Source organism: Serratia sp. BW106, from assembly GCF_002607755.1.
In the GTDB taxonomy this organism is placed as follows: domain Bacteria; phylum Pseudomonadota; class Gammaproteobacteria; order Enterobacterales; family Enterobacteriaceae; genus Serratia; species Serratia proteamaculans.
In genome coordinates, this window is the sequence record NZ_MCGS01000004.1 from 1 (window position 1) to 55,778 (window position 55,778).

The window sequence follows — 55,778 nt, forward strand, 5'->3', positions numbered from 1 at the left end:
AACATTTGGGGTTCAGTTCAGTTACGCGCCCATAAATTCGGAAAAACAGCACAAAAGCAACACCCCCCGCGCCAGAGGAGCGGGGGGTGTTGTTGATGTCGAATTGTCTTACCGATAGTAGGCGGTTAAGCGGGGAAAAGAAAGAGATCCCGATCACGAAGCTTTTCACCACCGCTGCGCGAACTGGAAACAGTTTGTGGTGTTATCTTTTTGTAATTTAATTGAATTATCTGGCAAATGCCTATTTTGCGAAATGGATCCCTGACGGTCACTGAATTTCCACTTCCAACTGGAAAAAAACACGCTACACAGAAAATCTTCCCGGGGTTAGGGTAAAGGCATCAGAGAAGGCGGGTTATTCAGGTGATGCGCTATGCGATTGACAGAATCATGTTTGGATCTAGGGGTACTGAAAAGTGAATGATGGATCTGCTGCGAGAGAAAATAGTGAGCAACCCGATATCAGTCAGGCCGGGGCGATAACCGAGCAGGTACTGGCTGATATTACCGCGATGCTGAGCGCAGAAGGCATTTATACCAATGCCGTACAGCAACAGATGCTGGAATCGCATATTCGTGCCATGGTGCTACGCTCAATAACCGGTGAGCCTTTGCCTGAGGTGGATAAATCGTTGTTTGATGAAATCTCAGAGGAATCAATGAAAATGGCGGAAAGAGTCGTGGATCCCTTTAGCACTCTACCGATAGAAGAAGCTTATTTGCTTTCCGTACATTTTGAAGTGGCAAAAGATAATAACCAATAGCAGTTAACGAATTAATTTAATCAGGAGAAATACCATGGGTCAGATTACCGTAGTGATTGGCGATCGTTTGGGTAAAGGTCAGAAAGTGGGTCAGGGCATTGAAAACGCAGGCGGAAAAGCCATTGTGATCCCAGGCGTAGCGGCAGACATGAAGCTCGGCGACGTGATGAAAGCGGAAGGCGCGCAGTTGGGTATTTCTTTCTGCGGCAGCGGCGGCGCTGGGGCGATTACCGCTCAGACCAAATACGGCTATAAAGCCAAATACGGCATGCGCTCGATTGATGAAGGCGTGACGGCAATTAACGAAGGCTGCACCGTGTTGGGTTTCGGTTTTATGGATAAAGAAGAACTGGGCCAGAGGCTGGTTGAAGCCTACGTTAAAAAACACGGCAATCCGTAATGAAAGAGCAATATACAACGTCGGTAAAGGTGGAGGGTAAGGGCGACAGCAAAGCGAAAGCTTTTGCTTCCGCCTTGGCCAATGTGCAGGGCGCGGTATTAAAATCCACCAGTAATATTCTGCTGCGTATTGAACCGCAGGATGTCAGCGTATTAAAAGCGGAAGAGAAAATAACAAAAGAAAAGTTTCTGTTCTTCTTTCTGCCGCGCGAAAGAAAGAACTATTCCGTTACTCTGGAAATAACCGTGAACGTGACAATCATCAATACAGAAAAAGTTGTCTTCGTCGCGAAATAAAAACGTTAGCATAAATCAAAGGGTATACTGATGTTTTTAATCATCTTATTTAAGTCGCTTATTATAGGCGGACTGGTGGGGGTTGGCGTAGGGGCCGGCGCCGCACGTATGTTCCATGCTCCGACCACACAGGGCATGGGCGCTTTCCGCACCCTGGGCGAGCTGAACTCCTGCGAGGGCGATCCGGCTTCCCATTTCTCATTCGGTCTGGGCTTCTTCTTCAACGCCTGGGCGTCTTCCGTGGCGGCGGGGGCCTTCACGCAGGACGTTGACCACCGCATCATCCCACATTGGGGGGCAGCGGCGTTGATGGTCAAAAACCGCAACCTGGCGCAAACGCTGCACGATCCGAAAAAAATGGCTATCGCCTGCGGCATTATCGGCATGCTGGTGGTGGCCTTCCTCAATACCACCGCCTCCGCAGTGCCTGCTGCGCTGCAGGTCACGGCGATTAAAGTGTTGGTACCGGCCGCTAACCTGCTGGTGAACACCGTGATGCCGGTGATCTTCTGGCTGGCGGCGATCGACGCCGGGCGTCGCTCCGGCTTCTGGGGCACCATCTTCGGCGGCCTGGCGCAGTTGATCATGGGTAACGCCGTACCGGGTCTGGTGCTGGGTATCCTGATCGGTAAAGGCGTGGAAGAGAGTGGCTGGAACAAAATCACCAAGATCATGATGGCGGTGATCGTGCTGTTGTTCGTGCTGAGCGGTTTCTTCCGCGGCTTCGATATGAAAGTCCTCGAGTCCTTCAGCCTCGGCGTGCCGGGCTGGCTGGATGCCATTCACAATACCCTGAGCGGTAAATAAGGAGCTGGATGATGGAAGAACAAACCCAAAAAGGCTTCTGGTATGCCGACTGGTCATTCCCGATTTTTGTTGGCCTGCTCTCTTCCGGCGTGTTCGCCGGGACGCACATGTACTACCTGTACGGCATCGGTGCCTTTAACGAAGTGGCCTTCGTATCCATGCTGCGGGCAGGAATGGATACCGGCGTTTATGGCGCGGTGGCGGCATTCGGTGCCAGCTTCCTGTTTGCGCGCATCATCGAAGGCTCGCTGGTGGGGATCCTGGACATCGGCGGTGCGATCCAGACCGGTGTAGGGTTGGGGGTGCCGGCACTGCTGCTGGGGGCGGGGATTATCTTCCCGGTCGCCAACTTTGCTGCCTCGCTGATAACGGGTCTGGTGATTGGTCTGGCGATTGGCTACCTGATCATTCTGGCGCGTAAATTCACCATCAATCAGAGCAACTCCACCTACGGGGCGGACGTGATGATGGGGGCCGGTAACTCCTCCGGCCGCTTCCTGGGGCCGTTGATCATCCTGTCTGCGATGACCGCCTCGATCCCTATTGGCATTGGTTCACTGCTCGGCGCACTGCTGTTCTATATCTGGAATAAGCCAATCACCGGCGGGGCGATCCTCGGGGCGATGCTGTTAGGGGCTATTTTCCCGGTAGCCATCGCTTAAATGCGACTGTGATTGTCGGGGAGCGGTTCGCCGCTCCCCTGCTTGAAAAGGAGTAATGCAGTATGTATGACTTAGTGATCAGACGCGCCAGACTGGCGGATGGCCAGTTGGTCGATTTGGCGGTGCAGGATGGCAAGATTGCCGAGGTAGGGCAGTTGGCTGACGACGTTAGTGCTCATCGGCTCTGGGATCTGGCGGGTCAGCACCACCTGAGCGCGGGTTGGATCGATTCCCACGTGCACTGTTACCCCTCTTCGCCGATTTACCACGACCAACCGGATTTGGTCGGCGCCTCCTGCGGAGTCACCACGGTGGTCGACGCCGGTAGCACCGGCACCGACGATATCGATGCGTTTTATGCGTTGACACGCAGTGCCAAAACCAACGTCTTCGCCTTCCTGAATATTTCACGTATTGGCCTGCTGCGGCAGAACGAACTGGCCGATCTGGCGGATATCGATAAGCAGAAAGTCAGCCAGGCCATTGGCGACCACCCGGGTTTTATCATCGGCATCAAGGCGCGTATGAGCAGCAGCGTGGTTGGGCAGAATGGCACTCGGCCGCTGGTACTCGCCAAAGAGATCCAGCAGGAAAACAACCTATTGCCACTGATGGTGCATATCGGCAATAACCCGCCGGATCTGGACGAGATCGCCGATCTGCTGACCCGTGGTGACATTATCACCCACTGCTACAACGGCAAACCGAACCGCATTCTGACCCCGGCGGGCACGCTGCGTGAGTCTATCCAGCGTGCGCTGCAGCGCGGCGTGTTGCTTGACGTTGGTCACGGTACCGCCAGTTTCAGCTTTGAAGTCGCCCGGCAGGCGATTGCGCTGGGCATTTTGCCGCATACCATCAGTTCCGATATTTATTGCCGCAACCGCATGGCCGGGCCGGTACACAGCCTGGCGACGGTGATGTCCAAATTCTTCAGCGTCGGGCTGTCGCTGCCGCAGGTGATCGCCTGCGTGACCGAGAACGCCGCCTCGGCGCTGCGCCTGGTCAACAAGGGCCGGCTCGACGTGGGCTGCGATGCCGATTTCACCCTGTTTGATCTCCGCCAGGGGCCGCAGGTATTTGCCGACTCAGAAGGGCAATCAGCCACCGGCCAACAGTTGCTGGTTCCGCTGGCCGCCGTGGTGGCCGGGGAAATCCTATTAACCGATGAAGGGAAAGCCGCTCATGTCTTCGATTTATGAAAAATATAATTTAAAGCAGGTCATTAACACTTCCGGTCGTATGACCATGCTCGGCGTGTCCACGCCACGTCAGGACGTCATTGACGCCGTTGACTACGGCCTGAATCACTATTTTGAAATCAAGGATCTGGTCGACAAGACCGGTGCCTACATTGCCAACCTGCTGAACGTCGAAGATGCGGTGATCGTTTCCTGCGCCTCGGCGGGCATCGCCCAGTCGGTGGCGGCCCTGATCGTCAAAGATAACGCCAACCTGCTGGTGAATCTGCACTCCGCGCCGATCACCGTTCCGCGTGAGATTGTGCTGCCGCGTGGCCATAACGTTAACTTTGGCGCGCCAGTGGACACCATGGTCGCACTGGGGGGCGGCAAGGTGGTCGAAGCGGGCTACGCCAACGAGTGTTCTGCCGAGCAGCTCGAAGCCTGCATTACGCCGCAGACCGCCGCTATTCTCTACATCAAGTCGCACCACTGCGTGCAGAAAAGCATTCTTTCCGTTGAACAGGCGGTGGTGGTGGCGCGCAAACATAACCTGCCATTGATCGTCGACGCCGCGGCGGAAGAAGATTTGCTGTGCTACTACCAGATGGGGGCCGACCTGGTGGTTTACAGCGGCGCCAAAGCCATCGAAGGGCCAACCAGTGGGTTGGTGATCGGCAAGAAGCAATACGTTGAATGGGTGAAGCTGCAATCCGGCGGCATCGGCCGGGCGATGAAGGTCGGCAAAGAGGGCATCCTCGGTCTGACGCAGGCGATCGAAAGCTATCTGACGCTGGAGAAAACCACCGGCCAGCAAATGGTAGAAAGAATGACGCCGTTTATCGACAGTCTGAACACCCTGACCGGCATCAGCGCCAAAACCGTCTGGGACAGCGCCGGCCGCGACATTGCGCGGGCGGAAATCACCTTTGACGAAGCGGTGCTCGGGCGTTCGACCTACGACATTGTGCAGGCGCTGAAAACCGGCGAGATCGCCATCTACTTCCGTGGCTATAAGGCCAACGAAGGCAAGATTGAAGTGGACGTGCGCAGCGTTGACCAACAACAGCTGATGACCGTCTTCACCTGTATTAAAAATCTGTTTACGGAGAAACAAGCATGAAGCTGCAACCTAACTACTATCGCGATCGCGTGTGCCTCAACGTATTGGCCGGCTCGAAAGACAATGCGCAGGACATCTATTCGGCAGCGGAAGGGCATGTGCTGGTGGGCGTTCTCTCCAAGAACTACCCGGACGTCGACAGTGCGGTGGCTGACATGCAGCACTATGCACGGCTGATTGAAAATGCGCTGTCAGTAGGATTGGGCGCGGGCGATCCGAAACAATCGACGATGGTCAGCCTGATTTCCCAACGGGTGCAACCACAGCACGTGAACCAGGTGTTTACCGGTGTCGGGGCCAGCCGCGCGCTGTTGGGGCAAAATGACAGCGTGGTGAACGGTCTGGTGTCGCCTACCGGCCGCGTCGGCTGGGTGAAGATCTCGACGGGCCCACTGAGCGCCGCTGCGCCAGACGGCATTGTGCCGGTGGAAACTGCCATCGCCCTGCTAAAAGACATGGGCGGCAGCTCAATCAAGTATTTCCCGATGGGTGGGCTGGCATGCAAAGAAGAATACCAGTATGTGGCCCAGGCCTGCGCCGAGCATGATTTTATGCTGGAGCCGACCGGCGGTATCGATCTGGAAAACTTCGAGCCGATCGTCGAGATCGCACTGGCCGCCGGTGTGAAACGGGTGATCCCGCATATCTACAGCTCAATCATTGATTCAGCCACAGGCAATACCCGCCCACAGGACGTCAAAACCCTGCTGGCAATCACCAAAAAGCTGGTGGGATAAACGCATTATCGGATGACGTAAGGCAGGGAGGCGACAGGCTCTGTATCCACAGGCGCGGGCACACCGCGCCGCTATCTATAATCAGGATAACTATGCGAAACTGGCAGTCTCCAACCCTACGCACCGCGTTAACCCTGGCGCTACTGGCGATGTCCAGCCCGGCGCTGCATGCTGAGGATGCAATGAAATCTACGTCATCTCATTTCGCTTATATCGGTACCTATAATCCCAACGGTGAAGGCGTTTACCGGGTGCAGGTTGACCCGGCCAGCGGAGCGCTGAGCGCCAGAACGCTGGTCAGCAAACAGGGCAATCCGGCGCAGCTCACCGTGGATGCCAAAGGCCAGACGCTGTATGTCGCCAGCGAAGTGGCAAATTTTAACGGCACTAAACACGGCGGCATTATCGCTTACCGTATCAATCCATCCGATGGCAATTTGACGCAGCTGAACCAGGTCGATTCACAAGGCGCGGGGCCGGTTTACCTTTCTCCTACGCCAAACGGCCGTTATCTGCTGGTAGCGAACTACGTCAGCGGCACCGTGGCCGCCTTCCCGATCGAGAGCGACGGCAAGCTGGGCAACGCCAGTTCGGTGCAGCAACAGCAGGGGCCGGCAGGGGCCGGCAAGCCAGAAGGCGCGGTGGAGGGCAGTTTCGCCATCAGCGATCACAATGGGCCGCATGCACATATGATCGCCAGCGATCCGAGCGGCAAGTTTGTATTCTCCACCGATCTGGGGCTGGATCGGATCTACCAGTGGCGCTTTGACGATACCAGCGGCACGCTGACGCCGAACGATCCACCGTGGGTCGCCGCGTCTTCCGCGGGTGCCGGTCCGCGTCACTTTGTATTCCATCCGGACGGTAAAACTGTGCTGCTGGTGAACGAAGAGGCCTCGACGCTGACCAGCTACCGTTTTGATAACCAAAAAGGTACTCTGAAACAGTTACATGTCGTCTCCTCGCTGCCCGCCGACTATAAGGGCACCAACTTTGCTGCCGGTCTGGTTCTCAGCGAAGACGGCAAAAATCTGTATGTTGCCAACCGGCTGCATAACAGCATCGCGCAGTTCAGCGTCGGCAGTGACGGTGAACTGCAGTCGGTGGCGGAAACCTGGACGCGCGGCGATTATCCACGCTCGTTGACGCTAAGTCCGGACGGACATTATCTGTATGCAATGAACCAACGCAGCGATAACGTCACCCGCTTCAGCGTAGACAAGGCCAGCGGCAAACTCAGCTTTGTTGAAGGCTATACGCCGGTGGGCAGCCCCTCGCAAATGGTGTTCTTGCCGGTGGCGAAGTAACCCGTTGCCCGCCTGATTCCCCAGGCGGGCACCTTAATTGACGGAAAGAGAATGGTGCGATTTCCCTACCCGCGTTTGGCCTATCTGTTCGATGCTCTGCAATCTGAGACTTTGCCCCAGGATGAGCTGGCGAAGCGCTTTGCGGTGTCCACCCGAACCGTGCGCGCCGACATCACCGCGCTGAACGATATTCTGGAAAAATACGGCGCCCACTTTGTGCATAGCCGTGGGGCGGGCTATCGCCTGCAGGTCGATGATGCCGTGCTGTTCAGCGCCCTGCAGCATCGGGAACGTAAAAAACACGCTACGCCACGCAGTGCGCAGGAACGGGTGCACTATCTGCTGATTCGTTTTTTGACCTCAGCCTTTTCTCTGAAGCTTGAAGATTTAGCCGATGAATGGTTTGTCAGCCGCGGTACGCTGCAAAACGACATGGCTGAGGTGAGAGAGCGCCTGGCGCACTACCAGTTGACCATTGAAACCAAACCGCGCTACGGCATGAAGCTGTTTGGTTCGGAGATGGCGATCCGCGCCTGTCTGACGGATCTGTTATTCCAGTTGCACCTGGCCGACACCGAGAATCCGCTGCTCAACAATGAGATCCTGCTGCAACCGCAGGTGGGGAACTTTGCCGGGCTGTTGCATCCGTTGCTGTCGCAATATGCCATCCGCCTGACCGACGAAGGCGAGCAATATCTGATTTTCTACTGTGCGGTGGCGCTGCGGCGCATTACCGACGGTTATCCGCTGCCGGACTTTGACGTTGAGGACGGCGATGACGCGGTGCGCAAGGTATCGACCTGGCTGGCGGGGGAGCTGCGCAAAGCCAGCGGCAAAGAGGTGTCGATGGCGGAGGAGGCCTATCTGCGGGTGAATATCGCCGCGCGGCGGGTGCAGGAGGTACAGCCGACCGAGATCAATGCCGATGACGAAGAAGCGCTGGTGGATTACATCCTTTCGTACATCAACGCGCACTATAACTACAACCTGCAGGGCGACAAGCAGCTGCGCGCCGATCTGCTGACCCATATCAAGACCATGATCACCCGGGTGAAGTACCAGATTAATATTCCCAACCCGCTGTTGGCGAACATTAAACAGCACTACCCGATGGCCTATGATGTGACGCTGGCCGCGGTCTCCAGCTGGGGGAAATACACGCCTTATACCCTGAGCGAAAACGAGATCGGCTATCTGGTGCTGCACATTGGCGTTGGGCTGGAGCGGCATTACAACATCGGCTATGAGCGGCATCCGCAGGTGATGCTGGTGTGCGATACCGGTAACTCGACGGTACGTATGATCCAGGCGCAGATTGCACGTAAATACCCGCAACTGGTGATGACGCGCATCGTTTCGCTGCGTGATTACGAGGTGCTCAACCACATCGACGAAGACTTTGTGATTTCCAACGCGCGGGTCAGCGAGAAGAACAAGCCGGTGGTGGTGATGTCGCCGTTCCCTACCGAATACCAGCTCGAACAGCTGGGCAAGTTGGTGCTGGTGGATCGTACCAAGCCCTATATGCTGGAGAAATTCTTCGACGCCGAGCATTTTATGCTGGTCAACGAGCCGCTGACTCAGGCGCAATTGTTCCAGAAGGTGTGCAGCCAGCTTGAACGTGAAGGCTACGTCGGCGATGATTTTTATCCGTCGGTGGTGGAACGCGAGGCGATTGTCTCTACCCTGCTGGGCGAAGGGATTGCACTGCCGCACTCACTGGGGCTGTTGGCGAAAAAAACCGTGGTAGTGACGCTGCTGGCGCCGCAGGGCGTGGCCTGGGGAGAGGGCGAGGTTGCCCATGTGATTTTCCTGCTGGCGATCAGCAAGAGCGATTACGAAGAGGCGATGGCGATTTACGAGCTGTTCGTCACCTTTGTGCGCGAGCGTTCGATGAGCCGCCTGTTGGGCAGTGATAATTTCGACAGTTTCAAAGCGGTGGCGCTGGACTGTTTAAGCCGGATCTAGTGGGGAATTATAGGGTGTAAGTCAGAGGGCGCAGCATGCAGCGCCCCTGGCGGTTAGTCTTCGTCAAAACCGGAGTTAATCAGTTCGATCACGGCGGCCAGTGCCTTGGCTTCATCCGGGCCGGTGGCTTCCACTTCGATATGACGGCCCTGTGCGGAGTCCAGCATCAGCAGCGCAATCACGCTGCTGGCTTCGGCCTCGGTGCCGCTGTCATTGCGCAACATCACCTCGGCATCAAAGCTCTGCACCAGCTCAAACAGCTTCATCGCCGGGCGCGCGTGCATGCCCAGTTTATTTTTGATTTCAACCGTTTGCTTGACCGTCATTGTTTGCGTTTTTCCAGCGTGCGGTGGCGTGACTGCACGTTTTTGCCGCGTGAGCGGAAGTAGTCGGCCAACTGTTCCGCTACATAGACTGAACGGTGTTTACCGCCGGTACAGCCAATGGCGACCGTCAGATAGCTGCGGTTGTTGGTTTCCAGCATCGGCAACCACTGTTCCAGATAGCTGCGGGTCTGGTAGATAAAGTTATGCACTTCAGTGTGACGGTCGAGGAACGAGGCAACGGGCTTATCCAGGCCGGTCATCGGACGCAGTTTCGGATCCCAGTGTGGGTTTGGCAGGAAACGCACGTCGAACACGTAGTCGGCGTCAATCGGGATGCCATGCTTAAAGCCGAAGGATTCGAACACCATGGTCAGCTCGCGCTCGCGTTTACCCAACAGGCGGGTACGCAGCATTTCGGCCAGCTCATGCACCGACATTTCCGAGGTATCGATGATCAGATCGGCCCGGGAGCGCAGTGGCTCAAGCAGGTCGCTCTCTTCATCGATGGCGCTTTCCAGCGACAGGTTCTTGCTGGATAGCGGGTGCAGACGGCGAGTATCACTGTAGCGGCGGATCAGCGTATTACGGTCGGCGTCGAGGAACAGCAACTGCGGTGAAAAGCTGTCCGGCAGTTGGGTCATCGCATATTCAAACACTTCCGGCGATTCCGGCATGTTACGCACGTCGATGCTTACCGCAGCGGAGCTATTGCGTTCCGCCAGCGTATTGGCAAGCTGCGGCAGCAGTACCACGGGCAGGTTATCAACGCAGTAAAAACCCATGTCTTCCAACGCCCGCAAGGCGACGGATTTCCCTGAACCGGAACGGCCGCTGACAATCATCAGCACCATGTGGCAACTCCCCCTGGCATCTCAGTGGCGTTTATCGCCACCGCTAGAAACTTTATGATCCCGATCTGAACCGGGATCCATCGTGGCTAAACAGTATCGTTATCCGGGCTGGAAGTCACGCCAGCCGGGCGTTACTCGGTGATGATTTGGTAAAGCTCTTCGTCACTTTGCGCTGCCCGCAGGCGGCGGCATACGGTTTTGTCGGCCAGGCGCTTGGCGACCAGCGACAGGGTATGCAAATGGGTTTTACATTGGTCGGCCGGCACCAGTAAGGCGAACAGCAGATCGACCGGCTGGTTATCAATGGCGTCAAAGGCGATAGGTTGGTCGAGACGGATAAACACGCCAACGGCCCGCAGTGTGTCCTCTTCCAGTTTGCCGTGGGGAATAGCGATACCGTTGCCGATACCGGTGCTGCCCATGCGCTCGCGGGTGAGAACCGCGTCAAACACTACCTGTGGTGACAGGTTGAGCTGCTTGGCGGCCAGTTCGCTGATAATTTCCAAAGCCCGTTTCTTGCTGGTGCAATGGACGGAACTTCTGGTGCACTCGATGTTTAACACCGAGCTTAATTGCATTGTTTCGTTGTTCATCTCATCTTCACTTAAAACCACACCAGCAAGCAGGAGGCTTGTGAGGTGATTTTTCGCCTTGTTTAACCCTTGATGGCTTATCGGCGCGATACCCATACAGGTAACGCGCCGATGGCCGAGGCTACGTTTGAGCCGTACCCGCTGACGGAAACGGCCCAGAATGTCAGTGTTGTTTCAGTTTGTCTTTATGTTTGTTCAATTGACGTGCCAGCTTATCGATCAGGCTGTCAATTGCGGCATACATGTTCTCGTCTTCCGAGGTGGCGTGCAACTCGCCTCCATTCACGTGCACCGTTGCTTCCGCAATCTGCTGCACTTTTTCCACACTAAGAACGACATACACCTGATTTATGCGATCAAAATACTGTTCGAGTTTAGCGAACTTGGTGTTCACGAACTCACGCAAAGGTTCGGTGATTTCGATGTGGTGTCCGGTAATGTTGAGCTGCATAATGTCTTCCTTCTCAATAGAGGTCAAACCAACTGTTTACGTTGGTTGGACGGCGGGATGGACAAAGACTCTCGGTACTTGGCGACGGTACGCCGCGCCACGATGATCCCCTGGTCGGAGAGCAGGGTAGCCAGCTTGCTGTCGCTGAGCGGTTTGGCGGGGTTTTCCGCCGCGATCATTTTCTTCACTACTGCCCGGATCGCCGTAGAGGAAGCTTCGCCTCCGCTGTCGGTATTCACATGGCTGGAGAAGAAATATTTCAATTCGAAAATGCCGCGCGGACTGTGCAAAAACTTCTGCGTGGTCACGCGTGAAATTGTCGATTCATGCATCTCCACGGCCTGGGCGATATCCGCCAACACCATGGGCTTCATAAATTCAGCACCCTGTTCAAAGAACGCCTGTTGCTGCTCGACGATGCAGCGTGAGACTTTCAGCAGGGTGTCGTTTCGGCTTTCCAGGCTTTTGATCAGCCATTTTGCTTCCTGCAGATTGCTGCGGATGTACTGGCCGTCGCTGTCGTTACGCGCGCTGTTACCCATTGCGGCGTACTGCTGGTTGATCTTCAAGCGTGGAATGCTGTCGCTATTGAGCTCAACCGTCCAAACATCTTGCACCTTACGCACCAACACGTCCGGGATCACGTACTCGGATTCGCCGGTATTGATCGACTGGCCCGGACGCGGATCGAGAGACTGAATCAGCTGCATCGCTTCTTTCAGTGTATCTTCTTTTGAGCGGGTTGTTCGCATCAGGCTGCGAAAGTCGTGGTTAGCCAGCAAGTCCAGATGTTCGCTGATGATCAGGCGTGCTTCAGCCAGGTATGGCGTGTCTTTGGCATACTGGGAAAGCTGAACCAGCAGACAATCGCGCAGATCGCGCGCGGCGACGCCAACCGGATCAAAACGCTGTACGCGCTTCAATACCGCTTCGACTTCGTCCATTGTCACATTCTCGTCACCGATGCTCTCCAGAATGTCTTCCAGTGGCACGGTGAGATAGCCGGTGTCATCAACGGCGTCGACGATCGAGGTGGCGATAGCGGCATCGGTATCGGAGAACGGCGTCAGATCCACCTGCCACATCAGGTAGTCCTGCAGGGTCTGGGTGGTTTCGCCCTGATACACCGGCAGTTCATCGTCACTGTAATCGGTACGGGTACCGGACGGCGTACCGGCGGTGTAGATTTCATCCCAGGTGGCGTCCAGTGGCAGCTCTTCGGGCATGTCCTTCTGTTCCAGCGCCTCGCGGGTATCCAAACCTTCGGTTTCGACGGTCTCTTTGGCGTCGACTTCTTCGTGCAGATCGGTCTGTTCAAGCAATGGGTTGCTCTCTAACGCCAGCTGTATCTCCTGCTGGAGCTCAAGCGTGGACAACTGCAGCAGGCGGATAGCCTGCTGGAGCTGGGGGGTCATGGCCAGTTGTTGGCTAAACCTGAGTTGCAAACCTTGCTTCATAATCTTCAGTCTACTTCCGTTAACAGTCGTCCATCAGGACGCGCTGGCACTCAGAGGCGGAATTCTTCGCCCAGATAAACGCGTTTCACCTGCTCATCGGCCAGAATAGCATCCGGCGTGCCGTGAGCAATCAGTTTGCCCTGGCTGACGATATAGGCGCGTTCACACACGTCCAGCGTTTCGCGCACGTTATGGTCGGTGATCAGCACGCCCAGGCCGCTGTCACGCAAGTGCTCGATAATTTTTTTAATGTCGATAACGGAAATCGGGTCAACCCCGGCGAAGGGTTCATCCAACAGGATGAATTTCGGGTTAGCCGCCAGGGCACGGGCGATCTCGACGCGGCGGCGTTCACCACCGGACAGCGCCTGGCCCAGGTTGTCGCGCAGGTGGGTGATATGGAATTCTTCCATCAGCTCTACCGCACGGTCTGCACGCTGCTCACTGCTGAGATCGTCACGGATCTCCAGTACGGCCATCAGGTTGTCATACACGCTGAGGCGGCGGAAGATCGACGCTTCCTGCGGCAAATAGCCGATGCCACGACGCGCACGGGCGTGCAATGGCAGCAGACTGATGTCTTCTTCGTCAATCACGATACGTCCGGCATCACGCTGAACGATACCGACCACCATGTAGAAAGTGGTGGTCTTGCCGGCGCCGTTTGGCCCCAGCAGGCCGACGATTTCGCCGGATTTCACTTTCAGGCTGACGTCTTCAACAACTTTACGGCCCTTGTAGGCTTTCGCCAGGTTTTCTGCGATGAGTGTAGCCATAGGTGATTAGTTACTCTTCTTTTGCCCGTTTTTGTCTTGCAACTGCGACGGTACCAGAACCGTAGTCACGCGTTTGCCTTTATCGCTGAACGCCTGCATTTGCTGCTGTTGCACCAGATAGGTGATGCGATCGCCTTTTACGTTGCTGTCGAGCTGTTCCAGATAGGCATTCCCGGTCAGGGTCACCAACTGCGACGCCACATCGTAACGGACTTTCTGCGCATGGCCTTTTACCGGCTTGCCGCTGTCTTGCATCTGATAGAAGGTGACCGGATTACCAAAGGCTTCGATATAAGTCTTGTTCTGATCGCCGCCCGGCCGGGTCACCACCACCTTGTCCGCTTTGATATCGATAGTGCCCTGCTTGATCACCACGTTATCGGTAAAGGTGCTGACGTTGCTCTGCATATCCAGAGACTGTTTCAGCGAGTCGATGCTCACCGGTTGGTTGGAGTCGGACTTCAGTGCCCAGGCTGGGGCGCTGGCGGCCAAAATCAAGCTGCCGATCAACAGATTACGGCTTTGTTTGTTGGTTCTGAATTTCATAGTTGGTCTTAACCTTATCAATCAGCTCAGCGGTTTTGGCCCGCAGGTTCCCACGCATTTTCATGCCGTTAGAGGTGAAGTTCGTCCCGTAGAGCGTCACTTCGTCATCCGAAGCCACATCCTGGGTCACCAGGTTCACCTGAGCATTGTCCGTTTTAATTTTTTCCAGCTGTGAGGTGGTGGTCAGGCTGTTCACCTCGACATGGCCGTAAAGATACAGCATCCGGTCTTTAGTCAGTTTGGCGCGATCGGCGCGAACTGACCAGGTAGCCACCGCGTTTTCATCAAACAGCGTCATCACCGGCTGGGTAAACCAGCTTAATTCATCGGCGGTATAATACTTGACGTCTTCCGCCACCAGCTTGTAGCTCAGCTTGCCGGTCGGATTGTACACTATGGTGACCGTATGCTGGCTCTGATAAGTCGGATCCTGGCTGTTAGCCGGTCCCGGCGCGGCATCGTCATTGACATCAGTCATGTTCCAGCCAATCAGCGCCAATGCGATCACCGCCAGCAGGATGGTGATCCAAAGTTTGGTTTTACTCATATCGACAGCCCTTTGGCGTCCTCCAGCTTGTTCTGAGCCAAAAGAATAATGTCACACAGCTCGCGCACCGCACCGCGGCCGCCGGCAATGCGGGTAATATAGTGGGCGCGTGGCAACAGCAGCGGGTGTGCATCTGCCACCGCAACCGACAGGCCAACCTGCGCCATCACCGGCCAGTCAATCAGGTCGTCGCCAATATAGGCTACCTGATCTGCCGTTAGCGACAGTGTATCCAACAGTTCGCGGAAGGCCAAAAGCTTATCGGATTGCCCCTGATAAAGGTGGGCAATACCGAGGGTCTTTGCCCGATCTTCCAGCAGCTTGGCAGAGCGGCCGGTGATGATCGCCACTTCAATATCTGAGGTTTTCAGGCAGCGGATGCCGTAACCGTCACGTACGTTGAAGGCTTTTAACTCTTCGCCGTTGTTGCCCATGAAGATCAGGCCGTCTGACAGCACGCCATCGACATCACAAATCAGCAGGCGGATTTTGCTGGCACGCGCCATGACGTCTTGTTCTACAGGCCCGTAGCAGGTTTCAACCAGACTCATTGAGTTCTCTTCCATAATTAAACGACGCCGGCGCGCAGCATGTCATGCATATGTACCACACCCAGCAATTGGTCGCCATCGGCAACCAGCACTGCGGTGATATGGCGTTGCTGCATCAGGTTCAGCGCGTCTACCGCCAGCAGGTTCGGGCGCACTCGCACGCCGCCGAGCGTCATGACATCGACAATCTTGGCTTCGTTGAGATTGATACCCATATCAAATATCCGCCGCAGGTCACCATCGGTAAAGATACCGGCGATCTTCATCAGATCGTCACAGATGACCGTCATGCCCAGATTTTTGCGGGTGATTTCCAGCAGGGCATCACGTAGCGAAGCATCGGCACTGACGTGGGGAATTTCATCGCCGCTGTGCATGATGTCGCTCACGCGCAGCAGCAGTCGGCGGCCCAGCGCGCCACCTGGGTGCGACAGTGCAAAATCTTCCGGCGTAAAACCACGGGCCTTCAGCAGGGCGACGGCTAACGCATCGCCCATCACCAGGGTAGCGGTGGTGCTGGTGGTCGGCGCCAGGCCAAGCGGGCAGGCTTCCTGCGGCACTTTAATGCACAGATGAATATCCGCCGCTTTGCCCATCGAACTTTCCGGATTGTTGGTCATGCAGATCAACGGGATTTGCTGGCGTTTCAATACCGGGATCAGCGCCTGAATTTCGTTGGACTCACCCGAATTGGAGATGGCGAGTACGATATCCTGTGCGGTCACCATGCCGAGGTCGCCGTGGCTGGCTTCCGCAGGATGAACAAAGAACGAAGGCGTACCGGTGCTGGCGAAGGTGGCGGCAATCTTGCAGCCGATATGGCCGGATTTACCCATGCCCATCACCACCACTTTGCCGGTGCAGTCGGCGATCAACTCACAGGCGCGAGTAAAGTCTGCATTGATGTATTGATCGAGCTGGGCCAGCCCGTCACGCTCAATCTGCAGCACTTCTTTGCCTGCCTGCTGAAAATCAAAGCCTGGTTGCAACTGAATGTTCGACATGCTCATTCCCGTCGGTTTAGCCGAAAGTATTGAAAGGGTTAAAAAACAGCACCGCAAGATACGCAATAAAACCACATAATAACAGAGCGCCTGCCAGATGACCGATACGATGTTTCCGCCCAATGCACAGGGCGCTGAGCACAATGCTGACCGCCAGCATCACCCAGTAATCGCGGTGGAAGGCGGCGCCATCAACACTGCCCGGAGACAGCAGGGCGGGGACGCCCAGTACGATCACCGTATTGAAAATGTTGGAGCCGATGATATTACCAATCGCCATATCATCCTCCCCCTTTAGTGCCCCGGCAATGGAGGTGGCCAGCTCCGGCAGGCTGGTGCCGATAGCGATAATGGTCAAACCGACCACCAACTCACTCATGCCGAAATAGTGCGCAATCACCGTGGCGTTATCGACCACCATTTTGGAAGACAGCGGCAGAATGATAAAGGCCAGCACCAGCCACAACACCGCCACGGTGTTGCTGCTGTCCTGCGGCAGTTCGGCCATTTGTTCCACGGTCAGGCTGTCGTTGCCTTCGCGCTGCGCCAGCCGGGCAATTTTCAACATCAACAGAATGAATACGGCGGCGGCGGCCAACAGCACCACGCCATCCAACCGACTCAGCGTGCCGTCCATCAGCACAAAACCGCACAATACTGTGACCGCCAACATCAGCGGCAGTTCGCGGCGCAATACTTCGGAACGCGCAGCCAGCGGGTGGATCAACGCGGCAACGCCAAGGATCAGTAAAATATTGGTGATGTTGGAACCCAATACGTTCCCCACCGCCATATCTATTTGCCCGTTCAGCGCGGCGGTGGTCGACACAAACAGTTCCGGCAGTGAGGTGCCGATACCGACGATGGTGATGCCGATAATCAGCGGTGGTACACCAAGTGAACGAGAAATGACCGCAGCACCGTAAACTAAGCGGTCTGCACCATATACCAGTAAAAATAAACCAACGATTAATAAAGCTATCGCGAGAAACATGCAGGGTCCTTTGTTGGGAATTATCCCGGTTCGTTGGTTAAAAGCCGTAATTCGGCTATCTTGCTTTGCCCTCCGTTGCGCAGGCTAAAGCCGCAGCAACGGGATTTCCCGGCTAATATATGAACACTTTCGTTTTTTTTCGTTATGGCGCCAATTTTGACCGGGTGGCGCGTAAAAGTAAAACCTATGGCACCATTGGTAGCGAAATGCCGGTAAGTTTTTGTAAAGATGAGACGCATTGCGCCCGTTGCTTTAACATCGCGGGTAGATTTGGCAAAAATGAGCCGTAAAGGATCCATTAACATGCACCAGAAGGCAGAGAATCTGGTCGAAGTTCGCGACATGACTTTCTCGCGCGGCGATCGACTGATATTCGAAGACATCAACCTGACGGTTCCCCGTGGCAAGGTGACAGCGATCATGGGGCCGTCCGGTATTGGTAAAACGACGCTGCTGCGTCTGATTGGCGGCCAGCTGGCACCGGACAGCGGTGAGATCTGGTTTGATGGCGATAACATTCCCGCGTTGTCCCGCCATCAACTGTATGAAGCGCGCAAAAAAATGAGCATGCTGTTCCAGTCCGGCGCGCTGTTTACCGATCTGACGGTATTTGAAAACGTGGCTTATCCGCTGCGTGAACACAGCCGTTTGCCGGAGCCGATCCTGCGTAGCACGGTGATGATGAAGTTGGAGGCGGTTGGGCTGCGTGGTGCGGCTGAGCTGATGCCCAATGAGTTGTCAGGCGGTATGGCGCGGCGTGCCGCGTTGGCGCGGGCGATTGCGCTCGACCCAGAGATGATCATGTTCGATGAGCCTTTCGTCGGCCAGGATCCGATCACCATGGGCGTGCTGGTGAAGCTGATCGATGAGCTCAATCACGCGCTGGGCATCACCTGCATCGTGGTTTCGCACGACGTACCGGAGGTGCTGAGCATCGCCGACTACGCTTACATTGTTGCCGATCATCGGGTGATTGCCGAAGGCACGGCGCAAGAATTACAGAACAATCCTGATGCGCGCGTGCGCCAGTTCCTGGATGGTATTGCCGATGGGCCGGTACCTTTCCGTTATCCGGCCGGCGATTATCAGGCCGAGCTGTTAGGTTTAGGGAGTAAATAAGCTGATGTTATTACAGGCGTTAGCGTCGTTAGGACGCCGTGGCATCAACACCAGCGCCAGCTTTGGGCGCGCCGGATTGATGTTGTTCAACGCGCTGGTCGGGCGGCCTGAACCGCGTAAGCAGTGGCCGCTGTTGCTCAAGCAAATGCACAGCGTGGGCGTACAGTCGCTGTTGATCATCATGGTTTCCGGGGTGTTTATCGGCATGGTGCTGGGCCTGCAGGGCTATCTGGTGCTGACCACTTACAGCGCCGAAGCCAGTCTGGGCATGATGGTGGCGTTATCGCTGCTGCGTGAACTGGGCCCGGTGGTCACCGCACTGTTGTTTGCCGGTCGAGCCGGTTCCGCGCTGACGGCCGAAATTGGTCTGATGAAGGCGACCGAGCAAATATCCAGCCTGGAAATGATGGCGGTCGATCCGCTGCGACGTATTGTCGCACCGCGTTTCTGGGCCGGTTTGATCAGTATGCCATTGTTGACGCTTATCTTTGTCGCGCTGGGCATCTGGGGCGGCTCGGTGGTTGGCGTGGACTGGAAGGGCATTGACAGCGGCTTCTTCTGGTCGGCGATGCAGGGCGCGGTAGAGTGGAAAAAAGACCTGCTCAACTGCCTGATCAAGAGTGTGGTTTTTGCCATTACCGTGACCTGGATTGCCATCTTCAACGGCTATGATGCGGTACCGACCTCTGAAGGGATTAGCCGGGCAACAACGCGTACCGTGGTACATTCGTCACTGGCGGTGTTGGGATTGGATTTCGTGCTGACAGCACTGATGTTTGGGAATTGATTCGATGCAAACGAAGAAGAGTGAAATCTGGGTTGGGGCATTTATGCTGATTGCGCTGTGCGCCATCGTGTTTTTGTGCCTGCAAGTGGCGAACATTAAGTCGATTGGTAACGAACCGACCTACCGTATTTACGCGACCTTCGATAATATCGGCGGTCTGAAAGCGCGTTCACCGGTGAGGATAGGCGGGGTAATGATAGGCCGGGTGGCCGATATCTCGCTTGATCCTAAAACCTATACGCCGCGCGTCGCCCTGGACATCCAGGATAAATTCGACCAGATCCCGGACACCAGCTCGCTGGCGATCCGCACCTCCGGCCTGCTGGGGGAGCAATATCTGGCACTGAACGTCGGTTTTGAAGATCCGGATATGGGCACCGCCATTTTGAAAGATGGCGGCACTATTCAGGACACCAAATCAGCCATGGTACTGGAAGATCTGATCGGCCAGTTCCTGTATAAGAGCGGCGGTCAGGATGACGCAGCCAAAGCGGGCGACGCGACTGCTGCGCCGCAACCTGCTGCCCCTATTCATTAAGAGAGGAAACCTGCATGTTTAAACGTTTACTTATGGTTGCTCTGCTGGTGGTTGCGCCGCTGGCGAATGCGGTCGATCAAACCAATCCTTATAGCCTGATGCAAGACGCGGCTCAAAAGACCTTCACCCGTCTGAAAACCGAACAGCCAAAGATCAAGCAGGATCCTAACTACCTGCGTTCCGTAGTGCATCAGGAACTGATGCCGTTTGTGCAGGTCAAATACGCCGGTGCGCTGGTGTTGGGCCGTTATTACAAAGACGCGACGCCGGCACAGCGTGAAGCTTACTTCACCGCATTCCAGGCTTATCTGGAGCAGGCCTACGGCCAGGCGCTGGCGATGTACCACGGCCAGACTTACCAGATTGAACCTGAAAAGCCGCTGGATAATGCCGATATTGTGGCCATTCGCGTGACCATCATTGATCAGGGCGGTCGTCCGCCGGTGCGTCTGGATTTCCAATGGCGCAAAAACAGCAAGACGGGTTACTGGCAGGCATATGACATGATCGCCGAAGGCGTCAGCATGATCACCACCAAGCAAAACGAGTGGGCATCTACCCTGCGTACTCAAGGGATTGACGGCCTGACCAAACAGCTGCAGGCAGCGGCGCAGCGTCCAATCACGCTGGATCAGAAAAACTGATGACCACGGCCCTCAGCTTTGAATCGCAGCAGCAGACCCTGATCCTGCGCGGTGAACTGGATCGGGAAACTCTGTTGCCGCTGTGGGAACAGCGGGAAACGTTGCTGGCGGATAAAACCGTCCTCGACGTTACGCAACTGCAGCGTGTGGACTCTTCCGGGCTGGCATTGCTGGTACATCTGCGTGAACAGCAGCGTCAGCGCGGTGTGGAATTAAAAATTTCTGGCGTCAGCGATCGCCTGAAAACCTTGATCACGCTGTACAACCTGCAAGCAATAATGCCTGTTGATACCGCTGGTTAGCCCTACTTTCGGCTGGCTATAGACGGTTTCGCCTCAGAAAGCCCCTGTTACACAGGGGCTTTTTCTTTAGTTTAAGAAAACGTCTGATTCCACTAAGATGTCAGGCTGATTATGATCCTTTTGATGCAGAACTGGATACTATGGAAAATAACGAGATTAAAGACGTGTTGATGCGAGCATTGGCACTGGATGAAGCACATGTTACTGGCGACGGTAGCCATTTTCAGGTGATTGTGGTCGGTGAGCTGTTTGCCGCTATGAGCCGCGTCAAGAAACAACAGACAGTGTATGCACCGCTGATGGAATACATTGCGGACAACCGTATTCATGCCTTGTCGATTAAGGCATACACCCCTGAAGAGTGGCAGCGAGACCGCAAACTCAACGGATTTTAAGGCTGTTTGCCCAGCGGGGCGGGCAGCGTCAGTTTAGATAATAGAGAGTAGTCAAATGGATAAATTTCGTGTGCAGGGCCGGACCCGTCTCAGCGGTGAAGTTGCTATTTCCGGGGCTAAAAATGCCGCCCTGCCGATCCTGTTCGCCGCATTATTAGCGGAAGAGCCGGTCGAGCTGCAGAATGTCCCGAAGCTGAAGGACATCGATACCACCATTAAGCTACTCAACCAGTTAGGCACCAAGATTGAACGCAATGGCTCGGTGTTTGTTGACGCCAGCGGTGTGAATGAATTCTGCGCCCCCTATGACCTGGTGAAAACCATGCGTGCTTCTATCTGGGCACTGGGGCCGCTGGTCGCTCGCTTTGGCCGTGGCCAGGTTTCCCTGCCGGGTGGCTGTGCGATCGGGGCACGTCCGGTTGATCTGCACATCACGGGTCTGGAACAGCTGGGTGCTGAGATCAAACTGGAAGAAGGCTATGTTAAAGCTTCCGTTGACGGCCGCCTGAAGGGCGCACACATCGTTATGGACAAGGTGAGCGTTGGCGCTACCGTGACCATCATGAGTGCGGCAACGCTGGCGACCGGCACCACCGTGATTGAGAACGCGGCTCGCGAGCCGGAAATTGTCGATACCGCCAACTTCCTTAACACGCTGGGTGCGAAAATCACCGGAGCAGGCAGTGACCGCATCACCATCGAGGGCGTTGAGCGCCTGGGCGGCGGTGTTTATCGCGTGCTGCCGGACCGTATCGAGACCGGTACCTTCCTGATCGCTGCCGCGGTTTCCGGTGGTAAAGTGATGTGCCGTGATACTCGTCCAGATACGCTGGATGCGGTGCTGGCCAAGCTGCGTGAAGCCGGTGCGGATATCGAAGTAGGCGAAGACTGGATCAGCCTGGACATGCATGGCAAGCGTCCGAAAGCGGTGACCATTCGTACTGCGCCGCATCCGGGGTTCCCGACCGATATGCAGGCCCAGTTCAGCTTGCTGAACCTGGTCGCAGAAGGCACCGGTGTGATCACCGAGACCATCTTCGAAAACCGCTTCATGCATGTGCCTGAACTGATCCGCATGGGCGCACACGCCGAGATCGAGAGCAACACTGTGATTTGTCACGGCGTTGAGCAACTGTCCGGTGCACAGGTGATGGCGACCGATCTGCGCGCTTCAGCCAGTCTGGTGATTGCGGGTTGTATCGCTGACGGTGTAACCGTGGTCGATCGTATCTATCACATTGACCGTGGCTATGAGTGTATTGAAGACAAGCTGCGTGCGCTGGGTGCGAATATCGAGCGTGTGAAAGGCGAATAATCTGTTGGATGCCGGGGTGTTGCCCCGGCGGAAATGCAGTATTGAAGGGTCTGGCTTTGCCGGGCCCTTTTTAATTGTTATCTTCCGGGAATTCACCCACCGTCATCTTCAGCGTGATGCGTTTGCCCTCGCGCAGTACGACCACCGGAATTTCTGTACCGGGGCGGATCTCCGCCACCTGATCCATGGTCTCCAATACCGATATTGCCGGTTTGTTGTCGACATTGATAATCACGTCGTTGATATGGAAGCCGGCGTTACCTGCCGGTCCGTTCGGCGTAATTTCGGTCACGATAATGCCCTGCAGGCGATCGATGCCGGAATTGGACGAGCGCAGGGGGATAATTTCTTTACCCTGAATACCGAAATAACCACGAATGACGCGGCCGTCACGGATCAGTTTATCCATGATCTTGGTAGCCAGCTCGATGGGAATAGCGAAGCCCAAACCTTCCGGGGTTTCCCCATCGGTGACTTTATCGTAGGTCAGGGTATTGATACCGATTAACTCACCCAGCGAGTTGACCAGCGCGCCACCCGAATTGCCGCGGTTAATCGAGGCATCGGTCTGCAGGAAAGTTTGGCGACCGGTGGTGCTCATACTGATACGACCGGTGGCGCTGAGGATCCCCTGAGTAACCGTCTGGCCGAGATTATAGGGGTTGCCAATAGCCAGCACGACGTCACCCACGTGAGCAGTACGGGCGGTATTGATTGGGATAACCGGCAGGTTGCCCGGATCTATTTTCAACACCGCCAGATCGGTCAGGCTGTCAGATCCGACCAACAAGGCTTCGTAGCGGCGGCCATCCTGGACGACCACGGTAATTTGTTGCGCATCCTTGATCACATGGCGATTGGTCAGGATATAACCGCGATCGTTCATGATCACCCCGGAACCCAGCGACAAAACGTTGGTGGTGCCATTTATATTGCGGTTGTAGATATTCACGACGGCAGGCGCAGCGCGGCGTACCGCTTTGTTGTAGCTGACCGGTGTTTCGTCACGGGTACTGTCATGTTTTTCTGCGAACAGGGTATTGGAGGAACGTAGCACGGGAAGCGCAGCCAGCAGCAGGCCGGCAACGATTAGACCAATAACGACGGAACGCAAGAGCTTAGCAAACATGGAGTTTTAGTACGTGAGGTAAAAGATACACGGAGGATAACATGAGAATACCGGGCGCAGTATGTCACCGAGCCCGGTTTTTAAACAAATTACCGATTAACGCAACAGCAGATAAATGGTTTCACCGCCGCGCACGATGTTCAGTGCCATCACCGGGGGTTTGGCTTCAAGTACCTTGCGTAACGCCGTGATGTTCTCAATACGCTGGCGGTTGATGCCAATGATCACATCATCTTTCTGCAGTCCGATCTGCGCAGCCACAGAACCTTTATCGACTCTGTCGATCTTCACGCCCTTGTCGCCGCTTGGAATGGCACCGTTGCTGAGTGAAACACCCTGCAAGGCCGGAGAAAGCGTTTCGGCATTGGTGGAGGCACCATCGCTGTTATCCAGCGTAACGGAAACTTCCTGTGGCTTACCGTCGCGCAGCAACCCGATCTTGATGATTTTGCCCGGCGCGGTGGTCCCCACCTTGGCACGCAGCTCCGCGAAGCTGCTGACGGCCTTGCCGTCGACGGAAACCAGAATGTCACCGGCCTTGATACCCGCCTTGGCAGCGGCGGATTTAGGCAATACTTCGCTGACAAAGGCGCCGCGTTGGGTATCGGTATTAAACGCCTTGGCCATATCGGCGGTCATTTCACTGCCTTTGATGCCCAGCAGGCCGCGTTTGACTTCGCCAAACTCGATCAGCTGTTGGCTGAGGTTCTGCGCCATGTTGCTTGGGATGGCAAAGCCGATGCCCACGTTGCCGCCGCTTGGCGCCAAAATGGCGGTGTTGATGCCGATCAGCTCACCGTTGAGGTTAACCAGTGCGCCGCCGGAGTTACCGCGGTTGATGGAAGCATCGGTCTGAATGAAGTTTTCCAGCCCTTCCAGGTTCAGGCCGCTGCGGCCCAACGCAGAAATAATGCCGGAAGTCGCGGTCTGACCCAGGCCGAACGGGTTACCGACGGCCACGGCAAAATCGCCGACCCGCAGTTGGTCGGAGTCCGCCATTTTAATCGCGGTCAGATTTTTCACGTCGCTGAGCTGCAGCAGGGCGATATCGGATTGCTCGTCACGACCGAGTAGCTTGGCGTCCACTTCACGGCCATCGTTCAACTGCACGCTGATTTTGTCGGCGTTGTTGATCACGTGGTTGTTGGTCAACACATAGCCTTTGGCGGCATCGATGATGACGCCAGAACCCAACCCTTCAAACGGACGTGAGCTTTGTTGCTGCCCTGGGGCATCAGGGCCGAAGAAGCGTTTGAATTCCTCCGGAACCTGCTGGCGCTGTATCTGTGTGCCTTCAACATGCACGCTGACGACGGCGGGCAGGACTTTTTCCAGCATCGGTGCCAGGCTTGGCAGCGGTTGTCCCTGAACGGCGACGGGCATCGCCGCGGTGGCTGCCGGTACGGAGGTCAGTGTGAGGCCAATACTCATTGCCAATGCACTAAGAATTAACGACTTTTTATTCATTGATTATAACTCTCTCAATACCTGCCGGTGAAAGGGTGATGATAATGCAGCAGCACTACCATAGTGAAGGATAAGACCGTGAATTTGCGTGAAAAGTTCACTCAGGCGCCAGCTTTAAGAATAGCTCAGCGTGGGGAAGAAAAACCGGGGAAAGCAAAGACCCGTGGGACTGGCCCACGGGCGAAGAACGGCGTTTAGTCGCGGCGCGGACGTTCGCCACGCAGCAGGCCAGATGCGCCTTCAGAGTAATCGCGTGGCATCTCTACCGGCGTTTGATCGTTATCCGCTTCGGCTTCGCTCAGGCGATAACGGAACGGGTTTTCCTGCATTGGCAGGTCCGGTAGCAGGTTGTTGGAGCTTTTCGCCATGTGCTGATACAGCTGGCGATAGTCGCGTGCCATGTTGTCCAGCAGCTCAGCGCTACGGGCAAAGTGGCCGACCAACTCCTGGCGATACTCTTCCAGGTCGGTTTTGCTCTTGTCCAACTCATTTTGCAAAACTTGTTGTTGACGTAATTTACGGTTACCAAAACGCATCGCTACCGCACCAATGACGATACCGACCACCAAACCAATCAGCGCATACTCCCAGGTCATGATGACTCCTATTTTGACTTCGTTGTTCCGCAGGGATTTTTCACTTAATAATATCCACTATAACCGTTAACCTTGTCCGAGTGGAATCCTGATGAGCCATGACCTGTTTTCTTCAGGGTTTTCAGTAGCGCCCTGAGTGGGTATTTGTAGCGATAAGGGCAAGAAGCCCCGTAAAATTGCCGCGAAAATGGGCTAAATAATTTCTAAGCGTTGTTAGGGAACATCGAACAGATGCAGGCACAATCACCATTATCACGCTACCAGCAGGCGCTGGATGCGGGAGAATATCAGGCCGATGCGGTGCAACGTCAGGCCGTGACTCAACTGGATCATATCTATCAGGCATTGCAGCAGACGCCCGCTGTCAATGCGTCGGTCGGTGGCCTGCGCGGCAAATTCAACCGTTGGCTGGGCAAGAGCAGTGAAACGGCTCAGCAGCGCCCGGCTCAGGGCTTATATATGTGGGGCGGCGTTGGCCGCGGCAAGACCTGGCTGATGGATATGTTCTTCCACAGCCTGCCGGGGGACCGCAAACTGCGTCTGCATTTCCACCGTTTTATGCTGCGGGTGCACGAAGAGCTGACGGAGCTGCAGGGGCAGGAAAACCCACTTGAAATCATCGCTGACGGTTTCAAGGCGCAGACCGACGTGCTGTGTTTCGACGAATTCTTTGTTTCCGATATTACCGACGCCATGCTGCTGGCAACCTTGTTGCAGGCGCTGTTTGCCCGTGGCATTACGCTGGTGGCGACCTCCAATATTCCGCCGAACGATCTGTACCGCAACGGCCTGCAGCGTGCGCGTTTCCTGCCGGCGATCGACCTGATTAACCAGTATTGTGACGTGATGAACGTTGACGCTGGCATTGATTACCGCCTGCGCACTTTGACTCAGGCCCATTTGTACCTGACGCCGCTTGATGAGCAGACCCGGCAGACCATGGACCGGATGTTTGTGAAGCTGGCCGGCAAGGAAGGGGAGGCGGCGCCGGTATTGCAAATTAATCACCGGCCGTTGCAGGCGATCCGCGCGGTAGACGGCGTGCTGGCGGTAGATTTCCACACGTTGTGCGAAGAGGCGCGTAGCCAGTTGGACTATATTGCATTGTCGCGCCTGTACCACAGTGTGATCCTGTATAATGTGCGGGTAATGGGGCCGTTGAAGGAAAATACTGCACGTCGCTTCCTGGCGTTGGTGGATGAATTTTACGAACGTCACGTCAAGCTGGTGATTGCCGCCGAAGCGTCGATGTTTGATATTTACCAGGGGGAACGGCTGAAGTTTGAGTACCAGCGCTGCCTGTCGCGGCTGCAGGAAATGCAGAGCGAGGAGTATCTGAAGTTGCCGCATCTGCCGTGACGCCCAGGGGGACCCCGACCGCCGGCGTCCCCGCATTTCCGCCGTTAGCGCTAAATTGCGTTTCTATTCAAAAAGCGTTCGATCTTTGTGAGCGACTTCTCTATAATCTTGCGACCCCACGTTACAACAAAGTTTTTTTCCCAAAAACTTTTTAGTGCCGGCAATGGCTATTCGAAGGGGTAGGTTTGCTGGACTTGTATGGTCGTGTGAGCCTCAACTGTTTTCGAGCGTTTGGGTGTTCACCAACGTGTAACTAATTATTGGGTAAGCTTTCTAATGAAAACTTTTACAGCTAAACCAGAGAGCGTAAAACGCGACTGGTACGTTGTTGATGCAGATGGTAAAACTTTAGGCCGTCTCGCTACTGAACTGGCTCGTCGTCTGCGCGGCAAGCATAAAGCGGAATACACCCCGCACGTTGATACCGGTGACTACATCATCGTTCTGAACGCAGAAAAAGTTGCTGTAACCGGCAACAAGCGTACAGACAAAGTGTATTACCGTCACACCGGCTACGTCGGTGGTATCAAGCAAGCGACCTTTGAAGAGATGATTGCCCGCAATCCAGAGCGTGTGATTGAAATCGCGGTTAAAGGCATGCTGCCAAAGGGTCCGTTGGGTCGTGCAATGTTCCGTAAACTGAAAGTTTACGCGGGCACCGAGCACACTCACGCGGCACAGCAACCGCAAGTTCTTGACATCTAATCGGGATTATAGGCAATGGCTGAAAATCAATACTACGGCACTGGTCGCCGCAAAAGCTCCGCAGCTCGCGTTTTCATCAAGCCGGGCAGTGGTAACATCGTAATTAACCAGCGTACCCTGGAACAGTACTTCGGTCGCGAAACTGCCCGCATGGTAGTTCGTCAACCGTTGGAACTGACCGATATGGTTGGTAAATTTGACCTGTACATCACCGTTAAAGGTGGTGGTATCTCTGGTCAGGCTGGCGCTATCCGTCACGGTATCACCCGTGCACTGATGGAGTACGACGAGACTCTGCGCGGTGAATTGCGTAAAGCTGGCTTCGTTACTCGTGACGCCCGTAAGGTAGAACGTAAGAAAGTCGGCCTGCGTAAAGCACGTCGTCGTCCGCAGTTCTCCAAGCGTTAATTTTTTACTGCCTCGGCAGTGGAATTTACGCCAAAAACCCGGTGCTTCACCGGGTTTTTTTATGCCTGAAAATCAACTTGTCGCTACTAAAATCTTTGGTATATCAGACAATTCAATACGAAATCACCGTACAGCCCCCACAAAACAAGCAAAATCTGGTAAACTATCATCCACTTTTGCGCCTGTTCGCCATGCAGCAGTTATCAGTCTACCTCCGAGGCCGTTTTTATGACCTAAGGTTTCGCTGCAAGTTGCTGGCCTGCGGTCAAGATCATTCAGGATAGCAGCCTGTCCGTTGGCTATTCGCAGTATTTTCTAGATAACTTGGAGGTTTTCATGGCTGTCGCTGCCAACAAACGTTCGGTAATGACGCTGTTCTCTGGCCCGACCGACATTTTTAGCCATCAAGTACGTATCGTACTGGCGGAGAAAGGTGTCAGCGTTGAGATTGAGCAGGTTGAGTTGGATAACCTGCCGCAGGATCTGATTGACCTCAACCCGTACCAGACGGTGCCTACCCTGGTCGATCGCGAACTGACCCTGTATGAATCCCGTATCATCATGGAATACCTTGATGAGCGCTTCCCGCACCCACCATTGATGCCGGTCTACCCGGTTGCTCGCGGTGAGAGCCGCTTGATGATGCTGCGTATCGAGAAAAACTGGTATTCGCTGATGTACAAAATCGAGCAGAGTAACGGTCAGGAAGCTGAATCAGCACGCCGTCAACTGCGCGAAGAACTGCTGGCGATTGCCCCTATCTTTGGCCAGACCCCGTACTTCATGAGCGAAGAGTTCAGCCTGGTAGATTGCTACCTGGCGCCGCTGCTGTGGCGTTTGCCGCAGTTGGGCATTGAATTGAGCGGTGCCGGTTCCAAAGAGCTGAAAGGCTACATGACTCGCGTGTTCGAGCGTGATGCCTTCCTGGCCTCCCTGACCGAACCCGAGCGCGAAATGCGCCTGCAGACTCGGGGCTAAGCGTTATGGATATGTCTCAGATGACTCCACGCCGTCCGTACCTGCTGCGGGCGTTCTATGACTGGTTGCTGGACAATCAGTTGACACCGCACCTGGTGGTGGATGTGACGCGTCCTGACGTGCAGGTACCTATGGAATTCGCCCGTGATGGCCAGATCGTTCTGAACATCGCGCCGCGTGCAGTAGGCAACCTGGAATTAGGCAACGACGAAGTGCATTTCAACGCGCGTTTCGGTGGTGTGCCACGTGAGGTCCTGGTGCCAATGGCAGCGGTGCTGGCAATTTATGCCCGTGAAAACGGTGCGGGCACCATGTTCGAACCGGAAGCCGCTTATGAAGCGGAAGGCACGTTTGAAGGTTTGGACAATGAGACGATCCCTTCGGAAAGCCTGATGTCGGTAATTGATGGTGATCGCCCTGATCTGGATGAAGGTAACGATCCGGATGATGAGCCACCACCGCCGCCACGTGGTGGTCGCCCGGCACTGCGCGTGGTGAAATAACCCCGCAGTGGTGAACACGAAAGGTCGCTTTGGCGACCTTTTTTATTGCCTGCGCCCCGGGAAAAACAAAGGGCCCGGCAGAGTTAACCGCGGGCCCTTGGGGGGAAGCTGAGGAGCTTAGACTTCCAGGTAGCTCATGATGCCATCGGCTGCTTTACGGCCTTCGGCAATCGCCGTCACTACCAGATCTGAACCGCGCACCGCATCGCCACCGGCGAAGATCTTCGGGTTGCTGGTCTGGAAGGCATTATCGGTGCTTTCCGGCGCCACAATACGGCCCTGTTTGTCGAGCTCAACGTCGTGAGCGGCCAACCAGTCCATCTTATGCGGGCGGAAACCAAAGGCCAGAACCACGGCATCGGCATCGATGATGTGCTCGGAGCCCGGTACCTGCTCCGCCGTTTGGCGGCCATTGGCATCCGGTGCACCCAACTGGGTACGAACCATTTTTACACCGGCCACGCGACCGGCGCTGTTCAGTTCGATGCTCAGCGGCTGCAGGTTGAATTTGAAATCAACCCCTTCCTCACGCGCGTTTTTCACTTCACGCTTGGAGCCTGGCATGTTGGCTTCATCACGGCGGTAGGCACAGATAACGTCGGTTGCCCCCTGGCGGACAGAGGTACGCACGCAGTCCATCGCGGTATCACCACCGCCCAGTACCACCACGCGTTTGCCTTCCATGTTGATATACGGCTCGTGCTGCTCGGCTTGATAGCCCATCAGCTGCTTGGTGTTGGCGATCAGGAACGGCAGTGCGTCATAGACGCCCGGCGCTTCTTCATTCTCCAGGCCACCGCGCATGGACTGATAGGTACCGACACCGAGGAACACCGCGTCATACTCACTCAGCAGCGTCTCCATGGTGATGTCTTTGCCCACTTCGGTATTGAGTTGGAACTCAATGCCCATCTCGCTGAAGATGCCACGGCGTTTCACCATTACTTCTTTTTCCAGCTTGAAGGCCGGGATACCGAAGGTCAGCAGGCCACCGATCTCCGGATGACGATCGTAAACCACCGCTTTCACGCCGTTGCGAGTCAGTACGTCGGCACAGGCCAGGCCGGCAGGGCCAGCACCGATCACTGCTACGCGTTTGCCGGTAGGCAGCACGTGGGACATGTCCGGTTTCCAGCCCATCTCAATCGCTTTATCGCTGATATAGCGCTCGATGTTACCGATAGTCACCGCACCGAACTCGTCGTTCAGGGTGCAGGAGCCTTCACACAGACGATCCTGTGGGCAAACGCGGCCGCACACTTCCGGCAGGCTGTTAGTCTGGTGCGCCAGGTCCGCAGCTTCCATGATGCGGCCTTCGTTCGCCAGCTTCAGCCAGTTCGGGATGTAGTTGTGAACCGGGCATTTCCATTCGCAATACGGGTTACCGCAAGACAGACAGCGGTCCGCCTGCGACTTCGCCTGAGTTTCCGAAAACGGCTCGTAAATCTCTACAAACTCAATTTTACGGATCTTGAGCGGTTTCTTTGGCGGATCAACGCGCTGCAGGTCGATAAATTGATAAACATTCTGACTCATTAATGACCTCTTACTGCGCCTGAACCCGCAGCTCGGCTGCGGAACGACTACGGTGACCCAACAATGCTTTGACATCACTGGACTTCGGCTTGACCAGAGCGAACTTCGGCGCCCATTCCGGCCAGTTAGCCAGAATCTCTTCCGCACGCGAAGAACCGGTCGCCTGAACGTGCTCGGTAATCAAGCCACGCAGGTGCTCTTCATGAATCGCCAGTTGTTCGACATCCAACACTTCCACCAGCTCCGGGTTCACACGTTTGCGGAACTCGCCGTCCTCATCCAGCACGTAGGCGAAGCCGCCGGTCATGCCCGCACCAAAGTTGATGCCGGTTTTTCCCAGCACGCAGACGATGCCGCCGGTCATGTATTCACAACCGTTGTCACCGATGCCTTCGACTACGGTGATGGCACCGGAGTTACGCACGGCGAAACGCTCACCGGCACGGCCTGCGGCGAACAGCTTGCCGCCGGTAGCGCCGTACAAACAGGTGTTACCGATGATGCTGGCTTCGTGGCTGCGGAATGCAGATCCAATCGGTGGGCGTACGGCGATACGGCCACCGGCCATGCCTTTACCGACGTAGTCGTTGGCGTCGCCGGTCAGGGTCAGTTCAACCCCACCCGCATTCCAGACGCCGAAGCTCTGGCCTGCAGTACCGGAGAAGTAAGCCTTGATCGGATCGGCTGCCATGCCCTGATCGCCATGCACGGTAGCGATGGCACCGGACAGGGTAGCGCCCACTGAGCGGTCGGTATTGCGGATATCGAAGTAGAAAGCCTTACTGTGCTTGGCTTCGATATGCAGTTCCGCCTGCGCCAGCAGATCTTTGTTCATCAACCCCTGGTCGAACGGTGGGTTGCTGCTTTCAGTGCAGTACAGCGCCTTGCCTGGGTGCGGCGTAGCGGTTTGCAGCAACGGCGACAGATCCAGTTTGTTCTGCTTGGCAGAAATACCGTCCAGTTCGGTCAGGAACTCGGTACGACCAATCAGATCGACCAGTTGGCTGACACCCAGTTGCGCCATGATTTCGCGGGTTTCACGCGCGATAAACTGGAAGTAGTTAACCACACGTTCCGGCAGGCCGTGATAGTGATCGCGGCGCAGTTTTTCGTCCTGAGTTGCCACGCCGGTTGCGCAGTTATTCAGGTGACAGATACGCAGATATTTACAACCCAGCGCCACCATAGGGCCGGTGCCGAAGCCAAAGCTCTCTGCACCGAGGATCGCCGCTTTGACGATATCCACGCCGGTTTTCAGGCCGCCATCCACCTGCAGGCGGATTTTATGGCGCAGGCCGTTAGCCACCAGCGCCTGCTGGGTTTCCACCAGGCCCAGTTCCCACGGACAACCGGCATATTTCACCGAAGACAGCGGGCTGGCACCGGTACCGCCATCGTAGCCGGCGATGGTGATCAGGTCGGCATAGGCTTTCGCCACGCCGGTAGCGATGGTGCCGACGCCCGGTTCGGAAACCAGCTTCACCGAAATCATCGCCTTCGGGTTGACCTGTTTCAGGTCGAAGATCAACTGTGCCAGATCTTCGATCGAGTAGATGTCATGGTGTGGCGGTGGGGATATCAGGGTCACGCCCGGCACCGAGTAACGCAGCTTGGCGATATACGGGGTTACCTTATCGCCAGGCAACTGACCGCCTTCACCCGGCTTGGCCCCTTGAGCCACTTTAATCTGGATCACATCGGCATTCACCAGGTAGGCCGGGGTCACGCCGAAACGGCCGGACGCCACCTGCTTGATGCGTGACACCTTGTTGGTGCCGTAGCGCGCAGGATCTTCGCCGCCTTCACCGGAGTTGGAGAAGCCACCGAGGCTGTTCATGGCAATCGCCAGCGACTCATGCGCTTCCGGGCTCAGTGCACCGATAGACATGGCTGCGGTATCGAAACGTTTGAACAGCGATTCGGCCGGTTCAACCTGATCGACCGGAATTGGCGTGCCCTTCGGCGTAATGGCCAACAGGTCGCGCAGCATCGCCACCGGGCGTTCATTCACCAGTTTGGCGTAAGTTTGATAGTCGCTGTATTTGCCGCTGTGAACCGCGGTTTGCAGTGTGCTCACCACGTCAGGGTTGTACGCATGGTACTCGCCGTCGTGGACAAACTTCAGCAGGCCACCCTGTTCCAGCGGCTTGCGTTTCAGCCATGCGCGCTTAGACAGGTTCTGCAGATCCTGTTGGATATCGCTGAAGCTGGCGCCGCCGATGCGGCTGACCACGCCCTGGAAACACAAATCGGACAGATCGCGATGCAAACCGACGGCCTCGAACAATTTGGCGCAGCGGTAAGAAGCAATCGTCGAGATGCCCATTTTGGACATGATCTTGTACAGGCCTTTGTTGATGCCGTTACGGTAGTTCAGCATCACTTCACGGTATTTCTTGTCGATCGCCTGGGTATCTACCAGTTTGGCCAGGGTTTCGTAGGCCAGGTACGGGTAGACCGCCGTCGCGCCGAAGCCCAGCAGCACGGCGAAATGGTGCGGATCGCGGGCGCTGGCGGTTTCAACGATAATGTTGGCGTCGCAACGCAGGTTCTTATCTACCAGACGGGTCTGGATCGCGCCTACGGCCATCGGTGCAGGCACCGGCAAACGGCTAGTGGAGATAGCGCGGTCGGACAGCACCAACAGCACGGCACCGTCGCGGACTTTGCGTTCCGCTTCGTCGCACAGGGCGCGAATGGTCTGCTCCAGGTCTTGCTTGGCCGGATCAAAGGTCAGATCGAGCGTGTCGGCGCGATAATATTCGCCTTCCAGTGTGGTGAGCTGTTTGAAGTCGGAGTACAGCAGGATCGGTGATTTGAAGCTTAAACGGTGCGCCTGACCTTCTGCCTCGCAGAACACGTTCATTTCGCGGCCGATGCTGGTCGCCAGTGACATCACATGCGCTTCACGCAGCGGGTCGATCGGTGGATTGGTCACCTGGGCGAACTGCTGACGGAAATAGTCATAAATGATGCGCGGACGACTGGAGAGCACGGCGAACGGGGTATCGTCACCCATTGAGCCAGTGGCTTCCTGGCCAATTTCACCCAGCACGCGGATCACCTGATCCAGTTCTTCGCTGCTGTAGCCGAACTGTTTCTGGTAAGTCTCGAGCTGCGAGTCGTCAAGTTCGCGGCTACCGACCTGATCGGCCGGCAGGTCTTCGAATGGCACCAGACGCTTGACGTTCTTTTCCATCCACTCTTTATACGGGTGGCGGCTTTTCAGATCGTTGTCGGTCTCGGCGGAGTGCAGGATCCTGCCGCTGCGGGTGTCGATCACCATCAGTTCGCCAGGGCCCACGCGGCCTTTCTCTACCACTTCATCGGGCTGGTAATCCCAGATCCCGACTTCCGAGGCGCAGGTAATCAGCTTGTCTTTGGTGATGACGTAGCGCGCCGGACGCAGACCGTTACGGTCCAGGTTACAGGCGGCGTAGCGACCATCGGACATCACGATGCCGGCAGGGCCGTCCCACGGCTCCATGTGCATCGAGTTGAAGTCGAAGAAGGCGCGCAGGTCGGTGTCCATGTCCGGGTTGTTCTGCCAGGCCGGTGGCACCAGCAGGCGCATGGCACGGATCAGATCCATCCCGCCCGCCAGCAGCAGTTCCAGCATGTTATCCAGCGAGCTGGAATCGGAGCCGGTTTCATTAACGAACGGCGCGGCAGTCTGCAGATCCGGGATCAGCGGTGTCTGGAATTTATAAGTACGGGCCCGTGCCCACTGGCGGTTACCGGTGATGGTGTTGATCTCGCCGTTGTGCGCCAGATAGCGGAACGGCTGTGCCAGCGGCCAGCGCGGCACGGTGTTGGTGGAAAAACGCTGATGGAACAGGCAGATGGCCGATTCCAGACGCAGGTCCGCCAAATCAAGATAGAAACGTGGCAGATCTGCAGGCATGCACAGGCCTTTATAGATCGTTACCAGGTTGGAGAAACTGCAGACATAGAAGCTATCGTCCTGGACGCGCTTCTCGATACGGCGACGCGCGATAAACAGGCGGCGTTCCATATCGCGCGGACGCCAACCGGCCGGGGCGTTAACAAAGATCTGTTCGATGCGTGGCAAAGAAGAGAGGGCGATCTCACCCAATACGTCCGGATTGGTCGGTACTTCACGCCAGCCGACCACTGACAGCGTTTCATTCTGCAGTTCTTCTTCGACAATGCGGCGGCTGGCACGGGCTTCCTCTTCGTTCTGGCTGAGGAACATCATGCCAACGGCGTAGTTCTTGGCTAAACGCCAGCTGCGTTCTTCCGCCACCATGCGGAAAAAGCGGTCAGGCTTTTGTAATAACAGGCCGCAACCGTCGCCAGTCTTGCCGTCAGCAAGGATTGCGCCACGGTGCTGCATACGGGCCAGCGCGTGAATAGCAGTACGCACCACCTTATGGCTAGGTTCGCCTTCTATGTGGGCGATCAGGCCGAAACCACAGTTGTCCCGCTCTTGGGATTTATCGTACAACATATCAGTGAACCTCCCCAGGCTCTGCGTGACTCTCACAACCTTTCACGAGGGGGCTTCCCTTCAGGCAGAAGTCCAATCAGCAAGGTTAATAGCGCCGATCTGCTTTTCCGCCCTCCGTTAATGGCCTCTCGTGACGGTTCTCACAAGTGGTAAATGACTTGTTTTAAGAGGGAGTCTTAAATTACTGCATAAATATGACGAGACGTTTGCCCGTCCAGAAAGCTTCCAGCGGACTTCCAACTTAGCGAGAAAGAATACGCAGGTCAACTATAGGCCTAAGGGGGTTTCTTATGGGATTTATTGTGGTCAATTAATTGATATTTAATATGTTATGGCAATTTTTGAGCTTGCGCAGGGGAGTGGTGAACCCCGAAGAAATGTGAGCTGTCTCACTATAGTGCAATGCCTGAATCTCTGCACCATGCTAGTGCGGGTGTGAATGTCGGAGTTTTATTCTAATAAGTTAATCTTTTTCGTTGTTTATGACTATTTTTCATCGCTTTGTCATATTGACGTGAACGGTTGCGCGAGAATAAGAAAAATTCATCTCGGCCTGAGTGATTTTATTTGCATTTATAATGAATAGTTATGCCTGGTGAAGCCTTGCGGGGAAAGCGTTGATCTCTGTCATCGCGGGAAAAGCCGTTTCTTATTAGCATCACGGGCTTTGAGCACAGAGATCTCCAAGATTATGCAGTTGCCGCAATTAGTCAATATGTTTGGCGCCGATCTCCAGCGCCGCTATGGTGAAAAGATCCATAAACTCACGCTGCACGGCGGTTTCAGTTGTCCGAACCGCGATGGCACTCTGGGGCGCGGTGGTTGTACCTTCTGCAATGTGGCCTCTTTCGCCGATGAACAGATGCAGCAGCAAAGTATCGCCGAACAGTTGGCGTTGCAGGCGGTCAGGGTCAACCGCGCTAAGCGCTATCTGGCTTACTTTCAGGCCTACACCAGTACTTATGCAGAAGTGAGCCTGCTGGCACAGATGTATCAGCAGGCTTTGTCGCAGGCCGACATGGTTGGCATCTGCGTTGGGACTCGTCCGGACTGCGTACCGCCCGCGGCGCTTGATCTGCTGGCGGGCTACCTTGAGCAGGGGTATGAGGTGTGGCTGGAGCTGGGGCTACAGACGGCGCACGATAAAACTCTGAAACGCATCAATCGCGGCCATGATTTCTCCTGTTATCAGCACACCGCCCGGCTGGCACGTGAACGCGGACTGAAGGTGTGCAGCCACCTGATTGTCGGGCTGCCGGGGGAAACGGCCGCTGACCATCTGGCGACCCTGAAGCAAGTGGTGGACAGCGGTGTGGACGGCATCAAGCTGCACCCGCTGCATATCGTGACCGGCAGCACCCTGGCGCGGGCCTGGCAGGCCGGGCGATTGCCAGAACTGTCGCTCGAGCATTATGCCGCCAGCGCCGGTGAGATGATCCGCCATACGCCGAAAGAGGTGATATATCACCGTATCTCCGCCAGCGCGCGCCGGCCGACGCTGTTGGCACCATTATGGTGCGAAAACCGTTGGAACGGCATGCAGGCGGTGGGGGGCTATCTGCAACAGCATGGCGGTCAGGGCAGTGCATTGACAGAAAAGCAGCAATATCGTCCTTGCGCACTGTTTTGATTTGCAATCTTTCCCACACTTCGGCGTTTGCTTTCTTATCTCATCGGGGTTTTACGGTATGATTTACAAGATTCTGTCTGATGGGAGCGGCTATGAAGCAAATCCGGGTGTTAGCCCAGTACTACGTTGATTTAATGGTAAAACTGGGGCTGGTACGCTTTTCGCTGCTGCTGGCATCGGCACTGGTGGTGCTGGCAATGGTGGTGCAGATGGCGGTCACCATGCTGCTGCGCGGGGAAGTAGAAAGCATCGACGTGGTGCGTTCAATCTTCTTCGGCCTGCTGATTACGCCATGGGCGGTCTACTTTCTGTCGGTGGTGGTCGAACAGCTTGAGGAGTCACGCCAGCGCCTGACGCGGCTGGTGGATAAGCTGGAAGAGATGCGCCACCGCGACCTGGAGCTTAACCAGCAGTTGAAGGACAACATCAGCCAACTGAATCAGGAAATTGCCGACCGTATCAAGGCGGAAGAAGAGCGTCAGCAGGTGATGGACAAGCTGACGGGAGAGATGGAGCAGCGTGAACTGGCGCAGATTGAACTGGGTCAGCAGTCGGCGCTGTTGCGTTCCTTCCTCGATGCTTCGCCGGATTTGGTCTATTACCGCAACGAAGACAAAGAGTTCTCCGGCTGTAACCGGGCGATGGAACTGCTGACCGGCAAAAGCGAAAAACAGCTGATCGGCCTGACGCCATTTGACGTCTACGGTCAGGAAATCGCCGAGAAGGTGATCGAAACCGACGAGAAAGTGTTCCGTCACAACGTCTCACTGACCTATGAACAGTGGCTGGTTTACCCGGATGGCCGCAAGGCCTGTTTTGAGCTGCGCAAGGTGCCGTTTTACGACCGCGTGGGCAAACGCCACGGCCTGATGGGCTTTGGTCGCGATATAACCGAGCGTAAGCGCTACCAGGACGCGCTGGAGAATGCCAGCAGGGACAAGACCACCTTCATCTCAACGATCAGCCACGAGCTTCGTACGCCGCTTAACGGCATCGTCGGCCTGAGTCGCATTCTGCTCGATACCGAATTAAACGACGAACAGCTGAAATACCTCAAAACCATCCATGTCAGCGCCATCACGCTGGGTAATATCTTCAATGACATTATCGAGATGGATAAGCTCGAGCGCCGTAAAGTGCAGCTCGACAACCAACCTGTAGACTTCACCGGCTTCCTGGCCGATCTGGAAAATCTCTCTGGCCTGTTGGTACAGCCGAAAGGGCTGCAGTTTGTGATGGAGCCGCAACAACCGCTGCCGCAACAAATCATCGCCGACGGCACCCGCCTGCGACAAATCCTGTGGAACCTGATCGGCAACGCGGTGAAGTTTACCCCGCAGGGGCGAATTGTGGTGCGCGTACGGCGCGAAGAGCAGGATCGGCTGGTGTTTGAAGTGGAAGACTCCGGCATGGGCATTCCGCAGGATGAACAGGACAAAATCTTCGCCATGTATTATCAGGTGAAGGATCAGCACGGCGGCCGTCCGGCGACCGGTACGGGCATTGGGCTGGCGGTTTCCAAGCGTCTGGCGCAGAGCATGGGCGGCGATATCACCGTCAGCAGCGCACAGGGGCACGGTTCTTGCTTTACCTTATCCATCAAGGCACCGGCGGTACAGGAAGCGGAAAGTGAGACCGCAGTCGAAGAGGCGCTGCCATTGCCGGCGCTGCATATCCTGCTGGTGGAAGACATTGAGCTGAACGTGATTGTGGCGCGTTCGGTGCTGGAGAAGCTGGGCAACAGCGTTGAAGTGGCGATGAACGGCCAGGATGCGCTGGCGATGTTCGATCCGGACGAGTTCGATCTGGTGCTGCTGGATATCCAGTTGCCGGACATGACCGGGCTGGATATCGCCCGGATACTGCGTGAACGCTATGCCGGGCAGGCGCTGCCGCCGTTGGTTGCACTGACCGCCAACGTGCTGAAAGACAAAAAAGAGTACCTCGACGCGGGAATGGACGATGTGCTGAGCAAGCCGTTGTCCGTACCGGCGCTGACCAAGGTGATAAAGCATTACTGGGATCATCAACCCTCTCACACCACAAAGAAAACGGAGCAAAAGACGATGAAGATTAATGAGTCTTTACTGGATACCACCATGCTGGAACAGTACATGGACCTGGTGGGGCCGCAGTTGATTCATCAGAGCCTGGAGATGTTTGAGCAGATGATGCCGGGTTATCTGGCGGTGCTGGAGTCCAATATGACGGCACGCGACCAGAAGGGCATCACCGAAGAGGGGCACAAAATCAAAGGTGCTGCCGGCTCGGTTGGCCTGCGTCATTTGCAACAGATTGCACAGCAAATTCAAACCCCGACGTTGCCGGCATGGTGGGATAACGTGCAGGATTGGGTTGATGAGCTGAAGCAAGAGTGGCGCAACGATGTGCAGGTACTGCGTGAGTGGGTAGCGGAAGCTGAAAAAAAATGACCCCGACCTAGGCCGGGGTGCGCGAATATTGCGCCAACACCAGGGAAATTGTGAACCTGCGTATTGGTTTTAATGTTCTGGTCGAGCAGGTTGTAGAGAATTCCTAAACATCATACAGCCAACAACATAGCAAATGTAAGCGCTCTTGTTAGAAGATTCATTAAAATGTGTGATGTAGATTAGTGTTTGTCAACTCAGAGCACTTACCAGTTGACAGTATCGACAGGAGGAAGGGTGATGAAAAACGTTGGCGTAGTGCTGAGCGGCTGTGGGGTTTATGACGGTACGGAGATCCATGAGGCCGTCCTGACGCTGCTGGCGTTGGACCGGGCAGGGGCGCAGGCGGTATGCTTTGCCCCTGATAAACCTCAACTTCATGTTATTAATCACTTATCCGGTGATGGGGTGCCAGAGTTTCGCAATGTTCTGGTGGAGTCTGCGCGCATTGCCAGAGGGAAAGTCCAGCCGCTTTCACAGGCCGACGCCAGCCAACTGGATGCCCTGATCGTCCCCGGTGGCTTTGGCGCGGCAAAGAACCTCAGCAGTTTCGCCAGTGAAGGGGCGGAATGCTGGATTGATAAGGATTTGGCTAAGTTAACGCAGCAAATGCATAAGGCAAATAAACCAATTGGTTTCATGTGTATTGCGCCCGCGTTGCTACCGAAACTGTTGGATCAACAAGTGCGGCTGACCATTGGCAACGATCCCGACCTGGGTGAAGTGATTGATGCCATGGGCGGTGAGCCGGTGATTTGTCCGGTTGATGACATCGTGGTGGATGCTGAGAACAAAGTGGTGACCACGCCGGCCTATATGCTGGCAAAATCGATCGGTGAGGCGGCCAGCGGAATTGATAAGCTGGTTTCACGGGTGCTGGATTTGACTGAATGAGAAAATCTGCGGGCAAATCGATTTTTTCCCGGCCCTGGTTTTGGCTGAAACGCGGATTAATTACGCTGGTCGGCGTGTGGCTACTGGGGATCGTCGCCTTTGCTTTTCTGCCCGTGCCTTTTTCTGCGGTGATGGTTGAACGGCAGCTTGGCGCCTGGCTGAGTGGCGATTTTGGCTATGTAGCACATTCCGACTGGGTGTCGATGGACGATATTTCCCCGCAGATGGCGTTGGCGGTGATGGCCGCGGAGGATCAGAAATTCCCGGAGCACTGGGGTTTTGATGTGGCGGCGATCGAAAAGGCGCTCAGTCACAATGAGCGTCGGCCCACGCGCATTCGTGGCGCCTCTACGCTGTCCCAGCAAACGGCAAAGAACCTGTTCCTGTGGGATGGCCGCAGTTGGCTGCGCAAGGGGCTGGAGGCCGGGCTGACATCGGGGATTGAGCTGGTGTGGACCAAGCGACGGATCCTGACGGTATACCTGAATATCGTCGAATTCGGCGACGGTGTTTTCGGCGTGGAGGAAGCGTCACAGCGCTTTTTCAATAAACCGGCCAAGCGTCTGACTGCGTCAGAAGCTGCATTACTGGCAGCGGTATTACCTAACCCGCACCGCTTCAAGGCCAATGCGCCTTCCGGTTACGTGGTACAACGGCAGCAGTGGATTATGCGTCAGATGCGTCAGTTGGGCGGGGAAGGGTTTCTGAAAGAACATAATCTGGATTGAGTGAGCCGTCACCCTCTCCCGCAGGAGAGGGCATCGGACCACTGGTTATTTCACGTAGGTAAAGGCGGTGGTGACGTGTTTTACGCCGCCCACCTGGCTGGCTGTCTGCGCCGCAGATTGTGCTTCCTGTTGCGTGACCAGACCCAGCAGGAACACTTCACCATTTTCGGTGGTGACTTTCACATTGGACGATTTCACAGCATCGCTGGTGAGCAATTGTGAACGGACCTTGGTGGTGATCCAGGTGTCGGAAGACGCGGTGCTCAGACTGACCGGCGTCCCCTGACGGACCTCGTTGTACACTTCGGTAGTGCCTTCAACACCCATCGCGATCTGCTTGGCGCGGGCGGCCAGATCGGTATTTGGCGCCTGCCCGGTCAGCAGCACTTTACCCTGATAGGCGGTCGCAACCACCCGGGCATCTTTCTTCAACTGCTGATCTTTGCTCAGGGCGTTTTCAACCCGGGCTTCCAGTGTGCCATCGTCTACCTGAGTGCCCACGCTGCGTGGGTCAGTGGCGGTTTTGGTGGCAACGGCAGCGCTGCCAACGACAACGCCTGCAATACAGCCTTGTAACAGCAGGGCGCTGGACAGCACTGCAAATGTGGCTTTCAGCTTCATCTCAGTTCCTTATTCGTCCTGGTGGGGAAACAACGTACTATCTATCAGGTCGCATAGGCAATTTACGGTAAGCATATGCATTTCCTGAATGCGTGCACTGCGGTGTGATGGGATGCGGATCTCGACATCCTGTTGACCGAGCAAGCCGGCCAGTTCACCGCCGTCGTAACCGGTCAACGCGACAATCGTCATGTCGCGCGTTACCGCGGCTTCGACCGCTTTCACAATATCACGGCTGTTGCCGCGGGTGGAAATTGCCAGCAACACGTCGCCGGCATGGCCGAGCGCGCGCACTTGTTTGGCGTAGACTTCGTCGTGCAGCCGATCGTTGGTGATCGCCGTCAGCACCACGTTATCGGCATTTAGCGCAATGGCCGGCAAGCTTGGGCGCTCGGTTTCAAAGCGGTTGATCATGCTGGCGGCGAAATGCTGCGCGTTGGCTGCCGAGGTGCCGTTGCCGCAGCACAGAATTTTATTACCGTTAAGTAAGGATTGAACCAGCGTCATCGCGGCACGCGAGATGGCGTCGGGCAAGGCCTCCGCCGCCGCAATCTGGGTTTGGATGCTTTCGGTAAAACAGGCTTTAATTCTATCCAGCACGTTGTATTAATCCACTAAGTCAAAGGGCCGGTCTGCACCGGTAAACCACGATTAATCCGCATTGAAGGCGTTGGGTATCCATTCTAACTGGCTACCTGTGATGGCCAAAACATCAAAACGGCAAGACGATGTGTCAAAACTGGCTCCGCGTCCCGCCAGCCAAACGGCGGCGGCATGCAGCAACTTCTGCTGCTTGCGATAAGTGACGCTGGCCGCCGCACCGCCAAAAGCATCGCTGCGGCGGTAGCGGACTTCAACGAACACCCAGGTTTGACCATCGCGCATGATGAGATCGAGCTCACCACCGCGCAGCGCCACATTGGCAGCGCAGAAGGTGAGCCCGGCGCGTTCCAGATAGTGGCGGGCCTGTAACTCATAGCCCGCCCCTATGGCGCGTTGACTCAAGAGACCGGAACGACCATGCCCTGACGGTATTGCAGCCAAGGCAGTTTTCTGTTGATCACACAGCCCGGTGCGGCGGTGAGCATGCCAGTCGTGCCGGAGACCTGGAAACCGGGCAACTGGCGCATTTCAGCAAAGTGGTTGGACAATGTCCAGGCATCCATCCCCATTGCGTACAGACGCACCAGCGAATAATCGTTGCGGAACTGGCTGCTTGCCTGCTGTAACAACTGCGGGTTAGCACCGGCCAACAACGGAATATCACTGAACTGCAGGCCTTCCATTTCCAGACGGAAGTCCGGACCGGCCCCGGCCTGGTAGCTGCGTGAGCTGGCGTACATTGCCGGCTTGCTGCGTGAGTTGGTGGCCATGTCGATCATCGGTTTGATCAGCGTCAACTGGGACTGGGTGGCGACGATATAGACCGAGTCTACGCTGCCACCACTGGTTGCAGGCGTATCGCTTGGCGGTGCCGGAATGGTCAGCCCGGCAATGGTCACGGCCTGCGGTGCCGGTGCGGCGGAGATTGGCGTCCCGGACATGCGAATACCACCGCTGTTGACCATCTGGCGCAGTTCACTGGCGGAGCCAATGTTCTGCTGCAGCACGGTCTGTCCGCCCAGGCTCTGCCACTCCTGGTTAAAGGCTTTGGCAACGCGGTCGCCGAAGGCACCGCGAGGGATCAGCAACAGCGGCTGCCGTTTCTGTTGTTCCCAAATGTGGCGGGCGGCGTCACGTGCTTCATTTTCCGGTGAAAGCGCGAAGTAACAGATGTTCGGGTTATCTTTCGGCGTTTCCGGCTGATTGAGCGCCAGCACGTTCAGCGTGGTAGTACTGCTGGCAAGTTGATCGACGTTTTCTTTCAGCAACGGGCCGACCACCAGGGTTGCGCCATCCTGCTGTGCCTGCGTCAGCAACGCGGCCAGCGGTTGGCTGGAGGTATCATACACTTTAATCTGTGCGTTAGCGGCCTGCGGCGGAGTCATCGGCGCAGTGGAAGGTGCAGCAGGCTGGGCAGCCGTCACCGGGGCAGCATCCGGCGCCGAGGTGCTGACTGCACCGTTGGCGTTCTGGTCTGCTGACGCGGGATCTGCGCTCTGCACTGGCGCGCTGTCAGGCTGTGATTGCTGTTGCTGCACTGGGGCCGAAGGGGTCACACCGTTCTTGGCTGCTTCAAAGCCTTTTTGGATCGCATCGGCAAACACTTTTGCCTGGCCATTCAGCGGCAGCAGCAGTGCGATTTTTGAAGTGGAGGCCTGGGTGAAGTTCAGCACCTGGTTCAACTGGGTCGGTAGTGTTTTCGCCGCCGGGTTCTGTGGATAGCGGTTCTGCCAGTCTTTAATCCCGGCCTTCAGCAGATCGGGATCCTGCTTGTTGTCCTGATAGACACGCAGCAGATCCAACCAGCCCTGCAACACATTTTCATTAGCGTTGATCACCAGGCTGTTCATGTCCTGCGTCGTCAGTTGCAGCAGCGACTGCCAGGTTTGGTCCAGGTTGGTTTGATGTGGCTTGCCGGTCAGCAACGGCTCTTGCGCAATGTAAGCGCGGATCAGCGGCAGGGAGGGTTTACCCTGATTGGCGGCGATCTGCGCCTGATAGAAACGTACCAACTGGTTGGCCGACAGTGAGCCGGTATCCAGATGCCCCAGCGTACTGCGAGCGCTGACGTAGCTTTTGTTTGCCACCTGCAGTTCTGCGGTCAGCAACTGGCTTTCCACCTGCTGCACGCTGCTGAGGTTTTTCGGCAGTTGCTTCAGTTGTTCACTGGCCTGCGGCAGTTTCCCTTCACGTAACAACGCGCGAATAGCAAGTAATTGCCAGTCAGCCTTGTTATCATTGCTGCTTTGCTGCAGCTGCTGCAGATAGTAATCGGAACTGGCGCTCGCTTCGTCCTGTATATTGGCGGGCGGCGTCTGCGGGGCCTGACTCGGACAGCCTGCAAGGAAAAGGGCTGCTGCGATCACTGCGGTAAGTCGGACAGGCTTTGAACGCCCTGCTTTGGTACGAACGAATGTTGAGGAAAGCATACTGTATCCAGTGATGTTTTTTTCAAGATGCTCAATATTAAATCGGCAACCCGGATGAAACAATGAATCAACACCAACAATCAGTCATTTCTGCATCAACGCTGTATGTGGTGCCCACCCCAATCGGCAATTTAGGGGATATTACCCACCGTGCGTTAGAGGTACTGAAAAGCGTTGATCTGATTGCGGCCGAAGACACGCGCCATACCGGGTTGCTGTTGCAACACTTTGCGATTAGCGCGCGGTTGTTTGCGCTGCATGACCATAACGAACAACAAAAGGCCGATCAACTGCTGGCGAAACTGCAGGAAGGCCAGAGCATAGCGCTGGTTTCCGACGCCGGTACGCCTTTGATCAACGATCCCGGTTATCACCTGGTACGCCGCTGCCGCGAAGCAGGCATCCGCGTGGTGCCGCTGCCGGGCGCTTGTGCAGCAACCACGGCACTCTGTGCCGCAGGTCTGGCTTCTGACCGCTTCTGCTACGAAGGGTTCCTGCCGGCGAAAACCAAGGGCCGTAAGGATACGCTGATGGCGCTGGCAGAGGAACCGCGTACGTTGATTTTCTACGAATCAACCCACCGTTTGCTGGAAAGTTTGCAGGACATGGTCACCGTGTGGGGGCCGCAACGTTATGTGGTGCTGGCGCGTGAGCTGACCAAAACCTGGGAATCGATCACCGGCGCGCCGGTTGGCGAACTGCTGGCCTGGGTGCAGGAAGATGAAGTCCGTCGTCGTGGCGAAATGGTGCTGATCGTCGAAGGTCATAAGGCGCAGGACGATGCATTGCCGCTGGAAGCGCTGCGGACCCTGGCGTTGCTGCAAAAAGAGCTGCCGTTGAAAAAGGCGGCGGCGCTGGCGGCGGAGATCCACGGCGTGAAGAAAAATGCGTTGTATAAATACGCGTTAGAGCAACAAGAACAGTAAAGCGGTTGACCTGCCGTGAGCGCAACGCTACTATCCGCGCCGGAGTTGACCAGACAGTCGCCGCTTCATTGCCGTCCCTTTCGGGGGAGACAGATGGAGGGGAGGAAAGTCCGGGCTCCATAGGGCAGGGTGCCAGGTAACGCCTGGGAGGCGCAAGCCTACGACTAGTGCAACAGAGAGCAAACCGCCGATGGCCCGCGCAAGCGGGATCAGGTAAGGGTGAAAGGGTGCGGTAAGAGCGCACCGCGCGACTGGCAACAGTTCGTGGCACGGTAAACTCCACCCGGAGCAAGGCCAAATAGGGGTTCACATGGTACGGCCCGTACTGAACCCGGGTAGGCTGCTTGAGCCAGTGAGCGATTGCTGGCCTAGAGGAATGACTGTCCACGACAGAACCCGGCTTACCGGTCAACTCCCTCTATAAAGAAAACCCCGCGTAACGCAAGTTACGCGGGGTTTTTTCCTTTCTGGATCCGGCTTACACCGGCAAATCGATCAGCAGTGCACGCAGCGGCGTTTCGGCACGGAGAGTCAGGCGGTTTTCCTCGTGGATAAACGCCCCATCACCGCAGGTCAGGCGTTGGTTGTCGTTACGCTCGCCATGGGCATCAATAGTGCCGTGGATCGACTGCAGGTAAGCACGGGGCCCGTTCAGCGCCAGCGTCTGCTGTTCACCCGGCTGTAAATCCAGGTGGTGGATCCACACCTGTTGACGCAGTTGCAGGCTGCCCTGTGCTCCGTCTGGGGAAGCCAACAGCGTCACGCCGGCCTGTGGCAGCATCAGGCGCTGTACTCGCTCGTTGCTGCGCTCCGGGCAGGCATCCAGCCACAGTTGCAGACGGGTCAGCGGCGTATCACTGCTGATGTTCTGCTCGCTGTAGCTCAGTCCCGGCTGGGTCGCCATAAGCAAGGCTTCACCGGCCCTGGCGTTCACCGTGTTACCTTCGCTGTCGCGGTATTCCGCTTTACCCTGCAGGATCAAATTCAGGATATCCACGCTGGGATAGGTGCGTGGCTGGAATGAAGCGCCTGGCGCCAGCACCTCCTGATTTAACACCCGCAGTGAGGCGTAGCCCATCAGCTTGGGATCGAAGTAGTGTCCAAAAGAAAAGGTGTAGCGAGCCTGCAGCCAACCAAAGTCAGCTTGCCCGCATTGTTGTGCTGTTCTGCATGTAATCATGGCAATCGGCTCTCTAAATTCATTATCTAGATGGTAAGCATCTGGACGCCGGATTGTTAGCCAGTTAATCTGGTCGGCATATTCAAATTTCCTGACAGAGAGATTCGATGGCCAGAGATCGGGCGTTAACGCTTGAAGCGTTAAGGGTTATGGATGCGATCGACCGACGTGGCAGCTTCGCTGCGGCAGCCGATGAGCTGGGGCGTGTGCCTTCGGCACTCAGCTACACCATGCAAAAATTGGAAGAAGAATTGGACGTGGTGCTGTTCGATCGCTCCGGTCACCGGACCAAGTTCACCAACGTCGGGCGTATGTTGCTGGAGCGTGGGCGGGTCCTGCTGGAAGCGGCAGACAAGCTGACCACCGACGCCGAAGCGCTGGCACGCGGCTGGGAAACGCACCTGACTATCGTCAGCGAGGCACTGTCGCCACCGAGCAAACTGTTCCCATTGGTCGATAAGCTGGCGCTGAAGGCCAATACTCAGGTGTCGATCTTCACCGAGGTGCTGGCTGGTGCCTGGGAAAGGCTGGAGCAGGGGCGTGCCGATATTGTTATCGCCCCGGACATGCATTTCCGCGCGTCATCCGAAATTAACACCCGCAAGCTGTACAAGGTGATGAGCGTGTATGTGGCCGCGCCGAACCACCCCATCCATCTGGAGCCGGAGCCGTTGTCTGAGGTGACGCGCGTGAAGTACCGCGGTATTGCGGTAGCGGATACTGCACGTGAGCGTCCGGTGTTAACCGTGCAATTGTTGGATAAACAGCAGCGTCTGACGGTCAGCACCATTGAGGACAAGCGCCTGGCTTTGCTGGCTGGATTGGGTGTGGCGACCATGCCTTACCCGATGATCGAGAAAGACATCGAAGAAGGGCGTTTACGCGTGGTGGGGCCGGAATACAGCCGCGAAGTCGATATCATCATGGCCTGGCGGCGTGACAGTATGGGGGAGGCGAAAGCCTGGTTCCTGCGTGAAATCCCACGGCTGTTCGCCCAACTGGAACGGCAGTAAAACGCCCCCCTCGCGGCTAAGCAAGGGGGAGTGTGTTAAGCAAAACGTCGGTCGCGGCCATGCGGCTCGTCCAGATCCTGCGCCGGCCCGATGGAAATAATGCCGTGCGGATTGATGGTGGCGTGGCTGCGGTAATAGTGATTGCGGATATGCGGCAGGCTGACCGTTTCGGCAATGCCCGGCATCTGGTAGATGTCACGCAGGAAGCCGTACAGGTTGAGATAATCGCTGATACGGTGTTTGTCGCATTTAAAGTGGGTGACATACACCGGATCGAAGCGTATCAGCGTGGTCCACAGGCGCAGGTCGGCCTCAGTCAGGCGATCGCCGGTCAGGTAACGCTGTTGCCCCAGGATCTGTTCAAGTCGTGCCAGCGCGTCAAATACCCCGTTCACTGCTTCATCATAGGCTTCCTGGCTGGTGGCAAAACCGGCTTTATAGACGCCATTATTCACCTGGTCGTAAATCCAGCCGTTCAGTTCATCAATTTTTTCGCGCAGCTCGGCGGGGTAATAGTCTCCGGCGCGTGCGCCAACACCATCAAATGCGCTGTTGAACATGCGGATGATATCGGCGGATTCATTGCTGACGATGGTCTGTTGCTGTTTGTCCCACAGTACCGGCACAGTTACGCGGCCGCTGTAGTGTGGGTCGGCGCGCAGGTAAAGCTGATAGAGAAAGTCTGAGTGGTACAGGCTGTCACCGGTGGCTTCAGGGAAGTCGCTGCCGAAGGTCCAGCCATTTTCCAGCATCAGCGGATGCACCACGGAAACCGGAATGAGTGACTCCAGCCCTTTCAATTTGCGCATCAGCAGGGTGCGATGTGCCCAGGGGCAGGCGAGTGAAACGTACAGGTGATAACGATCTTTCTCCGCTTTAAAACCTCCGACTCCGTGTTCGCCCGGTTGACCGTCTGTGGTCACCCAATTGCGAAACTGAGAGGTTGAGCGCTTGAAACGACCTCCGGTGGATGAGGTGTCATACCAGATGTCTTGCCAAACGCCATCGACGAGTTGTCCCATGGGAATCTCCTTCGTGTCCGAGTGAAAAAGCAAAAGGGCCCGACATGCGGGCCCCTGAGTCGGTATTAAAATCTTACCACTTTTTGTTCAGAATACGGTCGATGCTGAAACCGCCTGGGCCAGCAACGGCCAGTACGATGAAGCCGCCGGCGATGGTCAGGTTCTTCATGAACATCAGCTGGTTTACGCCTTCCGCAAAGTTAGTATGGAACAGTAATGCGGTCAGGATGGTAAAACCGGCGGTGAACAGTGCCACGGTACGGGTCAGGAAACCGAACAGAATTGCCAGACCGCCACCAAATTCCAGCAGGATGGTCAGTGGCAGCAAGAAGCCAGGTACGCCCATCGATTGCATGTACTGTTGGGTTCCGGCATATGCATCACCCATTTTGCCGTAGCCCGCCACGATAAACAGGATTGGCATCAGAATACGAGCAACCAGCAAACCTGTATCTTCTAATTTTTTCATCATCAACTCCAAAGTGATTTTTGTTTGCCAGTCTTGGCGTTTGTCATGTTAGTGGGTGGTATGCCGGGTCTCTGACCCTGTCCTGCCCGTTTCGTCTTGATGGAGTGAATGTTAATCGGGAAGCGTGCGCTTTGTTAGCAAGTAAAACTGTCGTATTTTTTCAAAAAAACTGAATCTTTAGCCTGCTAACAAATCGTGGGGAATCAGAAAGTTGCCCGGCCTTTGTCGACAGAAACGCAAAGTTTCTGTGAAAAGGGGGGCAAAACATCGGAAGTATTGATGGTATTTGGGAAGGTTACTTGCTGGAAAAGGTTTTCTGGATCAAGCGGATAGTACCAAAGGCACCAAAAGCACGGCGTGACCAGCGAATCAACTTGCTGGGATGGCGGACGCCATATAACGCCATTACGCTGGAGCCCACTACCAGGTATTTACGCAGGCCGAAAATGGTTTGCCAACCGCGATCGATGCGCTCGGTCTTTTCCAGCCACAGGGTTTTGTTTTCGGCGAGATCCAGCCTTTGCTGCTGGATCTTGCGAATGAGCTTCTCTTTTCTCCATTCCAGATAGCGGCGGCGATTCATTTTTCACCTTCCAACTCGGAACGGTCGATTTCCAACTGCTTGCGCGTGGCACCCAGCAGCGTGGAGCGGCGGGCCTTGACCAGTGTCCAGATAGCGCCAACCACGGCCAGGAACAACAGCACCCCGGTAGTCGCGCCTAACGCCATCAGACGATAGATAGGGTCGATAGCCCAGAAAATCAGGATCAACAGACTCATCAGGCCAAATGCGGTGAACAACAGGGTCATACCGGCCATAATCAGTAACTGGATGAGGTTGGCTTTCTCCTCTTCCAGCTCGACCACGGCCAGCCGAACCCGGGTTTCCACCATACCGACCAGAATGGTGATGATGCGCTGGGCGACATCCAGGACCCCTTTAGCGGGGCCCTGTGCACGAACTTGCGGTTGTTCTGCCATATTAGCGGCGCGCTAACAGAACGCCCAGCACTACGCCGACCGCAGCGCCGATACCGATACCGGTCCACGGATTATCACGAACGTACTCATCCGCCTGGCCGGCGATTTGTTTGGTCTGGGAGGCAATTTTGTCGCCGGCATCGCTCAGGCGTACGCGGGTATCTTTCAACGCGCTTTCGGCTTTGGAACGCAGCTTTTCCAGTTCAGCTTTTGGCTTATCGGTGGAAGAGTTCAACACTTCTTCCAGCGTATCGGCTAAGGATTTAAGTTCAGCGCGTAAGTTTTCTGCATTTGAATCATGGGCCATGTGATTATTCCTTAACGTTAACTTCGACAGACTTTCAACATAGCGGATTTTTTCGCCGGAGCAAAGGGCGGATGGGTAGCTGATATCACCAAGCATCCATTTTATAGGTAATAAAAATCCCGTGTGGCGTGGCTCTCAGCGATAAATCCGCTGGTGTAAAAAAATTATTCCGCCTGGGCCTGTTTCAGCTCGGCTTGAGCTTCAGTCAGCTTTTTCTGCTTCTTGGCCACTTTTTCCAGGTTACCGGTCTGCTGGGCTTCTTTCAGCTCCTGCTGACGCTCGGTGACCTTGCTTTGTTTTTCATCGATTTTTTTCTGGCGATCGGCCTGCAGGCTGGCTGGGGTGCAATGGGTTTGCACTTCGCTCAATGCCTTTTTCAGCCCGGCTACACGCTGAGTATTACCGTGCTGGGTGGCGTAATCGATCTGCTTTTGAATTTCTTGTGCCTTGGTCACACAGCCGTTTTCTGCTGCGAACGACAGGGCCGGTAAGGCGAATAATGGGAGAGCCAGTAAAATGGCTGGGCGTAATTTCATACTATCAGTTCCTTATTATTGGGATGCATTGGCACGCATCCTCTGTTCCTGACTGCCAATAGGGCAGTGCGACAGGAGTCTTACGCGGCTGACTGACGCTAACCTTCAGCATAGTCATGGATCGCGGTGACCCCCAAAGAATCCGCCTAAGTTCGGTGGTGATTGATGATTAATTGAACAGATAGGCCAGATGAAAGGAAAACCCTTCATTTGAAGGGGTATTATCCCAGATTGAGTGGGGAGCGTGCAAATTCACGCACCCAATGGGTAGGAACAGGGGATTCGCTCAGGGCGATGATGTAACCCGGCGGCAAAATGTTTTGCAGCGCTTCGCGCGCCAGCAACTGTTGCTCCGGCGAATCCAGCCGGATCACCAGGCCATCGCCTTCCGGGGTGATGCTTTTGATGCGAATACCGCGTTGGTCCAGTCGCTGATAGACATAAAAGCCATCGGGTAGCGAAAGGCCTTGCTGGCCGGCACGGATGCGCAGTTCGCTTTCAGTACGCACCATGCAGGGCACCAGCAGCGTGGCGAGCGCCAGTAAGGCTAGCGCAATCAGCAACAGGTACTGCCAGCGCGGGCGCCTGGTCATCACGCCCCTTTCCCCTGGCTGTCGGCGCGCTTCTTGCGCCACAGTACGATCAACGAACCCACCAGCCCGACCACCAGCAGCACCAATGGCAGCAGCATCAGGCAGAACATCAGTTGGTCTTCATACTTGCGGAACACCGGCGTTTTGCCCAGGGCAAAACCCAGCGAGGTCAGGATCACCACCCACAGCAGACCGCTCATCCAGTTAAAGAACTGGAAACGCGCATTGCTCAGGCCGGAAAGACCGGCAATGGTTGGCAACAGGGTGCGGACAAACGCCAGGAAACGGCCAACCAGCAGGGCGGAAAGCCCGTGACGGTGGAACAATTGGTGGGCACGCTGATGATAATGAGCCGGCAGATGGGATAGCCAGCCCTGCACGGTTCGGGTATTGCCGAGCCACTTGCCCTGTATGTAACTGACCCAGCACCCCAGACTGGCGGCGACGGTCAGGATAAAAATGGTAAGCGGGAAATTCATGGTGCCTTTGGCGATCAGCACGCCAACCAGGATCAGCAAGCTGTCACCCGGCAGAAACGCCGCCGGCAACAGGCCATTTTCCAGGAACAGGATCAAAAACAGCAGGGCGTAGAGAGTCCAGACCAGCGAAGGATTCGCCAGCGTCTCAAAATCCTGCTGCCATAAGGCATGTAACAGTTCTTTAATGATGTCCATCCGGTGTTCCTAAAACGTCATTGTTTGTTTTTGTCTCAGCGGCGGATCGGGAGTAGGCGAAGAGCGCGTGGGCGATCCTGGCTGCTGATAATGATGAAACGGCGTTGCTTTTAGTGGGTTCTAATCGGTGCGACACCGGTCAAGAGTGATACGTCAGCGTGCCACGATAAAGCATATTACTTTCTTTCCAGCCACCCAGCCTGTTTTGCTGCTGCGGGGTATGCAGCGTCCAGTTGACCTGGGCAAGCCGGTTTGGCGCAGGTGATTTCTGACGCGGGAGTCGAGTGTTGTGGCCCAACTCAGTGGCTAACGAATAAACCGGCAGCAGTTGGGTGGGGACGGGTAGCGAACCGGGGTAAGAATGTACCCGCGGCAGCAGCAGCGGCATTTTACCTGGCGCTTTACGTCGCAATTCTGCCGGTGACCGGTAAACCGGGTCCTCTGGGGAAAACACCGGTTCAGCTAGCGATGGCTGGCTGTTCAGTGCGGTGGGAATGGCTTTGGAAGACGCCGCGCATAGCTTTTGGCCGGAGACCGAACCGGTCCAGCAAAAAAGAGCAATAAGCATGGCAAACAACCAGCGCATGTATTCGCGTCCCGCCCCGTAGCAGAGGGTAAAAAAGTGGCTCAACTTTACCAAAATAGCACGATTGGCAACAGGGAAATCTACGTTGCCAGCGGTGAAATACTACACGGCAAACCGCCGTTCAGGCATCGATTCAGCGGATTTTACAATACCTGACATAACACTACGGTTTTTGACTGCCTGAGCTATTTATTTTCTGCGGTCACGTTGTCCAAATGAACCACCGGGTTATCGGCAAACAGATAGCGGTCAGCGTTGTATTCAAAATCGTCACTGGTGGCGTTGAACAGCATTTGCTTGGTATTTTCCAGGTGCTGCCACATGGCCAGTTTGGCGGCATAAGGATCTTTGCGTATCAATGCCTTGAGGATCTGATCGTGATCGTCACACCAGCTGGCGATGGAGCGGTCGTCGATATGTTCATGCAGCTTGATCCAATAAGGATTATTCACGCGCTGCACCCACATTTTTTCCACGATGGTGGCCATTGCGGTGTTCTGGGTGGCCAGCGCGACTTGCACGTGGAATTTCAAATCCCACTGCGAATCGCGGAAGCGATCTTCCTTGCGTGCCTGTTCCTGGATCTCCATCAACTGAACGATGTCTTGTTTGGTGACCTGGGTGGCGGCGAACTCGGCAATGTTGCTTTCAATCAGTTGGCGCGCCTGTAGCAGTTCGAATGGCCCTGCGGTGGCAAACTCAATGCTGTCACCCGGTATCACCAGGTTTTTCTGCTGGTTGGACATCACGTGGATCCCGGAGCCTTTGCGCACGTCAACATAGCCTTCCACTTCCAGCATGATGATAGCCTCCCGCACCACGGTGCGACTGACGTTCATCTCTTCGGCAATGTAGCGTTCGGCCGGCAGTTTATCGCCCACCGGGTACCGACCGCTTTCAATACGCTGCTTAAGCTCGGCGGCCAGTTGCTGATACAGGCGTCTGGTTTCAGTGAATTCCATAGTGAATGCTCTTAGGGTAGGGAGGGTCGTGTGACCATGGATTTGTTATACCACTTATCCGGCAGAGCTACCAGTGGACGCGGGGGAACGCCCGGCACAGCGGCCGGGTGGTGGGGTTAACTGCGTGCCGGGGCTGGCTGCAGCGGGTCTTCCTGCGGCTCGGAGGCCGGTCGATTTTGCAGAATGGTCCAAATAGCGATGGCGCCGAGGATATCGAATACCGACAGTGCAGCGAATAACGGGCTGAAGCCCAGGGTATCGGCCAATGCACCGACCACCAGGGCAAACATGGTGCTGGCGGTCCAGGCGGCCATGCCGGTCAGGCCGTTGGCGGTGGCCACTTCATTGCGACCAAATACGTCAGAAGACAGGGTAATCAGCGCGCCAGACAGCGCCTGATGGGCAAAGCCACCGACGCACAGCAGCGCGATAGATGCATAAGGGCTGGTGAACAGGCCGATCATACCAGGGCCAATCATCAATACCGCCCCCATAGTGACCACCAACTTGCGCGAAACGATCAGGTTCACCTTGAAGTGTTTCTGGAAAAACGGTGGCAGGTAGCCGCCAACGATGCAGCCGAGATCGGCGAACAGCATCGGCATCCAGGCGAACATGGCGATCTCTTTCAGGTTAAAACCGTAGGCTTTGAACATGAATAACGGGATCCAGGCATTGAAGGTGCCCCAGGCCGGCTCTGCCAGAAAGCGCGGCAGTGCGATGCCCCAGAACTGGCGGTTGCGCACAATCTGCCAGGCGGACATTTTCTTGGCGTTGTTGGTTTGGTGTTGGGCTTCCTGGCCTTCGAGGATGTAATCGCGTTCCTCATTGCTGAGTTTTTTCTGGTCTTTCGGGTGCTTATAGAAGATCAGCCAGCAGATGGCCCAAATCAGGCTCAGTACGCCGGTGATGATAAACGCCATTTCCCAACTGTGTGCCACGATGGCCCAGACCACCAGCGGTGGGGCGAGCATGCCGCCGATCGACGAGCCCACGTTGAAGTAGCCCACGGCGATCGAACGCTCTTTGGCCGGGAACCACTCGCTGCTGGCTTTCAGCCCTGCGGGGATCATCGCTGCCTCCGCCATGCCCACGGCGCCGCGTGCCAGTGCCAGTCCGCCCCAGCTGTTGGCGAGTGCGGTACCCATACAAAACAGCGCCCACAGAATGGCGAACATGGCGTAACCCACTTTGGTACCCAGTACGTCCAGCACGTATCCCGCCACCGGTTGCATCAGGGTGTAGCAGGCAGAATACGCCGCGACAATATAGGAGTACTGCTGCGTGGTGATATGTAAGGTCCCTTCCAGCGTCGGTGCTGCAACGGCTATCGCATTACGAGTCAGGTAACCCAGCACGGTGCCGATGGTCACCAGCCCGATCATGTACCAGCGTAACCCTTTAATTTTACGCATCCAAAATATCTCCCAGTCTTCAATAGGTGGCGCCGAGATGGCGGCAGCGTTTTAGGGGGCTCCCCCTTTTCGTTGTTCTGCGCCGGCCTGTCCGTCACCGACGTATTCCCGCCGCATGAACGACTGGGTGGCGAGACAATAACTTGTCATACAGATTTAAAAGTTGAGTGATATCACAAAAGCCGTT

61 protein-coding genes and 1 other RNA gene are annotated in these 55,778 nt (G+C 55.8%); 29 read left to right on the top strand and 33 right to left on the bottom strand.

Annotated features, from left to right (window positions below; all coding sequences use genetic code 11):
- Window positions 1–416: 416 nt before the first annotated feature.
- From BEI65_RS03050 to BEI65_RS03095, 10 genes are all read left to right on the top strand, one after another.
- The gene (locus tag BEI65_RS03050) at window positions 417–764 is read left to right on the top strand and encodes a glycine dehydrogenase (RefSeq protein WP_099062090.1); all 348 of its coding nucleotides are present in this window, start codon (window positions 417–419) and stop codon (window positions 762–764) included.
- Window positions 765–798: 34 nt separating this feature from the next.
- Entirely contained in the window at window positions 799–1,164 is a 366-nt protein-coding gene (locus BEI65_RS03055; protein WP_012147075.1) for a glycine-rich SFCGS family protein, read from the top strand.
- Window positions 1,164–1,460, top strand: coding sequence for a DUF4312 family protein (locus BEI65_RS03060; RefSeq protein WP_099062091.1), 297 nt, complete (start codon window positions 1,164–1,166; stop codon window positions 1,458–1,460). The genes BEI65_RS03055 and BEI65_RS03060 overlap by 1 nt, the downstream gene beginning before the upstream one ends.
- 30 nt (window positions 1,461–1,490) lie before the next feature.
- Window positions 1,491–2,267, top strand: a complete 777-nt coding sequence (locus BEI65_RS03065; RefSeq protein WP_012147073.1) for a DUF4311 domain-containing protein — start codon at window positions 1,491–1,493, stop codon at window positions 2,265–2,267.
- 11 nt (window positions 2,268–2,278) lie between these two features.
- Window positions 2,279–2,929, top strand: a complete 651-nt coding sequence (locus BEI65_RS03070; RefSeq protein WP_037416299.1) for a DUF4310 family protein — start codon at window positions 2,279–2,281, stop codon at window positions 2,927–2,929.
- Window positions 2,930–2,991: 62 nt separating this feature from the next.
- On the top strand, window positions 2,992–4,131 hold the full coding sequence (locus BEI65_RS03075; RefSeq protein ID WP_099062093.1) for an amidohydrolase/deacetylase family metallohydrolase: 1,140 nt from the start codon (window positions 2,992–2,994) through the stop codon (window positions 4,129–4,131).
- Window positions 4,115–5,233, top strand: coding sequence for a DgaE family pyridoxal phosphate-dependent ammonia lyase (locus BEI65_RS03080; RefSeq protein ID WP_099062094.1), 1,119 nt, complete (start codon window positions 4,115–4,117; stop codon window positions 5,231–5,233). The genes BEI65_RS03075 and BEI65_RS03080 overlap by 17 nt, the downstream gene beginning before the upstream one ends.
- Window positions 5,230–5,970, top strand: coding sequence for a KDGP aldolase family protein (locus tag BEI65_RS03085; protein WP_099062095.1), 741 nt, complete (start codon window positions 5,230–5,232; stop codon window positions 5,968–5,970). The genes BEI65_RS03080 and BEI65_RS03085 overlap by 4 nt, the downstream gene beginning before the upstream one ends.
- Window positions 5,971–6,062: 92 nt before the next feature.
- The gene (locus BEI65_RS03090) at window positions 6,063–7,277 is read left to right on the top strand and encodes a lactonase family protein (RefSeq protein ID WP_099062096.1); all 1,215 of its coding nucleotides are present in this window, start codon (window positions 6,063–6,065) and stop codon (window positions 7,275–7,277) included.
- Window positions 7,278–7,328: 51 nt separating this feature from the next.
- Window positions 7,329–9,245 carry a transcription antiterminator gene (locus tag BEI65_RS03095; RefSeq protein ID WP_099062097.1) on the top strand — a complete coding sequence of 639 codons (1,917 nt, stop codon included), beginning with the start codon at window positions 7,329–7,331 and terminating at the stop codon, window positions 9,243–9,245.
- A 53-nt stretch (window positions 9,246–9,298) separates the two neighbouring features.
- On the opposite strand, the gene npr is transcribed toward BEI65_RS03095, so the two are convergent.
- From npr to BEI65_RS26685, 12 genes are all read right to left on the bottom strand, one after another.
- Window positions 9,299–9,571: a PTS phosphocarrier protein NPr gene (gene npr / locus BEI65_RS03100; RefSeq protein WP_012147066.1), complete on the bottom strand. Its 273-nt coding sequence runs from the start codon at window positions 9,569–9,571 to the stop codon at window positions 9,299–9,301.
- A complete protein-coding gene (gene rapZ / locus BEI65_RS03105; RefSeq protein WP_012147065.1) occupies window positions 9,568–10,422 on the bottom strand; it encodes an RNase adapter RapZ in 855 nt (284 codons plus the stop codon). The genes npr and rapZ overlap by 4 nt, the downstream gene beginning before the upstream one ends.
- Window positions 10,423–10,553: 131 nt before the next feature.
- Complete coding sequence (gene ptsN, locus BEI65_RS03110; protein WP_099062098.1) at window positions 10,554–11,015, bottom strand: PTS IIA-like nitrogen regulatory protein PtsN; 462 nt, start codon at window positions 11,013–11,015, stop codon at window positions 10,554–10,556.
- A 163-nt stretch (window positions 11,016–11,178) separates the two neighbouring features.
- On the bottom strand, window positions 11,179–11,466 hold the full coding sequence (gene hpf, locus BEI65_RS03115) for a ribosome hibernation promoting factor (RefSeq protein ID WP_012147063.1): 288 nt from the start codon (window positions 11,464–11,466) through the stop codon (window positions 11,179–11,181).
- A 23-nt stretch (window positions 11,467–11,489) separates the two neighbouring features.
- A complete protein-coding gene (gene rpoN / locus BEI65_RS03120) occupies window positions 11,490–12,923 on the bottom strand; it encodes an RNA polymerase factor sigma-54 (protein WP_099062099.1) in 1,434 nt (477 codons plus the stop codon).
- Between the two features lie 50 nt (window positions 12,924–12,973).
- The gene (gene lptB, locus BEI65_RS03125) at window positions 12,974–13,699 is read right to left on the bottom strand and encodes an LPS export ABC transporter ATP-binding protein (protein ID WP_085119668.1); all 726 of its coding nucleotides are present in this window, start codon (window positions 13,697–13,699) and stop codon (window positions 12,974–12,976) included.
- Between the two features lie 6 nt (window positions 13,700–13,705).
- Window positions 13,706–14,245 carry a lipopolysaccharide ABC transporter substrate-binding protein LptA gene (gene lptA, locus BEI65_RS03130; protein ID WP_085119667.1) on the bottom strand — a complete coding sequence of 180 codons (540 nt, stop codon included), beginning with the start codon at window positions 14,243–14,245 and terminating at the stop codon, window positions 13,706–13,708.
- Window positions 14,214–14,792 carry an LPS export ABC transporter periplasmic protein LptC gene (gene lptC, locus BEI65_RS03135; RefSeq protein WP_085119666.1) on the bottom strand — a complete coding sequence of 193 codons (579 nt, stop codon included), beginning with the start codon at window positions 14,790–14,792 and terminating at the stop codon, window positions 14,214–14,216. Before lptC ends, lptA begins: the two co-directional genes overlap by 32 nt.
- Window positions 14,789–15,343, bottom strand: coding sequence for a 3-deoxy-manno-octulosonate-8-phosphatase KdsC (gene kdsC, locus BEI65_RS03140; RefSeq protein ID WP_099062100.1), 555 nt, complete (start codon window positions 15,341–15,343; stop codon window positions 14,789–14,791). The genes lptC and kdsC overlap by 4 nt, the downstream gene beginning before the upstream one ends.
- Window positions 15,344–15,360: 17 nt before the next feature.
- Window positions 15,361–16,347 carry an arabinose-5-phosphate isomerase KdsD gene (kdsD, locus tag BEI65_RS03145; RefSeq protein WP_085119664.1) on the bottom strand — a complete coding sequence of 329 codons (987 nt, stop codon included), beginning with the start codon at window positions 16,345–16,347 and terminating at the stop codon, window positions 15,361–15,363.
- 16 nt (window positions 16,348–16,363) lie between these two features.
- Window positions 16,364–17,341 (bottom strand): calcium/sodium antiporter, encoded by a 978-nt coding sequence (locus BEI65_RS03150; protein WP_099062101.1) that lies wholly within the window; start codon window positions 17,339–17,341, stop codon window positions 16,364–16,366.
- A gap of 20 nt (window positions 17,342–17,361) precedes the next feature.
- Entirely contained in the window at window positions 17,362–17,640 is a 279-nt protein-coding gene (locus BEI65_RS26685; RefSeq protein ID WP_157765416.1) for a hypothetical protein, read from the bottom strand.
- Between the two features lie 4 nt (window positions 17,641–17,644).
- On the opposite strand from BEI65_RS26685, the gene mlaF reads away from it, so the two are divergent.
- From mlaF to murA, 7 genes are all read left to right on the top strand, one after another.
- Window positions 17,645–18,460 (top strand): phospholipid ABC transporter ATP-binding protein MlaF, encoded by an 816-nt coding sequence (mlaF, locus tag BEI65_RS03155; RefSeq protein WP_099062102.1) that lies wholly within the window; start codon window positions 17,645–17,647, stop codon window positions 18,458–18,460.
- Window positions 18,461–18,464: 4 nt separating this feature from the next.
- Window positions 18,465–19,247, top strand: a complete 783-nt coding sequence (gene mlaE / locus BEI65_RS03160; RefSeq protein WP_099062103.1) for a lipid asymmetry maintenance ABC transporter permease subunit MlaE — start codon at window positions 18,465–18,467, stop codon at window positions 19,245–19,247.
- A 4-nt stretch (window positions 19,248–19,251) separates the two neighbouring features.
- Complete coding sequence (gene mlaD, locus BEI65_RS03165) at window positions 19,252–19,785, top strand: outer membrane lipid asymmetry maintenance protein MlaD (protein ID WP_099062104.1); 534 nt, start codon at window positions 19,252–19,254, stop codon at window positions 19,783–19,785.
- Window positions 19,786–19,799: 14 nt separating this feature from the next.
- A complete protein-coding gene (mlaC, locus tag BEI65_RS03170; RefSeq protein WP_099062105.1) occupies window positions 19,800–20,429 on the top strand; it encodes a phospholipid-binding protein MlaC in 630 nt (209 codons plus the stop codon).
- A complete protein-coding gene (mlaB, locus tag BEI65_RS03175) occupies window positions 20,429–20,731 on the top strand; it encodes a lipid asymmetry maintenance protein MlaB (protein ID WP_099062106.1) in 303 nt (100 codons plus the stop codon). The genes mlaC and mlaB overlap by 1 nt, the downstream gene beginning before the upstream one ends.
- Before the next feature lie 140 nt (window positions 20,732–20,871).
- A complete protein-coding gene (ibaG, locus tag BEI65_RS03180; RefSeq protein WP_012147051.1) occupies window positions 20,872–21,126 on the top strand; it encodes a BolA family iron metabolism protein IbaG in 255 nt (84 codons plus the stop codon).
- Between the two features lie 55 nt (window positions 21,127–21,181).
- Window positions 21,182–22,441, top strand: a complete 1,260-nt coding sequence (murA, locus tag BEI65_RS03185; RefSeq protein ID WP_099062107.1) for a UDP-N-acetylglucosamine 1-carboxyvinyltransferase — start codon at window positions 21,182–21,184, stop codon at window positions 22,439–22,441.
- A gap of 70 nt (window positions 22,442–22,511) precedes the next feature.
- Here the strand turns inward: murA and degS are convergent, their stop codons facing one another.
- The 3 genes from degS to zapG all read right to left on the bottom strand — a co-directional run bounded on the left by degS (window position 22,512) and on the right by zapG (window position 25,633).
- The gene (gene degS, locus BEI65_RS03190; protein ID WP_099062108.1) at window positions 22,512–23,570 is read right to left on the bottom strand and encodes an outer membrane-stress sensor serine endopeptidase DegS; all 1,059 of its coding nucleotides are present in this window, start codon (window positions 23,568–23,570) and stop codon (window positions 22,512–22,514) included.
- Window positions 23,571–23,666: 96 nt separating this feature from the next.
- Window positions 23,667–25,037, bottom strand: coding sequence for a serine endoprotease DegQ (degQ, locus tag BEI65_RS03195; RefSeq protein ID WP_099062109.1), 1,371 nt, complete (start codon window positions 25,035–25,037; stop codon window positions 23,667–23,669).
- Between the two features lie 194 nt (window positions 25,038–25,231).
- Window positions 25,232–25,633 carry a Z-ring associated protein ZapG gene (zapG, locus tag BEI65_RS03200; protein WP_085119655.1) on the bottom strand — a complete coding sequence of 134 codons (402 nt, stop codon included), beginning with the start codon at window positions 25,631–25,633 and terminating at the stop codon, window positions 25,232–25,234.
- A 231-nt stretch (window positions 25,634–25,864) separates the two neighbouring features.
- Between zapG and zapE the strand changes: the two genes are divergently transcribed.
- The 5 genes from zapE (at window position 25,865) to sspB (ending at window position 29,586) form a co-directional block, all read left to right on the top strand.
- Window positions 25,865–26,992 (top strand): cell division protein ZapE, encoded by a 1,128-nt coding sequence (zapE, locus tag BEI65_RS03205; protein ID WP_099062110.1) that lies wholly within the window; start codon window positions 25,865–25,867, stop codon window positions 26,990–26,992.
- 276 nt (window positions 26,993–27,268) lie between these two features.
- Entirely contained in the window at window positions 27,269–27,697 is a 429-nt protein-coding gene (gene rplM, locus BEI65_RS03210; protein WP_012147045.1) for a 50S ribosomal protein L13, read from the top strand.
- A 15-nt stretch (window positions 27,698–27,712) separates the two neighbouring features.
- Window positions 27,713–28,105, top strand: a complete 393-nt coding sequence (gene rpsI / locus BEI65_RS03215) for a 30S ribosomal protein S9 (protein ID WP_085119653.1) — start codon at window positions 27,713–27,715, stop codon at window positions 28,103–28,105.
- 336 nt (window positions 28,106–28,441) lie between these two features.
- A complete protein-coding gene (gene sspA, locus BEI65_RS03220) occupies window positions 28,442–29,083 on the top strand; it encodes a stringent starvation protein SspA (protein ID WP_085119652.1) in 642 nt (213 codons plus the stop codon).
- Window positions 29,084–29,088: 5 nt separating this feature from the next.
- Window positions 29,089–29,586 (top strand): ClpXP protease specificity-enhancing factor, encoded by a 498-nt coding sequence (sspB, locus tag BEI65_RS03225; protein ID WP_099062111.1) that lies wholly within the window; start codon window positions 29,089–29,091, stop codon window positions 29,584–29,586.
- Window positions 29,587–29,703: 117 nt separating this feature from the next.
- Here the strand turns inward: sspB and BEI65_RS03230 are convergent, their stop codons facing one another.
- The gene (locus BEI65_RS03230) at window positions 29,704–31,122 is read right to left on the bottom strand and encodes a glutamate synthase small subunit (protein ID WP_099062112.1); all 1,419 of its coding nucleotides are present in this window, start codon (window positions 31,120–31,122) and stop codon (window positions 29,704–29,706) included.
- Window positions 31,123–31,132: 10 nt separating this feature from the next.
- Complete coding sequence (gene gltB, locus BEI65_RS03235; protein ID WP_099062113.1) at window positions 31,133–35,593, bottom strand: glutamate synthase large subunit; 4,461 nt, start codon at window positions 35,591–35,593, stop codon at window positions 31,133–31,135.
- A 691-nt stretch (window positions 35,594–36,284) separates the two neighbouring features.
- Between gltB and BEI65_RS03240 the strand changes: the two genes are divergently transcribed.
- The 4 genes from BEI65_RS03240 to mtgA all read left to right on the top strand — a co-directional run bounded on the left by BEI65_RS03240 (window position 36,285) and on the right by mtgA (window position 41,274).
- A complete protein-coding gene (locus tag BEI65_RS03240; RefSeq protein ID WP_099062114.1) occupies window positions 36,285–37,223 on the top strand; it encodes a TIGR01212 family radical SAM protein in 939 nt (312 codons plus the stop codon).
- Between the two features lie 92 nt (window positions 37,224–37,315).
- Window positions 37,316–39,655 (top strand): aerobic respiration two-component sensor histidine kinase ArcB, encoded by a 2,340-nt coding sequence (gene arcB, locus BEI65_RS03245; RefSeq protein WP_099062115.1) that lies wholly within the window; start codon window positions 37,316–37,318, stop codon window positions 39,653–39,655.
- A gap of 237 nt (window positions 39,656–39,892) precedes the next feature.
- A complete protein-coding gene (gene elbB, locus BEI65_RS03250) occupies window positions 39,893–40,546 on the top strand; it encodes an isoprenoid biosynthesis glyoxalase ElbB (RefSeq protein ID WP_099062116.1) in 654 nt (217 codons plus the stop codon).
- Entirely contained in the window at window positions 40,543–41,274 is a 732-nt protein-coding gene (gene mtgA / locus BEI65_RS03255) for a monofunctional biosynthetic peptidoglycan transglycosylase (protein WP_099062117.1), read from the top strand. The genes elbB and mtgA overlap by 4 nt, the downstream gene beginning before the upstream one ends.
- Before the next feature lie 45 nt (window positions 41,275–41,319).
- Here mtgA and dolP read toward each other — a convergent pair whose 3' ends face one another.
- From dolP to BEI65_RS03275, 4 genes are read right to left on the bottom strand one after another with little or no spacing between them, the layout of a single operon-like run.
- Window positions 41,320–41,895: a division/outer membrane stress-associated lipid-binding lipoprotein gene (gene dolP, locus BEI65_RS03260; protein ID WP_099062118.1), complete on the bottom strand. Its 576-nt coding sequence runs from the start codon at window positions 41,893–41,895 to the stop codon at window positions 41,320–41,322.
- Window positions 41,896–41,904: 9 nt separating this feature from the next.
- Window positions 41,905–42,495, bottom strand: a complete 591-nt coding sequence (diaA, locus tag BEI65_RS03265) for a DnaA initiator-associating protein DiaA (RefSeq protein WP_004948462.1) — start codon at window positions 42,493–42,495, stop codon at window positions 41,905–41,907.
- Window positions 42,496–42,546: 51 nt separating this feature from the next.
- Window positions 42,547–42,900, bottom strand: coding sequence for a YraN family protein (locus tag BEI65_RS03270; protein ID WP_170925084.1), 354 nt, complete (start codon window positions 42,898–42,900; stop codon window positions 42,547–42,549).
- On the bottom strand, window positions 42,897–44,927 hold the full coding sequence (locus BEI65_RS03275) for a penicillin-binding protein activator (protein ID WP_099062119.1): 2,031 nt from the start codon (window positions 44,925–44,927) through the stop codon (window positions 42,897–42,899). Before BEI65_RS03275 ends, BEI65_RS03270 begins: the two co-directional genes overlap by 4 nt.
- A gap of 62 nt (window positions 44,928–44,989) precedes the next feature.
- Here BEI65_RS03275 and rsmI point away from each other — a divergent pair, with 62 nt between their 5' ends.
- Together rsmI and rnpB are read left to right on the top strand one after the other, a co-directional pair.
- On the top strand, window positions 44,990–45,853 hold the full coding sequence (gene rsmI / locus BEI65_RS03280) for a 16S rRNA (cytidine(1402)-2'-O)-methyltransferase (RefSeq protein ID WP_085119140.1): 864 nt from the start codon (window positions 44,990–44,992) through the stop codon (window positions 45,851–45,853).
- A gap of 41 nt (window positions 45,854–45,894) precedes the next feature.
- Window positions 45,895–46,273, top strand: an RNA gene (rnpB, locus tag BEI65_RS03285) — RNase P RNA component class A.
- A 58-nt stretch (window positions 46,274–46,331) separates the two neighbouring features.
- Here rnpB and BEI65_RS03290 read toward each other — a convergent pair.
- On the bottom strand, window positions 46,332–47,033 hold the full coding sequence (locus BEI65_RS03290; RefSeq protein ID WP_099062120.1) for a pirin family protein: 702 nt from the start codon (window positions 47,031–47,033) through the stop codon (window positions 46,332–46,334).
- A 107-nt stretch (window positions 47,034–47,140) separates the two neighbouring features.
- On the opposite strand from BEI65_RS03290, the gene BEI65_RS03295 reads away from it, so the two are divergent.
- Window positions 47,141–48,046, top strand: coding sequence for a LysR family transcriptional regulator (locus BEI65_RS03295; RefSeq protein WP_099062121.1), 906 nt, complete (start codon window positions 47,141–47,143; stop codon window positions 48,044–48,046).
- A gap of 35 nt (window positions 48,047–48,081) precedes the next feature.
- Here BEI65_RS03295 and BEI65_RS03300 read toward each other — a convergent pair whose 3' ends face one another.
- The 11 genes from BEI65_RS03300 to BEI65_RS03350 all read right to left on the bottom strand — a co-directional run bounded on the left by BEI65_RS03300 (window position 48,082) and on the right by BEI65_RS03350 (window position 55,591).
- Window positions 48,082–49,068, bottom strand: coding sequence for a glutathione S-transferase family protein (locus tag BEI65_RS03300; RefSeq protein WP_099062122.1), 987 nt, complete (start codon window positions 49,066–49,068; stop codon window positions 48,082–48,084).
- A gap of 73 nt (window positions 49,069–49,141) precedes the next feature.
- Entirely contained in the window at window positions 49,142–49,537 is a 396-nt protein-coding gene (locus BEI65_RS03305; protein WP_099062123.1) for a DoxX family protein, read from the bottom strand.
- Window positions 49,538–49,832: 295 nt separating this feature from the next.
- Window positions 49,833–50,120 (bottom strand): YqjK-like family protein, encoded by a 288-nt coding sequence (locus BEI65_RS03310; protein ID WP_099062124.1) that lies wholly within the window; start codon window positions 50,118–50,120, stop codon window positions 49,833–49,835.
- The gene (locus tag BEI65_RS03315; RefSeq protein ID WP_099062125.1) at window positions 50,117–50,518 is read right to left on the bottom strand and encodes a phage holin family protein; all 402 of its coding nucleotides are present in this window, start codon (window positions 50,516–50,518) and stop codon (window positions 50,117–50,119) included. Before BEI65_RS03315 ends, BEI65_RS03310 begins: the two co-directional genes overlap by 4 nt.
- 1 nt (window position 50,519) lies before the next feature.
- A complete protein-coding gene (locus tag BEI65_RS03320; RefSeq protein ID WP_085119129.1) occupies window positions 50,520–50,825 on the bottom strand; it encodes a YqjD family protein in 306 nt (101 codons plus the stop codon).
- A gap of 164 nt (window positions 50,826–50,989) precedes the next feature.
- The gene (locus BEI65_RS03325) at window positions 50,990–51,361 is read right to left on the bottom strand and encodes a DUF1090 domain-containing protein (protein WP_099062126.1); all 372 of its coding nucleotides are present in this window, start codon (window positions 51,359–51,361) and stop codon (window positions 50,990–50,992) included.
- A gap of 221 nt (window positions 51,362–51,582) precedes the next feature.
- A complete protein-coding gene (mzrA, locus tag BEI65_RS03330) occupies window positions 51,583–51,954 on the bottom strand; it encodes an EnvZ/OmpR regulon moderator MzrA (RefSeq protein ID WP_099062127.1) in 372 nt (123 codons plus the stop codon).
- On the bottom strand, window positions 51,954–52,628 hold the full coding sequence (locus BEI65_RS03335; protein ID WP_085119124.1) for a DedA family protein: 675 nt from the start codon (window positions 52,626–52,628) through the stop codon (window positions 51,954–51,956). The genes mzrA and BEI65_RS03335 overlap by 1 nt, the downstream gene beginning before the upstream one ends.
- Window positions 52,629–52,767: 139 nt before the next feature.
- A complete protein-coding gene (locus tag BEI65_RS03340) occupies window positions 52,768–53,214 on the bottom strand; it encodes a hypothetical protein (protein ID WP_099062128.1) in 447 nt (148 codons plus the stop codon).
- Window positions 53,215–53,399: 185 nt separating this feature from the next.
- A complete protein-coding gene (gene exuR / locus BEI65_RS03345) occupies window positions 53,400–54,176 on the bottom strand; it encodes a transcriptional regulator ExuR (protein ID WP_085119120.1) in 777 nt (258 codons plus the stop codon).
- Window positions 54,177–54,292: 116 nt separating this feature from the next.
- Window positions 54,293–55,591, bottom strand: a complete 1,299-nt coding sequence (locus BEI65_RS03350) for an MFS transporter (protein WP_099062129.1) — start codon at window positions 55,589–55,591, stop codon at window positions 54,293–54,295.
- Window positions 55,592–55,778: the final 187 nt, after the last annotated feature.

Coding starts and splice junctions, on each gene's coding strand:
- BEI65_RS03055 (WP_012147075.1), top strand. CDS start 799: ATGGGTCAGATTACCGTAGTGATTGGCGATCGTTTGGGTAAAGGTCAG.
- BEI65_RS03060 (WP_099062091.1), top strand. CDS start 1,164: ATGAAAGAGCAATATACAACGTCGGTAAAGGTGGAGGGTAAGGGCGAC.
- BEI65_RS03065 (WP_012147073.1), top strand. CDS start 1,491: ATGTTTTTAATCATCTTATTTAAGTCGCTTATTATAGGCGGACTGGTG.
- BEI65_RS03070 (WP_037416299.1), top strand. CDS start 2,279: ATGGAAGAACAAACCCAAAAAGGCTTCTGGTATGCCGACTGGTCATTC.
- BEI65_RS03075 (WP_099062093.1), top strand. CDS start 2,992: ATGTATGACTTAGTGATCAGACGCGCCAGACTGGCGGATGGCCAGTTG.
- BEI65_RS03080 (WP_099062094.1), top strand. CDS start 4,115: ATGTCTTCGATTTATGAAAAATATAATTTAAAGCAGGTCATTAACACT.
- BEI65_RS03085 (WP_099062095.1), top strand. CDS start 5,230: ATGAAGCTGCAACCTAACTACTATCGCGATCGCGTGTGCCTCAACGTA.
- BEI65_RS03090 (WP_099062096.1), top strand. CDS start 6,063: ATGCGAAACTGGCAGTCTCCAACCCTACGCACCGCGTTAACCCTGGCG.
- BEI65_RS03095 (WP_099062097.1), top strand. CDS start 7,329: ATGGTGCGATTTCCCTACCCGCGTTTGGCCTATCTGTTCGATGCTCTG.
- npr (WP_012147066.1), bottom strand. CDS start 9,571: ATGACGGTCAAGCAAACGGTTGAAATCAAAAATAAACTGGGCATGCAC.
- rapZ (WP_012147065.1), bottom strand. CDS start 10,422: ATGGTGCTGATGATTGTCAGCGGCCGTTCCGGTTCAGGGAAATCCGTC.
- ptsN (WP_099062098.1), bottom strand. CDS start 11,015: ATGAACAACGAAACAATGCAATTAAGCTCGGTGTTAAACATCGAGTGC.
- hpf (WP_012147063.1), bottom strand. CDS start 11,466: ATGCAGCTCAACATTACCGGACACCACATCGAAATCACCGAACCTTTG.
- rpoN (WP_099062099.1), bottom strand. CDS start 12,923: ATGAAGCAAGGTTTGCAACTCAGGTTTAGCCAACAACTGGCCATGACC.
- lptB (WP_085119668.1), bottom strand. CDS start 13,699: ATGGCTACACTCATCGCAGAAAACCTGGCGAAAGCCTACAAGGGCCGT.
- lptA (WP_085119667.1), bottom strand. CDS start 14,245: ATGAAATTCAGAACCAACAAACAAAGCCGTAATCTGTTGATCGGCAGC.
- lptC (WP_085119666.1), bottom strand. CDS start 14,792: ATGAGTAAAACCAAACTTTGGATCACCATCCTGCTGGCGGTGATCGCA.
- kdsC (WP_099062100.1), bottom strand. CDS start 15,343: ATGAGTCTGGTTGAAACCTGCTACGGGCCTGTAGAACAAGACGTCATG.
- kdsD (WP_085119664.1), bottom strand. CDS start 16,347: ATGTCGAACATTCAGTTGCAACCAGGCTTTGATTTTCAGCAGGCAGGC.
- BEI65_RS03150 (WP_099062101.1), bottom strand. CDS start 17,341: ATGTTTCTCGCGATAGCTTTATTAATCGTTGGTTTATTTTTACTGGTA.
- BEI65_RS26685 (WP_157765416.1), bottom strand. CDS start 17,640: ATGGATCCTTTACGGCTCATTTTTGCCAAATCTACCCGCGATGTTAAA.
- mlaF (WP_099062102.1), top strand. CDS start 17,645: ATGCACCAGAAGGCAGAGAATCTGGTCGAAGTTCGCGACATGACTTTC.
- mlaE (WP_099062103.1), top strand. CDS start 18,465: ATGTTATTACAGGCGTTAGCGTCGTTAGGACGCCGTGGCATCAACACC.
- mlaD (WP_099062104.1), top strand. CDS start 19,252: ATGCAAACGAAGAAGAGTGAAATCTGGGTTGGGGCATTTATGCTGATT.
- mlaC (WP_099062105.1), top strand. CDS start 19,800: ATGTTTAAACGTTTACTTATGGTTGCTCTGCTGGTGGTTGCGCCGCTG.
- mlaB (WP_099062106.1), top strand. CDS start 20,429: ATGACCACGGCCCTCAGCTTTGAATCGCAGCAGCAGACCCTGATCCTG.
- ibaG (WP_012147051.1), top strand. CDS start 20,872: ATGGAAAATAACGAGATTAAAGACGTGTTGATGCGAGCATTGGCACTG.
- murA (WP_099062107.1), top strand. CDS start 21,182: ATGGATAAATTTCGTGTGCAGGGCCGGACCCGTCTCAGCGGTGAAGTT.
- degS (WP_099062108.1), bottom strand. CDS start 23,570: ATGTTTGCTAAGCTCTTGCGTTCCGTCGTTATTGGTCTAATCGTTGCC.
- degQ (WP_099062109.1), bottom strand. CDS start 25,037: ATGAATAAAAAGTCGTTAATTCTTAGTGCATTGGCAATGAGTATTGGC.
- zapG (WP_085119655.1), bottom strand. CDS start 25,633: ATGACCTGGGAGTATGCGCTGATTGGTTTGGTGGTCGGTATCGTCATT.
- zapE (WP_099062110.1), top strand. CDS start 25,865: ATGCAGGCACAATCACCATTATCACGCTACCAGCAGGCGCTGGATGCG.
- rplM (WP_012147045.1), top strand. CDS start 27,269: ATGAAAACTTTTACAGCTAAACCAGAGAGCGTAAAACGCGACTGGTAC.
- rpsI (WP_085119653.1), top strand. CDS start 27,713: ATGGCTGAAAATCAATACTACGGCACTGGTCGCCGCAAAAGCTCCGCA.
- sspA (WP_085119652.1), top strand. CDS start 28,442: ATGGCTGTCGCTGCCAACAAACGTTCGGTAATGACGCTGTTCTCTGGC.
- sspB (WP_099062111.1), top strand. CDS start 29,089: ATGGATATGTCTCAGATGACTCCACGCCGTCCGTACCTGCTGCGGGCG.
- BEI65_RS03230 (WP_099062112.1), bottom strand. CDS start 31,122: ATGAGTCAGAATGTTTATCAATTTATCGACCTGCAGCGCGTTGATCCG.
- gltB (WP_099062113.1), bottom strand. CDS start 35,593: ATGTTGTACGATAAATCCCAAGAGCGGGACAACTGTGGTTTCGGCCTG.
- BEI65_RS03240 (WP_099062114.1), top strand. CDS start 36,285: ATGCAGTTGCCGCAATTAGTCAATATGTTTGGCGCCGATCTCCAGCGC.
- arcB (WP_099062115.1), top strand. CDS start 37,316: ATGAAGCAAATCCGGGTGTTAGCCCAGTACTACGTTGATTTAATGGTA.
- elbB (WP_099062116.1), top strand. CDS start 39,893: ATGAAAAACGTTGGCGTAGTGCTGAGCGGCTGTGGGGTTTATGACGGT.
- mtgA (WP_099062117.1), top strand. CDS start 40,543: ATGAGAAAATCTGCGGGCAAATCGATTTTTTCCCGGCCCTGGTTTTGG.
- dolP (WP_099062118.1), bottom strand. CDS start 41,895: ATGAAGCTGAAAGCCACATTTGCAGTGCTGTCCAGCGCCCTGCTGTTA.
- BEI65_RS03275 (WP_099062119.1), bottom strand. CDS start 44,927: ATGCTTTCCTCAACATTCGTTCGTACCAAAGCAGGGCGTTCAAAGCCT.
- rsmI (WP_085119140.1), top strand. CDS start 44,990: ATGAATCAACACCAACAATCAGTCATTTCTGCATCAACGCTGTATGTG.
- BEI65_RS03290 (WP_099062120.1), bottom strand. CDS start 47,033: ATGATTACATGCAGAACAGCACAACAATGCGGGCAAGCTGACTTTGGT.
- BEI65_RS03295 (WP_099062121.1), top strand. CDS start 47,141: ATGGCCAGAGATCGGGCGTTAACGCTTGAAGCGTTAAGGGTTATGGAT.
- BEI65_RS03300 (WP_099062122.1), bottom strand. CDS start 49,068: ATGGGACAACTCGTCGATGGCGTTTGGCAAGACATCTGGTATGACACC.
- BEI65_RS03305 (WP_099062123.1), bottom strand. CDS start 49,537: ATGAAAAAATTAGAAGATACAGGTTTGCTGGTTGCTCGTATTCTGATG.
- BEI65_RS03310 (WP_099062124.1), bottom strand. CDS start 50,120: ATGAATCGCCGCCGCTATCTGGAATGGAGAAAAGAGAAGCTCATTCGC.
- BEI65_RS03315 (WP_099062125.1), bottom strand. CDS start 50,518: ATGGCAGAACAACCGCAAGTTCGTGCACAGGGCCCCGCTAAAGGGGTC.
- BEI65_RS03320 (WP_085119129.1), bottom strand. CDS start 50,825: ATGGCCCATGATTCAAATGCAGAAAACTTACGCGCTGAACTTAAATCC.
- BEI65_RS03325 (WP_099062126.1), bottom strand. CDS start 51,361: ATGAAATTACGCCCAGCCATTTTACTGGCTCTCCCATTATTCGCCTTA.
- mzrA (WP_099062127.1), bottom strand. CDS start 51,954: ATGACCAGGCGCCCGCGCTGGCAGTACCTGTTGCTGATTGCGCTAGCC.
- BEI65_RS03335 (WP_085119124.1), bottom strand. CDS start 52,628: ATGGACATCATTAAAGAACTGTTACATGCCTTATGGCAGCAGGATTTT.
- BEI65_RS03340 (WP_099062128.1), bottom strand. CDS start 53,214: ATGCGCTGGTTGTTTGCCATGCTTATTGCTCTTTTTTGCTGGACCGGT.
- exuR (WP_085119120.1), bottom strand. CDS start 54,176: ATGGAATTCACTGAAACCAGACGCCTGTATCAGCAACTGGCCGCCGAG.
- BEI65_RS03350 (WP_099062129.1), bottom strand. CDS start 55,591: ATGCGTAAAATTAAAGGGTTACGCTGGTACATGATCGGGCTGGTGACC.